This window comes from Marinomonas sp. S3726, from assembly GCF_000967665.1.
Taxonomy (GTDB): Bacteria; Pseudomonadota; Gammaproteobacteria; order Pseudomonadales; family Marinomonadaceae; genus Marinomonas.
The window spans coordinates 1-44,463 of sequence record NZ_JXYC01000019.1 but is presented as its reverse complement, the minus strand read 5'-3'; the positions used below and the strand labels follow the sequence as shown (position 1 = coordinate 44,463).

41 protein-coding genes are annotated in these 44,463 nt (G+C 42.1%); 22 read left to right on the top strand and 19 right to left on the bottom strand.

Annotated elements, in window-relative coordinates; all coding sequences use genetic code 11:
* Positions 1-706 precede the first annotated feature (706 nt).
* The 10 genes from TW85_RS16050 (at position 707) to TW85_RS16005 (ending at position 7,524) form a co-directional block, all read left to right on the top strand.
* Entirely contained in the window at positions 707-1,189 is a 483-nt protein-coding gene (locus TW85_RS16050) for a hypothetical protein (RefSeq protein WP_046018151.1), read from the top strand.
* 607 nt (positions 1,190-1,796) lie between these two features.
* Positions 1,797-2,624 (top strand): serine protease, encoded by an 828-nt coding sequence (locus TW85_RS16045; RefSeq protein ID WP_052702252.1) that lies wholly within the window; start codon positions 1,797-1,799, stop codon positions 2,622-2,624.
* A gap of 94 nt (positions 2,625-2,718) precedes the next feature.
* Positions 2,719-3,603 carry a hypothetical protein gene (locus TW85_RS16040; RefSeq protein ID WP_046018150.1) on the top strand — a complete coding sequence of 295 codons (885 nt, stop codon included), beginning with the start codon at positions 2,719-2,721 and terminating at the stop codon, positions 3,601-3,603.
* Between the two features lie 66 nt (positions 3,604-3,669).
* Complete coding sequence (locus tag TW85_RS16035; protein WP_157196963.1) at positions 3,670-4,038, top strand: hypothetical protein; 369 nt, start codon at positions 3,670-3,672, stop codon at positions 4,036-4,038.
* A 565-nt stretch (positions 4,039-4,603) separates the two neighbouring features.
* A complete protein-coding gene (locus tag TW85_RS16030; protein WP_046018148.1) occupies positions 4,604-5,059 on the top strand; it encodes a hypothetical protein in 456 nt (151 codons plus the stop codon).
* Positions 5,005-5,412, top strand: coding sequence for a hypothetical protein (locus TW85_RS16025; RefSeq protein ID WP_046018147.1), 408 nt, complete (start codon positions 5,005-5,007; stop codon positions 5,410-5,412). Before TW85_RS16030 ends, TW85_RS16025 begins: the two co-directional genes overlap by 55 nt.
* A gap of 115 nt (positions 5,413-5,527) precedes the next feature.
* Positions 5,528-5,878 (top strand): hypothetical protein, encoded by a 351-nt coding sequence (locus TW85_RS16020; protein WP_046018146.1) that lies wholly within the window; start codon positions 5,528-5,530, stop codon positions 5,876-5,878.
* 99 nt (positions 5,879-5,977) lie between these two features.
* Entirely contained in the window at positions 5,978-6,175 is a 198-nt protein-coding gene (locus TW85_RS16015) for a hypothetical protein (RefSeq protein ID WP_046018145.1), read from the top strand.
* Between the two features lie 117 nt (positions 6,176-6,292).
* Positions 6,293-6,844 (top strand): GNAT family N-acetyltransferase, encoded by a 552-nt coding sequence (locus tag TW85_RS16010; RefSeq protein WP_046018144.1) that lies wholly within the window; start codon positions 6,293-6,295, stop codon positions 6,842-6,844.
* Between the two features lie 245 nt (positions 6,845-7,089).
* The gene (locus TW85_RS16005) at positions 7,090-7,524 is read left to right on the top strand and encodes a DUF2214 family protein (RefSeq protein WP_046018143.1); all 435 of its coding nucleotides are present in this window, start codon (positions 7,090-7,092) and stop codon (positions 7,522-7,524) included.
* Positions 7,525-7,862: 338 nt separating this feature from the next.
* Here TW85_RS16005 and TW85_RS16000 read toward each other — a convergent pair whose 3' ends face one another.
* The 7 genes from TW85_RS16000 to pssA all read right to left on the bottom strand — a co-directional run bounded on the left by TW85_RS16000 (position 7,863) and on the right by pssA (position 15,798).
* Positions 7,863-8,252, bottom strand: a complete 390-nt coding sequence (locus tag TW85_RS16000; RefSeq protein ID WP_046018142.1) for a Na+/H+ antiporter subunit G — start codon at positions 8,250-8,252, stop codon at positions 7,863-7,865.
* A gap of 10 nt (positions 8,253-8,262) precedes the next feature.
* Positions 8,263-8,532 (bottom strand): K+/H+ antiporter subunit F, encoded by a 270-nt coding sequence (locus TW85_RS15995; protein ID WP_046018141.1) that lies wholly within the window; start codon positions 8,530-8,532, stop codon positions 8,263-8,265.
* The gene (locus TW85_RS15990; RefSeq protein WP_046018140.1) at positions 8,526-9,026 is read right to left on the bottom strand and encodes a Na+/H+ antiporter subunit E; all 501 of its coding nucleotides are present in this window, start codon (positions 9,024-9,026) and stop codon (positions 8,526-8,528) included. Before TW85_RS15990 ends, TW85_RS15995 begins: the two co-directional genes overlap by 7 nt.
* Positions 9,026-10,534: a monovalent cation/H+ antiporter subunit D gene (locus TW85_RS15985; RefSeq protein WP_046018139.1), complete on the bottom strand. Its 1,509-nt coding sequence runs from the start codon at positions 10,532-10,534 to the stop codon at positions 9,026-9,028. The genes TW85_RS15990 and TW85_RS15985 overlap by 1 nt, the downstream gene beginning before the upstream one ends.
* The gene (locus TW85_RS15980; RefSeq protein ID WP_046018138.1) at positions 10,535-10,906 is read right to left on the bottom strand and encodes a Na+/H+ antiporter subunit C; all 372 of its coding nucleotides are present in this window, start codon (positions 10,904-10,906) and stop codon (positions 10,535-10,537) included.
* Complete coding sequence (locus TW85_RS15975) at positions 10,907-13,705, bottom strand: monovalent cation/H+ antiporter subunit A (RefSeq protein ID WP_046018137.1); 2,799 nt, start codon at positions 13,703-13,705, stop codon at positions 10,907-10,909.
* A gap of 743 nt (positions 13,706-14,448) precedes the next feature.
* Complete coding sequence (gene pssA, locus TW85_RS15970) at positions 14,449-15,798, bottom strand: CDP-diacylglycerol--serine O-phosphatidyltransferase (RefSeq protein WP_046018136.1); 1,350 nt, start codon at positions 15,796-15,798, stop codon at positions 14,449-14,451.
* Positions 15,799-16,083: 285 nt separating this feature from the next.
* Between pssA and TW85_RS15965 the strand changes: the two genes are divergently transcribed.
* From TW85_RS15965 to TW85_RS15955, 3 genes are all read left to right on the top strand, one after another.
* Complete coding sequence (locus TW85_RS15965; RefSeq protein WP_046018135.1) at positions 16,084-16,521, top strand: VOC family protein; 438 nt, start codon at positions 16,084-16,086, stop codon at positions 16,519-16,521.
* An 18-nt stretch (positions 16,522-16,539) separates the two neighbouring features.
* A complete protein-coding gene (locus TW85_RS15960) occupies positions 16,540-17,400 on the top strand; it encodes a GNAT family N-acetyltransferase (protein ID WP_238326233.1) in 861 nt (286 codons plus the stop codon).
* A 153-nt stretch (positions 17,401-17,553) separates the two neighbouring features.
* Entirely contained in the window at positions 17,554-17,901 is a 348-nt protein-coding gene (locus TW85_RS15955; protein WP_046018134.1) for a RidA family protein, read from the top strand.
* Positions 17,902-18,355: 454 nt separating this feature from the next.
* On the opposite strand, the gene TW85_RS15945 is transcribed toward TW85_RS15955, so the two are convergent.
* From TW85_RS15945 to TW85_RS15935, 3 genes are all read right to left on the bottom strand, one after another.
* Positions 18,356-19,072, bottom strand: a complete 717-nt coding sequence (locus tag TW85_RS15945) for a hypothetical protein (RefSeq protein ID WP_046018132.1) — start codon at positions 19,070-19,072, stop codon at positions 18,356-18,358.
* 512 nt (positions 19,073-19,584) lie between these two features.
* On the bottom strand, positions 19,585-20,961 hold the full coding sequence (locus tag TW85_RS15940; RefSeq protein ID WP_046018131.1) for a sodium:alanine symporter family protein: 1,377 nt from the start codon (positions 20,959-20,961) through the stop codon (positions 19,585-19,587).
* 93 nt (positions 20,962-21,054) lie between these two features.
* Positions 21,055-22,350, bottom strand: a complete 1,296-nt coding sequence (locus TW85_RS15935; RefSeq protein ID WP_046018130.1) for a D-serine ammonia-lyase — start codon at positions 22,348-22,350, stop codon at positions 21,055-21,057.
* Between the two features lie 122 nt (positions 22,351-22,472).
* Here TW85_RS15935 and TW85_RS15930 point away from each other — a divergent pair, with 122 nt between their 5' ends.
* Positions 22,473-23,411, top strand: coding sequence for a LysR substrate-binding domain-containing protein (locus TW85_RS15930; protein ID WP_046018129.1), 939 nt, complete (start codon positions 22,473-22,475; stop codon positions 23,409-23,411).
* Positions 23,412-23,431: 20 nt separating this feature from the next.
* Here the strand turns inward: TW85_RS15930 and TW85_RS15925 are convergent, their stop codons facing one another.
* Positions 23,432-24,349 (bottom strand): LysR family transcriptional regulator, encoded by a 918-nt coding sequence (locus TW85_RS15925; RefSeq protein WP_046018128.1) that lies wholly within the window; start codon positions 24,347-24,349, stop codon positions 23,432-23,434.
* Positions 24,350-24,459: 110 nt separating this feature from the next.
* On the opposite strand from TW85_RS15925, the gene TW85_RS15920 reads away from it, so the two are divergent.
* From TW85_RS15920 to TW85_RS15910, 3 genes are read left to right on the top strand one after another with little or no spacing between them, the layout of a single operon-like run.
* On the top strand, positions 24,460-25,122 hold the full coding sequence (locus TW85_RS15920; protein ID WP_046018127.1) for a hypothetical protein: 663 nt from the start codon (positions 24,460-24,462) through the stop codon (positions 25,120-25,122).
* Positions 25,123-25,166: 44 nt separating this feature from the next.
* On the top strand, positions 25,167-25,775 hold the full coding sequence (locus TW85_RS15915; RefSeq protein ID WP_046018126.1) for a glutathione S-transferase family protein: 609 nt from the start codon (positions 25,167-25,169) through the stop codon (positions 25,773-25,775).
* A 25-nt stretch (positions 25,776-25,800) separates the two neighbouring features.
* Positions 25,801-27,585, top strand: coding sequence for a pyridoxamine 5'-phosphate oxidase family protein (locus tag TW85_RS15910; RefSeq protein ID WP_046018125.1), 1,785 nt, complete (start codon positions 25,801-25,803; stop codon positions 27,583-27,585).
* 222 nt (positions 27,586-27,807) lie between these two features.
* On the opposite strand, the gene TW85_RS15905 is transcribed toward TW85_RS15910, so the two are convergent.
* The 8 genes from TW85_RS15905 to TW85_RS15870 all read right to left on the bottom strand — a co-directional run bounded on the left by TW85_RS15905 (position 27,808) and on the right by TW85_RS15870 (position 37,705).
* Complete coding sequence (locus TW85_RS15905) at positions 27,808-28,797, bottom strand: 2-oxoglutarate and iron-dependent oxygenase domain-containing protein (RefSeq protein ID WP_046018124.1); 990 nt, start codon at positions 28,795-28,797, stop codon at positions 27,808-27,810.
* An 87-nt stretch (positions 28,798-28,884) separates the two neighbouring features.
* A complete protein-coding gene (locus TW85_RS15900; RefSeq protein WP_046018123.1) occupies positions 28,885-29,883 on the bottom strand; it encodes a GlxA family transcriptional regulator in 999 nt (332 codons plus the stop codon).
* Between the two features lie 439 nt (positions 29,884-30,322).
* Positions 30,323-31,657, bottom strand: coding sequence for an MmgE/PrpD family protein (locus TW85_RS15895; protein WP_046018122.1), 1,335 nt, complete (start codon positions 31,655-31,657; stop codon positions 30,323-30,325).
* 80 nt (positions 31,658-31,737) lie between these two features.
* A complete protein-coding gene (locus TW85_RS15890) occupies positions 31,738-32,475 on the bottom strand; it encodes a transporter substrate-binding domain-containing protein (RefSeq protein ID WP_046018121.1) in 738 nt (245 codons plus the stop codon).
* Positions 32,476-32,612: 137 nt separating this feature from the next.
* Positions 32,613-33,641, bottom strand: a complete 1,029-nt coding sequence (gene proX / locus TW85_RS15885; protein WP_046018120.1) for a glycine betaine/L-proline ABC transporter substrate-binding protein ProX — start codon at positions 33,639-33,641, stop codon at positions 32,613-32,615.
* A 166-nt stretch (positions 33,642-33,807) separates the two neighbouring features.
* Positions 33,808-34,743: a glycine betaine/L-proline ABC transporter permease ProW gene (gene proW / locus TW85_RS15880; RefSeq protein ID WP_046018119.1), complete on the bottom strand. Its 936-nt coding sequence runs from the start codon at positions 34,741-34,743 to the stop codon at positions 33,808-33,810.
* A gap of 54 nt (positions 34,744-34,797) precedes the next feature.
* A complete protein-coding gene (gene proV / locus TW85_RS15875; RefSeq protein WP_046018118.1) occupies positions 34,798-35,970 on the bottom strand; it encodes a glycine betaine/L-proline ABC transporter ATP-binding protein ProV in 1,173 nt (390 codons plus the stop codon).
* A 520-nt stretch (positions 35,971-36,490) separates the two neighbouring features.
* Positions 36,491-37,705, bottom strand: a complete 1,215-nt coding sequence (locus TW85_RS15870; protein ID WP_046018117.1) for an aromatic ring-hydroxylating dioxygenase subunit alpha — start codon at positions 37,703-37,705, stop codon at positions 36,491-36,493.
* Between the two features lie 300 nt (positions 37,706-38,005).
* On the opposite strand from TW85_RS15870, the gene TW85_RS15865 reads away from it, so the two are divergent.
* The 5 genes from TW85_RS15865 (at position 38,006) to TW85_RS15845 (ending at position 44,356) form a co-directional block, all read left to right on the top strand.
* Positions 38,006-39,010, top strand: a complete 1,005-nt coding sequence (locus TW85_RS15865; RefSeq protein WP_046018116.1) for a LysR substrate-binding domain-containing protein — start codon at positions 38,006-38,008, stop codon at positions 39,008-39,010.
* Between the two features lie 236 nt (positions 39,011-39,246).
* The gene (locus TW85_RS15860; protein ID WP_046018115.1) at positions 39,247-40,248 is read left to right on the top strand and encodes a dihydrodipicolinate synthase family protein; all 1,002 of its coding nucleotides are present in this window, start codon (positions 39,247-39,249) and stop codon (positions 40,246-40,248) included.
* Between the two features lie 2 nt (positions 40,249-40,250).
* Positions 40,251-41,768 (top strand): aldehyde dehydrogenase, encoded by a 1,518-nt coding sequence (locus TW85_RS15855; protein WP_046018114.1) that lies wholly within the window; start codon positions 40,251-40,253, stop codon positions 41,766-41,768.
* A gap of 71 nt (positions 41,769-41,839) precedes the next feature.
* The gene (locus tag TW85_RS15850; protein WP_046018113.1) at positions 41,840-43,186 is read left to right on the top strand and encodes an FAD-binding oxidoreductase; all 1,347 of its coding nucleotides are present in this window, start codon (positions 41,840-41,842) and stop codon (positions 43,184-43,186) included.
* Between the two features lie 60 nt (positions 43,187-43,246).
* Positions 43,247-44,356: a hybrid-cluster NAD(P)-dependent oxidoreductase gene (locus tag TW85_RS15845; protein ID WP_046018112.1), complete on the top strand. Its 1,110-nt coding sequence runs from the start codon at positions 43,247-43,249 to the stop codon at positions 44,354-44,356.
* Positions 44,357-44,463: the final 107 nt, after the last annotated feature.

Genomic DNA, 44,463 nt, shown 5'->3' with positions numbered 1-44,463 from the left:
TAGGTCGTTATCAAGATTAAATTATAAAAAGCCTGATCTATGATCAGGCTTTTTTTTGCCTGAAATTTACTAGGTAAAGGTAAGAGGCAACAACGACTGAACCGACTGATCCCATCCCCTTCCCGAATAGAGAGCCAGAAGTGAAAGTGGTGTCTCTGATGTTTTTGTGGGAGGTCCCATGTGAGAGTAGGTCGTTATCAAGATTGAATTATAAAAAACCAGCTCAATGAGCTGGTTTTTTTTCATCTAAAATTTATCGAAAGACACATCATAAGCAACCTAACTCTCGTTCTCATGATCCTCCGTGGAAGCTCTGCTGGCTAGGGACTCAATACTACCCAAAATATTTGTGCTGGAGCTCAAGGCTATGCACTCCCATGCAGAGCATAGATTTGGATAGAATTATGTTTTTTCCAGAAAGTGCTGCGCTGAGATTTGCCTAGAGTGATAGATCTTGTAATTGTGTTCACTTTTTAATTACGTAGAATCAACTAGTTATTATAAGGGCATGATAAAAACCGTGTCCGACAAGCAAAAATAGGAATCGAAATAACGCGCATGCGCGTTTAGCCAGGAAGGTTTTCAGTGAATAAGTGGCCTTTCCTTTTAAGAATTAATCATATGTAGCGTTTTGAGTGCGGTGGATAAATCTAGCAAACCGAGCGTGCGCATTATTAAAATGTTAGGCATTTAGAGGGTTGTTTGTATGGATAAAGAATTATACTCGCTTGTAGATACAGCAATTAAAATTGGTTTAGGTGCTATAATCACTGGTTTTTCTGCGTATATATTAGCTTTAAGAAACCATAAAAGTGATTTGAATAAAAAGGCATATGAAGATAGAGGTCTACTTATTAAAGAACTAGCATTCAAACTAGAAGACGTTGAATCATCTACTAATGACGCAGCATTACACTTTTCCAACGGCAACGTTACCCAAGCGAAAGCTGCGTTAGTACCTGGATCACAAAGTGCTTATTCCGCGAGGGCTATTTCAAACCTTATAGGCGATGATAACTTAGTTAATGATCTAGAAAAAATATGCCTCGTAATAGAAAGAATTTTCCATGAACTAAATCGTCAAAATCCAAGTATTAAAGAGCTTGGTAGCTTAGGTTCAGAGTTAAAAGAAAGAAAACTCAAAGTTTACCCTCATATCAGAGAAGCATATGCTACAAGCAATACCTAACAAGTTACTTAAACGGAGATAAACAGTTGGCTGTGCTCGTTCGCTGTTATAGAAGCCATTTTTAGCCGCTTAGCAAAGCATTAATCCCCATGATAATAAAGCAGCCAATAGACTGTTATTTTTGCCTTAAGAAAATTCAATTTCTTCTAAATTGACAAATGTTAGGTACAGTTATCGCTAAAAACATGCAAATAACACACTCTATTTTCCGCCCGTATACCGCCCACATTTTTTGTACTAGGTATGAAAAGCTATTAATAATCAGTTGCTTAGAGTGTTAGTTTCCATTTTGTAAGAAGAAAAGGAAAGTTCTAATGAAACTGGTTCGCTTTTACGTTGCAAATATCAATGAAATGGCACGAACTATCATTGTGTCCATTATTAAATTATGTAGAATCAATTAGCTGCTTTAGTAACACGAGGATAACCGTGCTTGAAAAAGTAAACCGGAACCGAGATAAAGTATATGTGTTTTAGCCAGGAAGGCTTTCAATTAATCAATTGCCTTTCTTTTTAAAATTAATCTGATGTAACGTTTTGAGTACGGTGGATAAATCGGAAAAATCAAGCGAGCGCATTTTATTAAAAATATTAACAGGAGAGGCATATGCATCCACTTGAGCAATTAATGAAGTCTGTTGTCCGTATTGAGGCGAAATTTAATGATGGAAGTGTTGCTACTGGATCTGGTTTTGCTTATCGATTTGCAGAGCAAGAAGATGGTTTACATGTACCTGCTATTGTAACTAATAAACATGTTATTGATGGTGCTGTTTCGGTATCGTTGCCCATTAGTGTTGCTGACAATACTGGTGCACCAACTGGAAAGTTTGAAGTAATTACATATGGTATTCCTAATAATGTGATTTACCATCCTGATCCAAATGTTGATTTATGTGCGATATTGGCTGCGCCAATTCATCAATACTTTCAACAAAAAGATCTACAGCCCGCGTTAGTGCATTTAAACAAGGAAATAGCAGCTACTGATTCAACTTTTTCAGAAATACTTCCTCTTGATGAGGTGACTATGATTGGCTATCCCAATGGGATTTGGGATTCTGAAAACAATGGCTCTATAGCCAGAAGAGGTATAATAGCAACTATTCCTGAAAATGATTACCTTGGGAAAAAGCAATTTGTTGTGGATATGGCTTGTTTCCCTGGTTCAAGTGGCAGCCCTGTATATTTGGCTAATTTTGGCAGTTTCGCTGACAGAAATGGTAATATGAATATGGGAACTCGAATTAAACTTCTCGGGGTTTTATATGCTGGTCCGCAGCACACTGCAAGTGGTGAAATAGTCCTCACACCAGTACCAACAAGTAACAAGCCAATGAGTCTAACCTCAATGCCTAATAATTTGGGGTATGTTATAAAAGCTATAGAATTAGATACCTTAGAAGTTATAGCTGGAAAGCTGCTAACAAGCTAATTAATGAGGGGAAAAAAAACATTTGGTTGTTTTCGTTTTTCAACAGTTTATTGCCCATTATTAAGCTATTAGAATTCTTCAGAGTTAAATATCTATGCCCTACTATTACGATCTTCCTGAAGATCAGAAAACCATTACAAAAGCTGATTTAAAGTCTAGGTCAGAGGGGGTTCAAATAGAAATAATGAGTGTCTGGTTTTTCCAACACTATCAAGATCCTGTTCATCAATGCCCTTACAACGGAAGAGAAGGCGGATATCAGTATATCTATGGCGGACCTTATGACGCAGGCGAAGAGCTTTCTGATGAATTTGGTGAATTTATCGATGAAGAGATCATTGAAAAACTAGCAAGTGAGCTTGAGGATGAATGCACTGAATGGTCTGGAGTTTCACTGCCAGACGATTATGACGATTATCTTATTAATATTGCAGGTAGTGTAGCAGACCCTTATAAAGATCTCTTAACATCAATTGAGAATTTGCGTTCTATGATCTCAATGGAATTTGATGAAAATCATCAACAAACACTGTTTAAGATGGTTTTCACCAGCACAATTACATCTATGGAGGCTTTTCTATCAGAGTATTTCATAGGTAAAATTGAGCGAGAATCTTATTCCCTTCGTAAATTTGTAGAAACGAATACAGATTTCGAAAAAGAGAAGTTTTCACTATCTGAAGTATTTGATAGGAGAGAAAATATTGAAAAATATGCCAAAGAATATTTAGTTGACCTGCTTTGGCACAACTTGCCAAAAATACGCCCTATTTATAAGAAAGCGTTGAATATAGAGTTTCCTGAGTCAATTGGGAACCTTATCAAAGCTACCCACATACGACATGATCTAGTTCACAGAGGTGGCAAGTCAAAAGAAGGCAAAATAATCACATTGCACAAAAGCGATGTCGATGATTTGATCAATGAAGTAGAGAAATTTGCTAAGCATATTGAGCAAGCTGGAACACCAGAATTCTAACAAATGGTTTCAGGTGACGCCTACCTGATTTAGGCATTATGCATTATCAGCAACCGGAGATTTTATTTGAGACATTTTAATCCATCTTCAAAACGTGAAGAACGGGCAGTGCAAGCGTGGCAAATATTAGTTGGTGCTGCTATGAATAGGCAGACACTCACATACAAGCTGTTATCTATCAAAATGTTTCAAAAAGAAGCTTCTGGTGTTCTTGATAAAACTCTAGGCCATATAGCTTTTTATTGTGACGATTATAATTTGCCAGCATTAACATCGATTGTCGTTGGCAAAAAACGTGGGACTCCAGGGCACGATATACCATTAAATTCTGAAAGGTTTGATCAAGCGAGAGAAGAGGTTTATGACTTTGATTGGTATGATATATATCCCCCGAGTGCAAAAGAATTACTACAGTCGTTTAAAAGTAATGTATAACAAGGCGCTTTAGCTTAGCGTTAATTAATACCCATGGTAATTAGACAGCCAATAGGCTGCTTTTTTTGCATTAAATAAGCACAACTAGTTTCTAAATTGACACAAGCTAGAAGCAGTTATTACTCATATTATGTAAAAATACACTCTATTTTCCACCCGTATACCGCCCGCGGCTTTTAGTGTGAGGTATGAAAAGTTATTAATAATCATATGGATAGAGTATTAATTACAGCTTCTTTAAATAGAAAAAGAAATTTCTAATAAAACTGGTTAGCTTTAACGTTACAAATATCAATGAAATGACACGAACTATCATTGTTCCTATTACTAAATTGCGTAGAATCGATTAAATGTCTTAGTGGCACGAAAATGACCGTGCTCGACAAGAGTAAATAGGAATCGATATAACGTGCATCCGCGTTTAACCAGGAAGGTTTTCAGTTGATAAGTGGCCTTTCCTTATAAGAATTAATCAGATGTGACGTTTTGAGTGCGGTGGATAAACTGGACAAATCAAGCGTGCGCATTATTAAGTTGTTGTGACGAAAATAGCTAAAAGGTTAACATGGAAAATAAAAATATATATTTAGATCAGAATGTCCTGTCTGAATACTTATCAGGAGATAATACTGGTCTGGTTGATACAGTATTAAAGCTAAAAAAACAGAATCAATTCTTATATAGTCCAGCTCATATGGAAGAGTTAGCTATTCCTTTCATGGGAGGAAACGATCAAGAGATAAAACAGCGAGTACTCAAAGAGATAGATTGCATATCTGAGTTAACTGGTAATAAAGAGGTGTTTCCAGGCAGTACTAATCCAATGCATATCAAGGTTGAAAGTCCGTTGGTATGTTTCAAAAGAGTGATTAATTGGTATGAACTAAATCCAATGCTAGAGAAACATGAAAATGAACAGCTCAAGCGGTACAAGAGCACTGATCCGACAGGAAAACGGCTCAAAAGATGTCAAATCCAAACTCTTCTATTTTATTGCAAGAAGAACATTCCTCTAGTTTAAAGTTAAAATTTTATCTAGATCACTTAGCTGCAATGTCTGTAAGGCAAGTTGGATTAAGGGACTTTAAGTATCCTGAAATATTAAAGTCGCATACAGCTTTTGAGCGTTGCATTGAAATAACATTTTGTTATTTGGAAAGTATTCGCTATAGACCTGAAGCAGTAAAGAAAAGTCGCTCAAGAATGCACGATGTTAGTCATGCGATTTATGCTTCAATTTCCGATATCTTAGTTACTGATGATGATAGATTCTCAATGAAACTTCAGGCTGTTTATAAATATTGGGGAATTGAAACAGAAGTTTTGAGTACTGATAGCTTTATTAGCAAAGTGAAGCTATCAGAAACGGCCTAACAAGCACTTCAAACGGAACAAAAAACAGTTGGCTACGTTCCGCTTCTCTTCACATTGTAGCCAACTATTTATGTCCGCTTAAGTGGGCGTTATGAGCCATGAGTGAAGTTAAATCATGAATGTAAATTTTAGTTTTCCTGAGGAAACTGATTTCTTTTCAAAAGACTTCTATCTGTCTGATAAAAATGACCATGACGAAGGCATTATTTCTTTTGTCAAAAGGTATGACGGTGGTCGAAAGCTAATTGTTACTCTCCTACCTTATGGCTATGACTCTAGTGTTACCGCTGAAATAGTTGAAAATGATTCGGTAGTATCATCCATTATTCGCAATAAGGTTACATCCTTATCCTTTCAAGGGTGGGGAAATGAGCAAGCTATACGGGTTTACTGGGAAGATGCTGATAACGAGTTTCTTATCTACTACGATCCAGAGCCTAGAGTATTTTATGGGGAGCTAACGTAAAATGAACACAGCTCATAACAAAGCAAGGCACAAATGCACAGCAAGCTGTGCTGGACTCGCTCATTCTTCGCTCGCCCGTGCTTGCAGGCGTTACTCACTATGAATAAATTTCTCAGAACTTTTGTTGCCTCAGCTTTTGCTAAAAATCATCGATTAAAATTGATCTTTGTTTCTATTCTTTTATTAGTTGTCGTAATAGGCCTCACTGCATTGAAAAACAGCGAATTTATTAAGGTCGATACTTGTCTTGATAGCGGCGGACGCTTCAACTATGAGCAAGGGTTGTGTGAGTATTAGAGACAAGGTCTCAATAGCTTAATATCAAAATTCCTCATATTTATTTACATGCCTATCAATCCCTTAAGCCAACCAAATTCAAAAAACATTCATCAACACATAACAAGGAAACGTATTGTGATAGAAACACCTCGAACCTCTTTGGTTCTTTTTACTGCGGCTAACGCTGATCTCGTCTTAAAATACTATCAGGAAAATCAGGCTCATCTGGCCCCTTGGGAGCCGATTCGTGATTCAGGCTATCTCTTATTGAGTAACTTTAAAGCTATGGGTGAGCAAAGCGAGAGAGACTTTGAAGCAGATAAAGAAGTCAGGCTGGTTGCATTTAATAAAGATCAAACTCAGGTACTGGGTGTGTGCAATTTTACTGGAATTGTCAAAGGTCCTTTACAAGCCTGTTTCTTAGGTTATTCCATTGATAAAAGGTTTGAAGGGCAGGGCTTGATGACTGAGATTTTAGATGCTGGCATTGCTAATATTTTTGAGCGCTTGAAACTTAATCGCATCATGGCGAATTACATTCCGACGAATGAGGGCAGTGGTGCTGTGCTCAATAAGTTGGGGTTTGAAAAGGAAGGTTATGCGAGGAAATACCTAAAAATCGCAGGTAAGTGGCAAGACCATGTATTGATGGCAAAGCTTAATGATAGTCCGTTAGGTGTTTCTTAAAGTGATTCTTAAAGCGGCTCTTAATGCCTTTTAAATTAGGACTTTATTATGCTTACTTCTTGATAAGGCTCTTGCCATAACACTGCATAATGTCAGGCGCTTATCTAAGAAGAGTTCCTATACTTTTATTTTCAGCTTAGATACCTAATTGCAAAATATTACTTTTGATATGAGCTTTTTGCTTGCAAAAAACTGAACCTACATAGATCTTATGCAGATCTAACTAGGCGATTGGAGTATGTTATATGGAAGATATAGTGGTCAGATACCTGCATTTTATTGGCATTATTTCACTTGCCTCTATGTTGGTGTGCCAAAATGTTTTTTTATCAAAGCAATTGAGTGGCAGCCAGTTGAGAAAGCTTGCGGTTATTGATGCCTTCTATGGTATTAGTGCGATAGTAATTTTACTGACGGGTCTATCTTTGTGGCTTTGGGTTGGAAAGCCTGGTGACTTTTATACAAAAAACATGGTGTTTCATATCAAATTTAGCTTGTTCTTGTTTGTTGCTCTGCTATCTATTATGCCAACCATCTTTTTTGTCAAAAACCGAAAAAGTGCTGAGAGTGAGGTGCTTGTTCCTAGCAAAGTCATTCTCTTGAAGCGTCTGGAATTGGTTGCGTTAGTCTTTATTCCTCTCTTAGCTGTTTTGATGGCGCAAGGTGTGGGCCACGCCTAAAAGCTGTTCTTAGGTTAACTCAGGCGGTTTTAAGCTCTGCTTTCCTTAATTTATATCTCACAGTTAAACTCTCTCAAGGATGAGGGAGTTAATTGCTTCAAATCTGTTCGCTCTTAATACGACTTCTTGATATTAGCTTTTGCTTGTTTGCCTTGAAGAAGGCTGGATGTTTAGTGAGTTTGAAAAGGCGGATTGGAGAGTGGGAATAAAGTTAATCGGCGGACTGATCGTTTGTCATCATGCTGAGCTAACTACTTTGTTTAAGGCTTGGCCTAAGGTTGAATCTTAGGCCAAGCTATCATGCTTTACGAGATCTCTTAAGCTGTGCTTATTTCCTATTAGGCTTCTTTCCCTTCTTCAGCCTCTGGTGCTGGAGGTGATGTTCTTTCTTTTGCAGTTGCGATGAGCTCTTGGCCTTTCGTTCTTTCGATAGGGTCTATTTCGTGGTGAAGTGCCGCTTTAGCTACCATATTCGCCGCAATAGGTGCGGTAATAATCAAGAATAAGGTAATCAATAATTCACTGATAGACAGGCTTTCTTGGCGATAGGATTGGATAATGCACGATGCGATAAGCACACCTGCAATACCTAATGTGGTTGCTTTAGTCGGTGCGTGTAAACGCATATAAACATCGGGTAAGCGTGCTAAACCGATAGAGCCAACTAATAAGAACACACCGCCAAAAACAAGTATGGCTGACGCAATTGCTTCTACATAAAAATTCATAGTTACCTTCTTATTCTATTATGTCGCCGCGCAGCAAGTATTTGCACAAGGCCGATGTACTAACAAAGCCAAGCATGGCAATGAGTAGCGCTGCTTCAAAGTAGATTGCGTTTTCAATGGCAATACCATAGAGGAGTATCAAGGCAATACCGTGGATAAACATGGTATCCAGCGCAAGAATCCTATCTGGTAGCTTAGGGCCAACCAGTAAACGATATAAGGTTAATATTAATGAGGCACACAAGATGAGTCCTACAATTTGAATGGCTATATCTAGCATCCGAATATCTCCTTTAGTGGTGCTTCGTAACGAGATTTAACCTCTTCGATTAACTCTTCTGGGTTCTCTAAGTGCAGGGCATGAACGTAGAGCCATTTTTGATCTTCAGAGATCTCGGCGCTCACTGTACCTGGTGTTAGAGACACTGTACTGGCAAGTAAGGTGATGCCTAATTCAGTTTCGATATCTAATGGCACAGCAACGAATCCAGGGCTTAATTTTTTGAGAGGGCCAACCACTAAAAGTGCTACTGAAAAGTTGGCGCTGATAACGTCTTTAAGCACGAGAAATACGTAAGAGATCGCAAGCATTGGCTTTTTGATACTAGGGCGTTCTGTTGTCATGCTACTGACGGCCCAAGGGATAGTAACGGCTAAAATGGTTGCCAGTAGCAAATGCCCTGCTGAAAGGCTGTTGTTTAATAGCAGCCAAATAACAAAGAGCAACATGCTGTGAAAAGGCATAGGGAACATGCGAAAGCTAGACTGTTTCATTATGATTCCTCTGGCAGTAATGGGTACACGGAGACATCCATATTATGGAGGTCAGCAGCGGCTTGTATGACGTACTCTGTCATTGGGCCTCCGAAAAGCACAAGTAAAGGCGCGCCTAATATGAGTAAGACTATGGCAGTTACTTCGTAAGGATGCGCTTTTTCAACCGCCGTGTTTTTAGTATTGGGTGTTTTCCAGAAGAGCTTGGAAGTCGCTCTTGAAAATGCCACTAAGGTAATCAAGCTACTCATTAGAATAACCGGCCAAATCCATAAGCGAGTTGCCATTGTCTCGGCTGAGTTAAGTACCATTATTTTTCCTATGAAGCCTGAGAAAGGCGGCATACCGATAATGGTTAAGGCTAATATGGCAAATCCAAAACCAATGAGTTTTGGTTGAGACAGAGCTCTTGAGTTGACTAGGCGGTCTTCTGCTTGTCCTCTTTGCTTGGCAATCACATCCGCTAAGAGGAAGAGGCCTGCTGTTACTAGCGTACTGTGTACTATGTAGTAAAGCGCGCCAGCGATGGCAAGCTCAGAGTGCAATGCAGCGGCAACCAGTAAGGTACCTGCAGAGACAACCACCAAATTAGATGCAAGCAGTTTTAGCGTTGGGCTTGCTAGTACACCTAAAGATCCAATAGAGATTGTCAGTATCGCTAGGGGCCATAACCAATCGACTGAGAAGTTAGCTAGTTCGCCTGCATCGTCGCCAAATATCACTGTGAAGACACGGAAGATACTGTAGATACCTACCTTTGTCATGATAGCGAATAAGGCAGCAACGGGCGCGCTGGCCGAAGAGTAGGTTTTAGAAAGCCAGAACTGTAGAGGCAGCATGGCAGATTTAAGACCAAATACTATTAAGAGAAGTAAGCCGCCAATCTTAGCCAGTATGGTTTCACTTTCTGGAAGTTGGCTGACTTTAACCGCCATATCCGCAATGTTCAGTGTACCTAATGTGCCATAAAGAATGCCAAGGCCGAACAAGAATAAGCTGGAACCAAGCAGGTTGATCACCACGTAGTGGACTGCGGCTTGGGTTTTATTCTTACCGCCAGAATGCACTAATAGGGCATAAGAGGCGATCAGCAAGACTTCGAAAAAGACGAAAAGGTTAAACAAATCTCCTGTTAGAAATGCGCCATTGATACCCATGACTTGGAATAAGAAAAGCGGATGAAAGAACTCACCGCCTTTATCATGGTCAGCACACGCATAAATCATGCAGCACAGGGCGAGGAAGCTGGTAAGTAGTACCAATAATGCCGATACTTTATCCGCAACAAGGACGATACCAAATGGTGGTGACCACCCACCTAGAATATAGAGTTGAGTGCCCTCAGTAATAACAGTCGCTACTTGTAAGGCCGCTAAAATAGTCAGTATGGCTAAGGTGCCGATTGATGCGATGCGTAACCACTGAATCCTTGAGGATAAAGGGGGTAGCAGCATGGCAGATGCAACGAGCAAAGGCAGCAAAATAGGAAGAATTGTCCAGTGTTGCATTTAGTTTATCTCCCCTTTTTTATTCAGCGTCATAGAGGCTGCGACTTCATCAGGGTCTTTTCCATCAACATGGTCGTTACCTAAATCTGCACGAGCCCTCATGGCTAGGATCACCACAAAGGCTGTCATAGCAAAACCAATGACAATCGCGGTAAGAACCAAGGCTTGAGGTAGCGGGTCGGCATAAATTTCAGACTCACCAAGAATAACCGCGCTGTCGATCGCAAGGCGTCCACTGGCAAAGAGAAATAAGTTAACTGCATAAGACAGCATGGTAAGGCCTAGAACAACGGAGAAAGTACGTCCGCGTAGCGTTAAAAAGATACCGCATGCGGTTAGCATACCAACACAAAAAGCGTAAATGCCTTCCATTTATTCTTCCTCCTTCTGAATAGGACGTTCACTGGTGGTTAATTTGCCTAGGTTAGCCAAAATAAGCATGGTTGCGCCTATGACAGTCAGGTAAACACCTAGGTCAAAGATCATGGCGCTGGCTAATTCAAATTTACCAACAACAGGCCAGTAAAAATAATCGAACCAAGAGGTGAGGAAAGGCTTATCAAACGCCCAGCTGCCAACACCTGTTAGTGCAGCAATGGCGATGCCGCTGCCGATTAGGATTTGGTAATCGACTTTTACTCTGTGTTTCATCCAATCAACACCGTGTGCAATGTATTGCTGGATAATGGCAACAGAGGTGATTAGACCTGCAATAAATCCACCGCCTGGCATGTTGTGGCCACGGAAGAAGATAAATGCAGACACGAGTAGGGCAATGGGTAATAAGCTTTGTGATAAGACAGCCAACATCATAGGGTGTCCATCATTCGACCAAGGGCGGCCTTTGTAATCACTGCTTGGCATGAATAGCTTCATGCGGGCAATTAGCTTGTAAATACCTAGTGCTGCGATACCTAGAACGGTAATTTCCCCTAAGGTATCAAAACCACGGAAATCCACTAGGATGACGTTAACAACGTTTGTACCGCCACCGCCAGTTTTACTATTGGCGATGAAGAAGTCAGAAATACTGGTTAGTGGTCTCGTAAGTATGGCGTAACAAATAGTACCGATTAAGCCACCAACAACCGCAGAAATACCAAGGTCACGAATGAGGCGTCTTGGATTAGATTGCTTTTGTGCTCTTTGTGGTAAGAAGAACAAAGACAGCATCAATAATACCGCAGTGACAACTTCGACTGATAATTGCGTTAAAGCAAGGTCAGGAGCAGAAAAGCGTGCAAAGGCTAATGACACTACAAAGCCGACTATGGATAGGGATATTAATGCCAACATTCTGTGTCTATGACAGATGGCGGTTGTAAGAGCGCCTATCACTAAGAGAACAGCTGCTGTGACATCCACAACATTGTATGGCAACTCAGGGCGCACACCTAAGGTAGTACTTAAATCCATCAGAGGTGCCGCCATCATAATGGCCGCCAAACTGATGAGTAAGTAGTTGTACCTTTGTAAAGAACCATTCTCTAGAAAGTTAAAGAGAGTGGTTGAGCGCTTAATGATATTTTTAACTATGTTATCAAAAATCTGCTTGGCATCAGGTTCAGAGAAGTTAGCTTGGAAAGCAAACAAATGCTGTCTGAAGTAGTAGATAACCAGGCCGCCGGCTGTCGCCACAAAACTCATCAATAATGGGTAATTAAAGCCATGCCAGATAGACAGGCTGTACTCAGGCACAGGTCCATTTATTGCAGCTAAAGAAGCGGCATACAATAAATCGCCGATAATAAAGCCTGGGAAGATACCCACTAATAAGCATAAGGCTACTAATATCTCCACAGGAACACGCATGTATCTTGGTGCTTCGTGAGGCGTTTTAGGTAGATTGATCGGCTCACCGTTAAAGAAGACATCGTGTACAAAACGCATTGAGTAAGCCACTGCAAACACGGCACCCACCGTTGCTAATACTGGGATCATCCAAGAAAGAGAGCCAAGTGCCGCCTGGTGAAGCGTCTCGGTAAAGAACATCTCTTTAGATAAGAAACCATTTAATAGAGGCACACCTGCCATAGAGGAAGCTGCCACCATTGCCAGTGTTGCCGTATGAGGCATGTATTTCCACAAGCCGTTTAGCTGGCGCATATCTCGTGAGCCTGTCTCATGGTCAATGATACCTGCGGCCATGAATAACGAGGCTTTAAAAGTTGCGTGGTTGATAATGTGGAAAAGGGCTGCAACGGTAGAAAGACGTGTATCTAAACCGAGTAGCAAGGTAATCAAACCAAGGTGACTGATAGTTGAGTAAGCAAGCAAGCCTTTTAGATCATGCTTGAACAGAGCGATATAGGCACCCAGTAACAAGGTGCTCAACCCCGTTAAACTAACAATTAAGAACCAAAGTTCTGTATCTGCCAAAACAGGGTGCATTCGGGCCATCAAGAAGATGCCCGCTTTTACCATGGTGGCTGAGTGCAAATAAGCACTGACAGGTGTCGGTGCTGCCATGGCATGTGGCAACCAGAAGTGGAAAGGAAATTGTGCTGATTTAGTGAAAGCACCTAGTAGGAATAAAACCAGAATAACAGGATAAGCAGAGTGTGCGCGGATAAAGTCGCCGCTATCTAAAATAACCTGCAAAGAGTAGCTGTCTACTATGTTTCCTAGAATGATAATGCCGGCTAGAAGGCATAAACCACCTGCACCTGTAATAGTCAGAGCCATTCGAGCGCCTTTACGCGCTTCAGATTTATGCCCCCAAAAACTAATCAGTAAGAAAGAGCTGATACTGGTTAATTCCCAGAACATCCACATTTGCAGCAAGTTGTCAGATAAAGCGACACCTAACATGGCGAACATGAATAGCATGAGGAATGAGTAGAACTTACCTATCGAATCTTTGGGAGATAGATAGTAACGAGCATATAAAATGACCAGCAGGCCAATGCCTAAAATCAAAATGGAGAATAGCAGTGATAAACCGTCTAAACGAAAGGCGATGTTTAGGTTTAGCAGAGGAATCCATTGAGCGGCTGCATAATGGTTTTCGCCATTCAGTACATCCGGTGTCATTTCAGCGACAAGTAATAAAGCAATAAAGGGGAGAATGGCGGTGAATAATGTACAGACATTACGATTGTAACGCGCTGTAAGAAGGGGAACTAAACTACCTAATAAGGGCAGTAAAGGTAGCCAGAGTAAGGTATTCAACTATGATGCTCCTGCATTAAAAAATATTAAGCTGGTCAATGTTATATAAATCAAAAAAACGAATTAAAACAGTTAAAAAGATAGCCAGAGAGTAAAAGTTATACAATTAAAATAGGTCTTATCAAGACACTCACTCCAATTTCTGGTTAAAAAAGCTAAATACACTGAATAAAGTGTTCAAGCATGATTAGGTTAACGGCCGCCTTTAGCTTTGTATTAATCGCCAATTTGGCTTCAGCACTCGCTCAGCCCTATCGTAAACGAAAAATATAAGGAGATATGATCACTGAAGTACATGCAGAGGTCGCTAAGAGTAAAAACAATATTTCGAAAATTTCACTTATAAATAAAATGTCTCTTATTTATGGACTCGATGGTGTTGGTAAAAGCAGGGTATCAAACTACTCGTTCAATGCCAGCCCAGATTAATACAATGTCTGTATAGTAACCCAGAGTAATGATATTGAAATACTTGTTTAGAATCATAACCTTATAACCGATAGTGCTTATGAAGAAGATAATTTAAACAGTATATTCGCGCGATCAAAAGACAATGTATCCGTTGATGCAGAATCAAAAAAATTGAAAGCAGACTATCAAATGAGTAAGAAAAAGAAAAGGCTAGGCAGGAAACTATCTGAAAATAGCGGGTATAGGTAAGCTCATGTTTTGATTAGTAAGTTAAGCGCGAATCTGTGCTTTTTAGCTTAGTTATCAAAACATGAGAGGCCCGAATCTACTGGTTAAAGGATTTGCTTAAGGATATGGTCTACCTTGGTGCGGTGAATACGCTTAATCAGCTTTTTCACTTCATTAGGGTAGCTATTAACATTGTCTATCATAAGATAGCTATTCACTCGGGTGCAGTGCTGCATGATGCAGGCGAGCTCTTTCTCGTTTTGTTCTGCTAATAGTTGGTTTTTATCATGAACTAAAATGGCATTCTCTAAATCCAGTTTCCACGCTCGTGGGTTCAGATTATTCCCTGTGATCATCATATATTGCTGATCAACCCAGATGCCTTTTAAGTGAAAGCTATTGTTATCATGACGCCATAGGTTTAAAGATAACTGGCCCTTGTTAATGGCACTCTCATTTTGCTTAGCAAACTTTCTTAGATTCACTTCATATAGATAAGGTAAACCTGCAATCGTTTTAAAAGGCTCACTTGGTGGGATAAAGAAGTCGTTAGCTGTTTTATCGCCCACTATGATATTAATTTTTACACCACGTTTTAGTGCGAGTTTAATCTCTTTGCTAACTAATCTTGGAAAATTAAAGTAGGGAGTGCAAATGGTAAGTTCTTTTTGAGCGCTAGCAAGTAGGGTGCAGATATGTTTATTCAAACGATTTTTGCGTTTACCTAAGCCTATTAGCGGGGTTAAGCCTACTTGATTTGCGCTAATGCTTTGGTTATCAAAGTGATAACTGGCACTTTGCAGTTGGCTTCTTAGGTTTTTAATTGCCCCTTTTAACGCCTTGGTTGTTGGTCTTACTTGCTTGTTTAAGCAGTTTACCGCATCGCTATCTGTCAGTGTGTCTACGATAAAAGCAGACATGGTATCGGCAAGGGCTTTGTTTTGCAGTACATGATATCTATCGTATCTGTATCTATCTTGTTGCGCTAAATACACATCGTTTAAGCTGGCGCCACTATAGATAACCCTATCATCGACAATAAAGCCTTTAAGGTGAAGTACGCCAAATACTTCTCGGTTTCTAACGGGTACGCCAAGTACTTCTATCTGGTGTTCGTAGGCTTCTGCATACTCTCTATAAAAAGCCGCATTACCATCGGATTTATTCGCACCAATTAAACCACGTTGTGCTCTGTGCCAATCAACCAGCACTCTAATATCTAATTTTGGATTTGCTTGTTTGGCTTGGTAGAGTGACGTAAGAATATCTCTACCAGCAGCATCATCTTGTAAGTAAAGGGCAACTAGATAGATACGTTGTTTAGCTTGGCTAATTTCAAGGTGTAATCGTTCACGAAAGGAACCTGCATCAAGCAGTGTTTCTAAGTTTTCTGGGGCATGGGCAATGCATGGAAGTTTCTCAATACGCTGCCTATTAGCTAGTGCTAAATCCATTCTCGTCTCGTTTGTGCGATCTAAATATAAAAGATAAAAAGTGTAGAATCTAAAAAAAAGCGGGATTATAGCAGAAACAGTTTAATTTCTTCTAATCTTGAGGCGAAATTAGAGTTTCTAAACCTGTTTCAGATATCCGTTTATAAAGTTTTTAACCCTTGGCTTTCTATTTAAAGTGTGACTGATATCATCCACGGCCTGTATGGCACTTTCGAATGAGTGAAATTTAAGCAGCTAATCGATTAGTTTTTCTAATTGAGTGCAATTAACACAAGAGGTAGGGGAATGAAGCAAGCAATAGTACACGTCTCTCTAGTCGTCAGAGATTATGATGAAGCCATTGATTTTTATGTTAATAAACTTAAATTCGATTTAATCGAAGACTTATACCTGCCAGAAGAAGATAAACGCTGGGTTGTTGTCGCACCTCCTGGTTCAAAAGAAATGAGTTTGTTATTAGCCAGAGCCTCAAAACCGGAACAAGAAGACTTTATTGGTTATCAATCTGGTGGACGTGTGTTCTTGTTTTTGAATACAGATGATTTCTGGCGTGACTATGAAAGAATGAAAGGTTTAGGAATTGAGTTTGTTAGAGACCCAAAAGAGCAGCCCTATGGCATAGTCGCTGTCTTTAAAGATCTGTATGGTAACTTGTGGGATTTGCTTCAGCTTAAGGAAGATCACCCTGTTATGTCTCGCATGCTAGCAAGAGCAAGTGAATAGGGCTTAGGAGAGAGTCTCGTGGCAGAATTACATATTCGAAAAATGACCCAAGAAGAACTCGGTTTAGCATTAAGTTGGGCTGCAATTGAGGGCTGGAATCCAGGTTTACACGATGCGAAAACCTACTTTCTTGCAGATCCAAATGGCTTCTTACTTGCCGAGTTCGATGGGAAGGCAATAGGCTGTATCTCGGCGATTAAATATTCCCCAGACTTTGCTTTTATTGGTTTTTATTTAGTAAAGCCTGAGTTTCGTGGGCAGGGTTACGGCATGCAGCTTTGGCAAGCGGCAATGTCTTATTTATCTGGCTGTAATATTGGTTTAGATGGTGTGGCTGCTCAGCAAGCAAACTATCAAAAATCAGGGTTTCAACTGGCCTACGCCAATGTGCGTTTTCAAGGTGAGGTGGGTCTAGTGAATGCTGATAAGCCAAATAAGCTTAAAGGCGCTGTAGTGCCTCTTGGAACTGTGCCACTTTCATCTTTATTTACTTATGAAAACGCCTTTTTTCCTGCTGATCGCACGGCTTTTGTTCAAGCTTGGGTTGAGCAAGATGATGCTAACGCTTTGGCTTATGTGGACGAGGGTAGCGTACAAGGTTATGGGGTCATCAGGCAGTGCCAAACGGGTTATAAAATCGCCCCTTTGTTTGCCGATTCGCTAGAGATAGCGAGGTCTTTAATTGCTGCTTTAACGGCTGATTTACCTAAAGGGGCTGCTTTCTTCTTAGATGTACCGGCCTGTCATCAAGATGCCGTGTTATTTGCAAAGGGTTTTGCCATGGAGCCTGTGTTTGAAACGGCTCGTATGTACACTCAAACTCAGCCAGCACTCCCATTAAACCGTATCTATGGGGTGACATCCTTTGAGATCGGCTAAAAGATAAGACAAACTTTTCAAAGTATAAAAAGAATTTGTATTATGAAATGATATTCTCTCGAATCTAGAACGTTAGAAACATACAATATAAGGCGTTTTTTCGTTGATGAGATCCTCATCAATTTTTACTTTTTAATTAATAGGAATCACGCCATGACCATTACTCGCATGCAAACAGACGAAAGAGTTAGCCGCATTGTTATCCATAATGAGACGGTATACCTTTGTGGTCAGGTACCACACGATGTGACAGAAGATATGGCTGGCCAGACAAAATCTGTACTAGCGCGTATTGATGAGCATCTAAAAGAAGCGGGTACAGATAATACTAAAATCCTATCTGCTTTAATCCATGTTAAAGATAACAAGGATGTACCTACATTTAATGCCCTATGGAATGAGTGGCTACCTATGGGTTCTGCACCTGCTCGTACTTGCGTTCAAGCAACTATGGTACGTGACACTGTTTTGGTTGAAGTGACAGTGACTGCTGCACTTTAATTTAAGATGCTAAGAAAAGCTGCAACATCTAGGTGTTGCGGCTTTTTTTGTGCCTCAAATGTATTAATTTTATAGATAGAGGCACTTTGAGATGAGGCTTGGTCAGACTGAGATGATGTGTTTGGCTTAAGACGAAAATGGGAAGTATGGAAAGTATTAAAAAGCGCCCAGCCAGTAAGAAAGAAGCGACAACCTCTCTTACAGGAGGTCAAATCGCTTAATCAACAGCTAACCATTTATGCTGGGTACATGTTAATGATTAGCTTAATCAAGTAAGCATTTTGACCTAAGGGCAAAATGGGTAACCTAATAGGAAAAACAATCAAACTAGGCTTGGTTTACCTTATAGACAGATAACGCAAAGCAAGCAGCCTAACTTGCTTAAACGCCGAACTATCAACTGATTCTCACCAGTTGATAGCCCTAATCAGTCTTTAAGGGGAATAAAGAAGGATTAAAGGTGCGCTTTTAGCAATAGGCTAACGGCATTCTGATCTTGGTCGTTGATACCAAACTGGTTTGTCCAATAAGAGTATTCAACACCCACTTTCACTTTGTTGTCTGTGCCTAACATAGGGCCAATGTTGTAAGTGATTTGTGGGGTAAAGTTCATGCTGTTTTTCTTGCTATCCACGTCGTTCGCGAAAGAGTAATCCATGAAACCATCAATACCAAAGTTGCCACTGCTATAACCAAATGCCAGCGTTAGTTGGTAGTCTTTAGAGTTGCCATAGAACTCTTCATTGTTGGCCATATAAACCGTCGCGCTAGCGAAGTCTAGGCCAGGAACATTCAAGTTAGAGCCAATACCAAATAGGTAGTTATCTAAGCTTTGTCCACCTTGTGTTGTACCAAACTCATAGGTAAAGGCCGCATTAATATCCTTGAAAAAACCATCATCACTTAGTTTTGTTAAAGTGAAAGATGGGCTGAACTCACCGTAAGACTCAGAGTAAGAACCACCTTTGTGACGATCTTGGAAGAAGAAGAGGTTACCCCAGCTATGGCCAGAGACGTGCTCTAGTGTCATGGTGGTAATATCGACATCTTTAGCGAATTCGTAATTACTTCCATTTAACAGAGATACGCTTGTATCAGACCAGAATTGTTCCGCTTGTGCTGGTATCGAAACTAGAGAGGCAGCAGCAAGGGCTAATAGTGTTTTTTGCATGGATAAACTCCGTCGTAATGTTCAATCTTTGGTTAATTTATTTTTATTTTTTCTGATAAACGACCTACAAATAAAAAAAGCTGTACGATCGTTCAGATTTCTTCAGAAGACCCATGCATGCTAGCTTTGTGGCGCAGCTGAAACAATTGTTAAAGATTTCACAAGGTGAGTAACTAGATGTTTTAGATAAGAGAAAATTTATATTTAAATCGAGGTTGACAATAAAATTTCAAATTAAATAAAAGTGAAATATTTAGTCTTTTTCTCATGTTTTTAGAGAGTTAGCGAAAGCTGATGAAAATGACCAAGAAGACAGGAATGAGGTTAAAAAAGTAACGAGAATTTGCTTAAAAAAAGATCAGATTTTTATTTAAAAAAACTTGTTTTTCGCTTTTTAGCGCTAAATTTCGTCATTAATTGTACGTTTTGGTTTTGTCTAAAGTTTATAAAAAGCCAAAAAAAGGGTCTAACCAAGTGGCTAGACCCTTTTTATTTGTGACGTTACAACTTAATTATTTCGCCAATTGAGCCGCTTCTTTCTTCTGCTTATCGAAGAATTCACGTGTCAACTGGAACACTACTGGGCTAAGAACCACAATAGCGATCAAGTTAGGTAAGGCCATCATAGCGTTAAGTGTGTCAGCTAATAACCAAACAAAGTCTAAGCTCAATGTCGCACCTACTGGGATAGCAAGTATCCATAGAATGCGGTATGGCTTAATTGCTTTAACACCAAGTAAGAACTCAACACAACGCTCACCATAGAAAGACCAACCTATGATAGTTGTGAAAGCAAATATAGCTAGAGAGATAGCTACTAGGTAGTTACCTATACCTGGTAATGCTTGAGCAAAAGCTGCAGACGTTAACGCCGCACCAGAAGTACCACTTGTCCATAGACCTGAAGACACAATAACAAGACCAGTAATAGTACAGATTAGGATGGTGTCTAGGAATGTACCTAGCATAGCAACCAAACCTTGACGAACTGGATCTTTAGTTTGTGCAGCAGCATGAGCGATTGGCGCTGAGCCTAGGCCCGCTTCGTTCGAGAACACACCACGAGCCACACCGAAACGAATCGCAGCCCAAACAGCAGCACCCGCAAAGCCACCTTCAGCCGCATGGCCAGTGAAAGCACTTTCAAGGATTAAAGACATAGCAGGCCCAATTTGGTCCGCATTTGTCGCAAGAACGATAAGACCTGCAATGATATAAGCAACAGCCATGAAAGGTACAAGTGCACCTGCCACAGAACCGATACGCTTAATACCACCCATCAATACAGCACCAACAAGTACCATAACGATCAGGCCAGTAATGAGAGGTGAAACAGAGAAGTTAGTTTCAATAACTTGTGCAATAGAGTTAGATTGCACGCCGTTACCGATACCGAAACCAGCAATTGCACCGAAGATAGCGAAAGTCGTACCTAACCAAGCCCAGTTTTTACCCATACCGTTCTTGATGTAGTACATAGGACCACCCACATGGTTACCTTCTTCATCTACTTCACGGTATTTTACAGCTAATACAGCTTCTGCATACTTGGTAGCCATACCAACAAGTGCAGTCATCCACATCCAGAATAGTGCGCCTGGACCCCCTAAAAATACTGCGGTAGCAACACCTGCAATATTACCTGTACCAACTGTCGCAGCCATGGCAGTCATTAGGGCTTGATAAGGAGGAACTTCACCCTCACTTTCTTCGCCTTTTTCTGCTTTTGTGCCACCTGCAAGTAGTTTAAAGCCAGTGCCGAGTTTTAAAATAGGCATAAGTTTTAAACCTATACTCATAAAAAATCCGACCCCAAGAATGAGAATTAGCATAGGCCAACCCCACACTATGCCATTTACCGTGCCGATAAAATTCGTTAAAGCTTCCATCGAAAGAACTCCAGATATTGTTTTTTTTGTGTTTTTGAGTGTTCGCTAAGTGCTATAGATTTGGAAAGAGACCAAGACCAGTCAGTAACTCTCCTATGTGCGTCGTGCTTTATTCAGGTAGTTTTGGTATTCCTCCTCTGGTACGAATGAGCCGCCTGTTAACCAAGCGATATGCGTAGATTGATTGATTTTCGAAACTAAATTGTGCTTGATGAGATAGTTTTGACCGGCTTCGCTTTCAAGTAGTTGAGGGCCGAGGCGTGAAATTGCAGCGGAAGGCTCAACCTCGATATTCTCTTCTTCTTTCAGCGCGAGTAGTGATTGATAGAGTTCAGTATCTGTCGCTGTATACACGCCAGATAGAAGGTGACGAGTAGCGTCACACACCCATTGTGATGCAGTACCAACAGCAAGACCGTCGGCATCTGTATCTATGCTCAGACCCATATCTTTGACATGAATAGGATGCGAGTTATGTTTGCCCGCCATACCTAATAACATGCATGGGGCTTGTACTGGTTCGGCAAAGAAGCAATGTACATCTTCACCAAATAGGGATTTAAGGCCAAAGGTAATGCCACCAGGTGCACCGCCAACACCCGCAGGTAAATAAACAAACAGGGGGTGTTCGCTATCTACTTGGATGCCTTGGTCATCTAGCTGGGCTCTTAGTCTTAAAGCGGCTACCGCATAACCCATGAATAAATGGCTTGAATTTTCGTCATCAACAAAATAACTAAAGGGGTCTGCATCAGACTCAGCACGACCAGCGGCAACTGCTGCACCATAATCTGAGGCGTGTTCAATGACTTTTACACCACGTTTTCTGAGCCTTTCTTTTTTCCATTCTTTCGCATCAGATGACATATGTACAACAGCTTTAAAGCCTAGTGCATTTGCCATAATACCAATACTTAGTCCTAGATTACCTGTACTGCCAACAGCAATGGTATAGCGTTCGAAGAGGTCACGAGCGGGTGGATTAGCTAAGGTTTTGTAGTCGAAGTTTTGTTCGTTGATAATGCCATTTTTGATGGCAAGTGACTCGGCAAAGTGTAGTACTTCGTGAATACCGCCACGCGCTTTAATTGAGCCTGCAACGGGCAGTTGTTGGTCTGCCTTGTAGTATAAATCTGGCTTATCTTTAGCGTTTTTCTTGCTTGCTAAAAGGGGAGATTCAATTAAACCGTTATAAGCTTCAAGCTCTAAAAAAAGGCGCGCTAGCAAGGGAGCAAAGCGCGCTAACCTAGCTTCAGCATCAAACAGTTCTTTTCTATTTGGGGTCGCTAATGGCGCAGCTGTTTTTTTAAATGCTGAGTTTAACCAGAGTAGTGGTTCAGCATTTTGAATCTGAGTTTTTTCTTCATTTGTAATATTTAGTACTGCCATAATGCGTCCGAATTCGTTAACATTTGTGCATCATTATGTTTTGCGATGTGAATGAAAACAAATGATACTTTCTTAAAAGGGGTTTAGTTTTACTAAACGGGTTTTCTATTATAGGTGATTGAATGACCAAGTTGAACGCAAGAACATTCTCTTCTTTAGTATATTTTGAAGCCTGTGGTCGGCTATTGAGCTTTTCGGCGGCGGGTAAAGAACTCTGTGTCACAACTGGGGCAATTAGTCAGCAAATTAGAAAATTAGAAGAGCAATTAGGCTTTAAGTTATTCGATCGTCAGCCAAGCGGAATCGTGCTAACGCAAGAAGGCAAAGAGATGCTGAACGTCACTCAACAATCCATAGAATCTGTGGAAATGGTGATACGCAGGCTACAAGCCAAATTGTCTGATAACGTGGTTAGACTAAAATCTACCCCTTCATTTGTTTTTAAATGGCTGATTCCTAAGTTGCAAGAATTCAACTTGGAATACCCTCATATTAAGGTTGAAACCTACGCAGATGAGGCCTTATTAGAGCTTGCTGGTGCGGATTTTGATATCGCCATTGACTATGGTGATGGTCAATACGAAGGCTTTACTTCAAACCTCTTGGTAAAAGAAAGGCTCTTGCCTGTGATGAGCCCAGAATACATGAAACAGGCTGATTGGAAGCAAGCGAAAACCTTAGAAGAGGCTTCACTTTTACATGATGCCATGCCGTGGATTGACGCCGAACAAGATGCTGAATGGCGATTCTGGTTAGACGAAACCAAAATTGATGGTATCGACAGTACTCAAGGCCACTTCTTTAACCGCTCATACATGGCCATAGCCGCTGCCGAAGCGGGCTTAGGTATTGCGCTTGCAAGAGCATCACAAGTAGGGGAAGAGCTTAAAAATGGGCGTTTGATTGCACCTTACAAGGGCGTACCTTCCTGTCGCGATTATTACATGTTGATCCCGAAAAAAGGCCGAGCAAACATCCATGCTTATGTGCTTAAAAACTGGTTGTTAGAGCATGTAGATATGAGAGAAGAGGTCAAAGAACTCGATCCAAGTGCGAAATAACCGTCATCCCCCTGTGTTATCTATATTGTCGCTTCAAACTTAGAAACCACTGCGTCAATGAATAATTGAACCGCTTGTGTTCTCAACTGAGTTGGAGGGCGGACAATATAGATGCCGCCTTCTCTGAGCTTCCAGCTAGGCAGTAGTTCTTGTAACAAGCCAGATTTCAAATCCTTTTTGACGGTAAAATCAGGCAAAATACCAAAATAACGACCTGTCGCCAAAGCCTCTCTAATCGCTAATGTCGTATTAAATGTGAGATTTGTATTGAGCAAAACTTCGCAATCTTGATCTTTTACATCTGGAGTGGGTTTGTGAGTGAAAATGCGAGCCGAATTGTCGATAACATTATAGGCTGCAAAGGGTAGTGAGGGTAAATCCATTGGTGTTTTGGGAGAGTAATCCCTTGCAAATTCTGGGGTGCATAAGGCAACCTCACGAAAGGAGCCAATTTTTCTTGCGCGATTCGTTGAATCTTGTAACCAACCAACTCTAAAAGATAAATCATAGCGCTTAGCCACTATGTCTTTTACTTCGTCACTTAAATCTACTTCAATTTTAACTTTGGGATATTGAGCGCAAAATTCTGCAATAACGGGTGCTAATTGAAAGACACCTAAATCAATTGGCGATGTTAGTCTGATAAGCCCACTGGGTTCATGGCTATCTTCAGCGGCAGTATCAAATGCGTATTGTGCATATTTAAGGGCTTCTTTACTGCGCGTGTAAAACGCTTCACCTGTTTCAGTGGCATGTAAATGACGTGTGTTTCTCACTACTAGGCTAACACCTAGTTCCTCTTCTAAAAGTTGCAATTGTTTACTGACAACGGCTTTGCTTAACCCAAGCCTTTCGGCCGCTGCCGTAATGGTTTTCTCTTCAATAATGGCAACAAAATAGGTGAGTCGATTTAAATTATATTTTGAGTTTGTATTCATTGTAAGTAAAAAGCTGACACAGTTTATATGTAATCAATCTATCACGAACGATTCTTGGCTTGTATAGTTTTTCTGACTTATTGCTGAGCATTTAAACGGGAAAAGCAAAAATGAAAGACACTCAATTCATCATAATTTACGACACCTATTGTGGTTGGTGTTATGGCGCTGCGCCGCTTTTTGATGCACTGGTTGAAACCGGTGCTCAAGTGAAAGTGCTCCATCGTCATTTATTTCAAGGTATGAATGCGCCAAGAATGAAAGATGGAAAAGGGGATTTTATATTGAAAATGGATGCTCATATCTCATCTCTTACTGGGCAAGTATTTAGTCAGGCATATCAAGACAATGTGGTTTTGTCTGATGCTGAAATCTTAGATTCAACCTACTCAGCGCTAGCGGCTGCTTTGGTGCATGAGCAAGGCCCAGTGAAAGAGTTTTCTCTTCGTCAAAGGCTAGAAGAGCAAAGGTTTATTAATGGGGTTTCAGCTCAAAACAGAGGCGTCGTAGTACAAACATTAATTGAGGATGGGGTCGAGCCGGATTCCGCTCAGCTCTTTGATAATGCAGAAAACATCGCTAAGGCATCTGAGATATCTCAACAGGCGATTGAATTAATGGCAAGAGTGAGCTCAGGCGGTGTGCCAACACTTGTCAAAATAACAGATGGCCATATCGAAAAAATTGATCACTCAGCATTTTATGGGCAACCAGAATTAATAAAAACGTTAGTGAGTGCCAATACAAAAGGTTCATGTATTAGCATTATTTAGAACGATTTTTAACATTGCATACTAAACATTAAGGAGTACAGATTATGATTACACTATACGGTCATCCTATATCAGGTAATAGCCATCGCGTGGCAAACTTTTTGAATATTCTAGGCGTCGACTTTACTGAGAAGTTGGTCAATCTAGCAGAAGGGGAGCACAAATCGGCTGAATACTTAGCTATAAACCCGCTAGGGCAAGTACCTGCTTTGAGTCATGACTCAGTTACCTTGAGAGATTCTACTGCGATATTGATTTATCTAGCCCGCACGTTTGATAAAACCAATACTTGGTGGCCAGAAGATGCCTTAACTCAAGCCAACATTCAGCAATGGTTATCGGTTGCAGTGCATGAAGTCATGAATGGTCCTTTTGTGTTGCGCGCAATACAGCTTTTTGGCATGCCAGCAGACGAAGCACAAGCAAGAGAAAAGACTGAAAAACTCTTTGGCGAGCTGTTTGAGCCTCATTTGAAAGAGACAAAATGGCTGGTTGGAGAGACTCCGTCGATAGCTGATATTGCCTGCTATAGCTATATTGCCCGTGTTAATGAAGGCAACTTTAGCCTTGATGCTTATCCAGCGATTCAGCAATGGTTGCGTGACATAGAAGCCATTGAAGGCTTTAAACCTATGATGCACGCCGGTAACTAAAATCATTAATTGGGGGGCGCTTGCTATGCCTAACGAAGAGTCTAATAAACCGTCTAATCCAGACAAAAATACTGGTAAATTCCCATATCATCAGGGCGAATTAGCCGCTCAAGATAAAGCGGGTACCCGTGGGGCCGCGTCTGAATTAGCCGCAGGTAAGCGTAGTGCTCTCAATTTTTTAGCGAACCATGATGCGTTCTTAGCCGCTCAATCATTTGCTGCGATGACCAGCGTGGACTTGAATACGGGGAATGTATGGCTAACCCCCTTGTTTGCAAAAGCAGGGGATCTTAGTGCTGTCACTGAAAACGAAATTGTTATTTCTTCTCAGAGTATTCCCGACAATGACATGCTTAATACGGTTGAATCAGGTACGCCATTCTCTTTATTGGGAATTGATCTAAATAGACGGATTCGACATCGCATTAATGGCGTGGCATTGGGTTTTGAAGAGAGTAGCTTTGAAGAAAATAACGGCAGAGGTCTTCATCTTCAGGTAAATGAATACACACCTAATTGCCCAAAATACATTAACCGTAGAGAAATTATTCTTGATGCGAACAATGTTGAATCCATCAATAGGAGGGCGAAAAGAGAAGAGCGCACAAGCCTGACAAAAGAAGACCAAGACTTTATTCAAGCGATGGATACATTGTGGATTGGTAGTTATGCGCCAGATATTGGGGCAGATTGTAATCATCGTGGCGGTAAGCCAGGGTTTATTCGAGTGACCTCTCCAACAACCATTGAATGGCCAGAGTATCGTGGGAATGGCATGTTTTTTACCTCGGGTAATTTGGAGGTCAATGACAGAGCTGGCGTCACTGTGGTGGATTTCGAGACAGGTAGCATGATTCAAATGACAGGTCGTGCGCTGGTGGATTGGGATCATGATGGCCGCTATGAAGGGGCATCTAGAGCCATTGTTTTCCATATTGAGCGTATAGTACGTACCGATAACGTCACGAGTCATAGATGGAGGCGATTGGATTATTCTCCTTACAATCCCGCCATTCTTGGTAAGGATAGCGCGAACAGTGACAGCGCTATCGACGACCCTTCTATAAATGGTAATGAGCGCCCTATAAAAGCGACGCTAGTCAAAATTGTTGAAGAGACTGAAACCGTTAAAACATTTCGTTTTGTGGTCTCACATCGAATTGCTTTTTTGCCGGGCCAATACGCCAGTTTTGAATTTAATAATATTCCAGGAGGCGCCGCCTCAGAAGTGAGAACTTGGACTTTGTCCGAAACACCAAATAGCTTAAATGGTGATAATACGTTAGATATTAGTGTAAAACGTGTGCCAAATGGTTTAGTCACAAATTGGCTTCATGATCATGCCGAGTTAGGTTTAGAGGTTGTATTAAAGGGGATTCAAGGTGAAATGACAGCCATCACATTAGATGCTGATACTCAAACGCCCCTTGTACCCGAACAGCTTCTTTTATTAAGCGCTGGGATTGGCATCACCCCTAATTTAGCGATGGTGAGAGGGATTGGCGCCTTTTCATTACAAGATAAAACCAAGGTGACAATGATTCATGTGGAGAGGTATCAGCGACATCTACTTAGCCATCATGAGCTTGTTCGCCGTTCAAATAACTATCCAGATTTTAGCTACACAAATATTATCACCAGTGAGCAAGGGCGTTTAACAAAAGTGCAATTAGAGGCTTTGGTTCCAAATCCGAAAGACCAACAAGCTTATGTTTGTGGTCCAGCGTCATTTATGGAGCAGATGACGGAATACTTAGCTTCTATTGGTGTACCTGTCGCAAACATTCATACCGAGGCTTTTGACTTTTAAAAGCTTTTAAGGTGGATTTAAGGTGGCGTGAGCTTTTAAGCTAGCTCGTTTCGAATTTTGATAGGGTACCTTAATAACGAATAAACAGCCTTGATCTTCTATTGTTTGATGTCTTCATTCAAAAAAGAAAGGCTGCTTATTCGTTGGTATGTCGACAATTCTTTATACTTAGCTGGTTAGATAATCATAGCTATCTTAATTAGCCAAATACCGATAGCTATCTTAATTAGTTAGATGAGCATAGCTATCAAGGAAACGTTTGTACTTATGCTGTCCACAGGTATAAGCCTGATACTTAGCCGGGTTCTCCTCACTTTGACAGCTTGGTACAACACTCACTTCAGCATCAAAATCCAGATCGATAAAGAAAGGGATAGAATAACGCTCTTTACCACTGGTATTGATCACTCTGTGTAGGGTAGAGAGATATTTATCATTGGTAAATGTCTGTACCAAATCCCCAATATTGACGATAAAGGTGTCCTCAACGGGCGGCGCGCTGACCCATTCCCCATCACGGTTTTGTACTTGTAAACCTCCTATATCATCTTGGGACAATATGGTTAGAAAACCATAGTCCGTATGGGCACCGATACCGATTTCTTCTTGGCTTATAGGGCCTTCTTGAGGCGGGTAGTGGAGTAACCTTTGAATGGTAATAGGCTTTTGCTGTAGCTTGGCAAAATAGTCTGCCTCTAGATCCAAGCTTAAAGCAATGGCACTGATGAGTTTACGGGATAAGACCATCATAGCTTCATGATATTGCTCGAAGGTGTGTTTAAATTCAGCCGGATCTTCAGGCATTTGGTTAGGGCCAAAAAAGGGTGAAACAGCTTCTTCATTTAAACCAAAATCAAAACACTCTTTAAAATCACGAGTGTTTTCAGGGTCTACATTCTCCCCGTACATAGGAATATAGCCTCTTAGGGTTTGACCCGAATTCACTATATTCAAGGCTTGTTTTTGTGCCAATGGTAAATCGAAAAACGCTTGAGCTTGATCGTAGGCTTTTTTAATCAGTTGCTTATTAACGCCATGGTTTTTGATATAGAGAAAACCGACATTTTTACAGACATCGCCAATCTCATTTGCTACCGCCATTGGGTCACTACCATCAATGAGTTTAGCAAGGTCAATAATGGGGATTTCATTGAACGAAGTGGACTTACTTTCTAGACGAGAATCGAATTGGCTAGCGGTTGAAATTGACATAATTAAATACCTTCATGGCGTTGTTTTATGTCTTTCAGTGTCGCTGAAGCCGAGGCTTCACTTATATAACAAAAGCGAAATATCCTGCTAGTTTAACGATGAATTTATCTGTCTTATCTCAGATGGGCTTTGGTTATATAAGTCCTTGAAACATTTACTGAAATGGCTTTGTGAACTGAAACCTGTAGCTTGTGCCACCTTGGTTAAACTGAGGTGGGTTTCTTCTATCATTTTACGGGCTTGTTGTAGGCGTAAACGTAGATAATAACGGCCAGGGCTAATCTGCTCATACTTCTGAAAAACGGTTTCTAGGTTTCTTTGAGTAGTCCCGATTCTGTTGGCAAGTGTCGTTATTTGATAAGGGTGGCTAATGTGTTTTTCCATTAACTCGACGGCGGCGCCTAAACAAGGTGATTTCATTCTTAGGTTAAGATGACGACGGCTGGTTTGTATTTCTTCACTGCTACGAATGCGTTCAAGCAGGAATTGCTGTGAGGCATTGTGTGCAAAATCGCGTCCGTGATCTTGGCTAATGAGGTAAAGCAACATGTCTAATGTGGCCGTACCACCCGCACTGGTCAAAAGATTATCTGTGACAGTATAGAGGTTTTCTTGAATCGGAATATCAGGGTAAAGCTCTGTAAATGTGGTTTTGTATTCGGGTACCAAGGTGCAGCTTTTGCCTTGTAATAAGCCTGCTTTTGCAAGAATAAAGCTGGCGCAACTGAGCGCCGCTATACGTCCTTTTTTACGGGCGACACGGCGCAATAAACTAAATAGGGCAGGGTTATCGTAATCCGCTGTATTTAGATAACCACAGACAAATATTAGGTCACTATTTTGACAGAGGTTTAGGTCGCCACTGGTTTCAATGGGGACATGGTTTGAGCTTGAGACAGTGGTTGGATGGTTTGAGTTATTGTTATGGCTATCGTTATTATTAGAGACATGAGCATGGCAAATTTGATATTGATACACCTCTTCACCATAAAGTAAATTAGCCACACTTAAGGCTTCAATCGCCAGTGAAAAAGAGGTTAGAGCAAAGCCGGGTAACAAGATAAAACTGACTTTAACCTGTTTCATTTGGGTTCCATCCTGTGTTGTATTTGCTCTGTATAGCACGAGTTTTACTATATTGGATTGAGCTTAATTAAACTTATCCATTTTACCGCTTAATAAGACTCATTGAGGCATTATTAATGATACTAGCGGTAAAATGATTCTTTTTATTAGATAGATTAATTGGGTCGTTTAACTAGGGAACCTGCGAACAAGTCACCTCTTCTCAGTCTTTTCAGAAAAAGCGTCAAGCAAGGCGTCACTTTGACGTAATGTAGGCACCTTTCGAAAAGGGACAACACAGGGTGGCGCTTTTTCTGAAAGACCCGAAGGGCGTGGCCTAAAAGCCCTATCTTTAAGTTAAGGGCCTTATCAATAGAATAACTATTAAGTTACGCCCCTCGCCGTAAATCTAGGCACTTTTATCCACACGCTGAGGCAGGAGGACTTATTCGCAGGTTCCCTAGGGAGACATAAGCTGGTTAAAGAGTGCCTCACAGTTCTTTGCCTGTTCCAAGATATCAATCTCATTAAGTATTGAGTCCATTCTCTCTTGGCTAAAATTAACCGAAGCAAGCAACTCAAATTTAGCTTTGAACTCGGCTTGGCTCATGGCCGTTTCTGGGTCACCTTTTGCTTGAGTAATGGGGCTAGTTAAGCAGCGTCCGTCTTTCAGTTGAATACTGACTCTTGAGAGTATTTCTTCTGGAAAGCGATCTGATAAATCTTGCGCTTCTGTTATCTCGATCAAACGACTAATTTGCAAGATATCTTCTGCCTGTATGGCATCTCCTGTTACTTCATTTGGGCCCACTTGACCACGGCTGATTAATGCCGCTAAAGGAAAAGCTAAACCATACTGGGCTTCATCTGCGTTCTTGGGGAAATGCCCTTGTAAACGCATGGATTCGTGGAAGGTTTCTACCTTGACGGACTCTATATTGGCAGAGGTAATTTCAGGCGACTGGTGCATCATACTGGTGATCGCCGTGAGTGCTGGCTGCGCCCAACGACACACGGGCCAAGGTTTAAAGTATTGGGAATCTATTTCCCATCGTGTGCCAAGATCATTCCAACAATGGCTTAGCGTATTTTTTTCTACCGTTTCTGCCGGTGCGCCAGTGATACCCGCTTGTGCCATGAATAGAGCATTTACCCCTGCATAAGCACCAGCACCATGGGCATCACGCAACATAGATGGAAAGTCTACTAGACGCATCATGGGGCAACGGGGGCCAAAATACTCAGCGATACCTAACGCATGTTGGAATTCTTCTTGGTTTAAACCTAATAACCTTGCTCCGCCGCAGACGACCCCTAAACCTGAAAATGCCCCAGAGGCATGATATTCACTGGCACTGTCCATTAGGGCAACGCCAGCTCGCAGTGCTGTTTCATAAGCGATAGTCACCGCGACTAAAAACTCTTCGCCAGTGATGCTTCTACCTCGTTCATGACAGGCATCTGCTATAGCAAGGAGGGCTGGAATGACCGTCGCTCCGGCATGACCCTTAGAAGTAAAGTGACCTTCGTGTGCATCGAGACTATCGGCACTGAATCCGCCTGCCCAAGCCGCACCTAAAGGGCTAACATGGCGGCCATCAAATAATAGACGACAGCTTAATTTATTGGCTGGGTAATGTTCAGCTGCAAAGTGACGAATATTATCACTGGTCTGGTTTTTCTTGGCACCAGCAAGGACACCGACAATATCCATTAAAGAGGTTTTGATTAGGGCGCGGCTTTTTTCAGGTACCTGATTAAACTGCAAGTTTTGGACAAAATTGAATAACAACATGTTTTATATCCAAGCGTGAATAGAAAGAAAATGAGCCATCCATGGCGATTTAACGTCTCGTAGGAAAGACGAAAGCAGGTTTAAAGCTGATTAAATTGCTTAAGAATTTTTTCATAGGTGCCATTGCTTTGAATCATGACAAACCCGGTATTAAAGTCATCGCGAATTTTCTCTGAATTGGCAATCTCTTTAGAGATCATCACATACAGATCATTTTTTTCGATGGGAGGCTGGACCATAGCGAAATGGCTAGGTTCAAGCCCTAATTTGCTAGCAGCACTTTTCACCACAGTGAGGTTGTCGGCGAAAAGATTTATTTCACCCTTTTGTAATGCCGTAATGCCAGCCTCTGTGCCTGCATAAGGTTGAAGTTGAGAGAAGGAATAAGCGTCAAAGCTCTGGCCAATGACAGCTCCTTCTATCTTGCCTATCTTGTATTGATCTAGCATTTCATAGGAAGAGTAGAAGTCTAGATCTAAGTCCTTATGCTTAATCACACCGCTAAAGACAGAGTAGATAGGGATAGAAACATGATAATCTTGGGCCCGTTCATCTGAGTAGAATGCGCCCACCAGCACATCCTTTTCTCCCACTTTTACTTGCCTCATGGCTTCTTTCCACTGGGTAAATTCAAGCTCACTTTGATAACCAGACGCGTTAAAGGATTCTCTAACAATGGCAGAAATGAAACCGCCTTGCTCTAAGTTATCTCCATAATAGGGTGCCCAATTTGTGGTGGTCAAAGAGACATCTTGTGCATGTGAAAAACTAGCAAGGCCTAAGCCTAAAACGAATGTAGCCATCTTAATTGTTTTCAATGGTTTACCTCATTTTGTAATGTGAATGCTTATTTTTATGATCAAAATAGAACTAATAAAGGGCACTTCTCCCTAAAGACTCGCGGCTTAATTAGCAAGCTAGCCCTAGGGAAAGTCCTTATTCTTTATTGGTGAGATTACATAGCAGCGCGGGCCGCTTCTAACCAACTATCGTATTTAGCTTGGTTAGCAGAAATCCATTCTTGGGCATGGCGTTTAATGTCTTTCATAGACTTCTCGCCATTTTGCATTTTAAGGTTTTGTGCGCTTTCATCACTGGCACTGATTTGGACTAGTGATAAGAATTTAGTTGCTGCTGGGTTATCTTCAGCAAAGTCCTTATTCAAGATTGATTGGATCTGGTCAACCGCGAAGCCTAGGTTTTTACCATTAAAGCTAGTGTTAACTGAGTTGTTGCCATCTGGTAGGTCGGTCTTTGGTACTTCTAACCACACCACGTCTTCATTTTCGACCAATACACCTGCAATCCACTGAGGCACCCAAGTGTAATAAAGAATCGATTGGCCTTCGTTGTAACGTGTGATGGTATCCGCCATAAGAGCAAAGTAAGAACCACGGTTATGATTGACTGTATCACCAAGGCCATAAGCTTCAATGTGATGGTCGATAACAAGCTCACAGCCCCAACCTGGGTTACAACCTGTTAAGTCTGCTTTACCATCATTGTCTGCATCAAAGAGCTTAGCAATTTCAGGCTTTTTCAGATCAGTTAGCTGGGTGATATTGTGCTTTTCAGCGGTTTTCTTATCGATTAGGTAACCTTGTAATACCCCAGGAATCACATTACCAGCTTTAACTAGCGTGTCGTCACCACCCGCTTTCTTGTAGAAGGTTTTATGTAATTCTTCCCACGCATGTACACTAAAATCCGCATCTCCGTATGAAAGAGCCAGCATCAAGGTGGCGTATTCTGTTTCTTTTGGCTCTTCAACTTCATAGCCAAGCGCTTCTAGACCGGCAATGGCAATTTCACCACGAAAGCGTTCTTCCGCAATGGTTGGGAAGATAGGCGTAATTTCTACCCCTTTACCCGGCATCGCCTCTGCTGCAGAAGCGATACTCGACATTGTCAGAGCAGAAAAAGAAGCGGCTGCTGTCAATGAGAATAAGGTTTTAGAAAGTGCTTTTAAGCGTGATTGCATCATGGTCAATTCCTCGTTATGTTTTTTTATTGAGAATCTATTGAAAGAATGTTTTCTATTACTTAAGCGAATCTTTAATTTGGTGATATTTACCTTTTGCTATTTAGGGCGCTCTATTTAGATAACTCTATTTAGATAACTCTATTTAGATAACTCTATTTAGATAACTCTATTTAGAGAACAGGCTACGATAAGCTCTGACTAAGGCACCGATAGGGCCTGTTTCATACCAGTGTTGGGTGTGGCTAACCCCAGCACGTTCACCCATCGCCTGGGTAAGACGATCAAGGAAGATGGCAAGCAGTACCAAGCCAACGCCACCGACAGTGGCAAGACCCATATCAAGTCGGCCAATGCCGCGTAATACCATTTGACCTAAGCCGCCTACCGCTATCATGGAAGCGATAACCACCATAGAAAGTGACAACATCAGTGTTTGGTTAATGCCAGCCATGATGGTTGGCGTTGCCAGTGGTAATTGGATCTTGAGCAACATTTGCTTAGGCGTGCAGCCGAAAGCGCGTGCTGCTTCGATTTTGTCTTCTGGTACTTGGCGTATACCTAAGTTCGTCAGCCTCACCAAAGGGGGTAGCGCGAAAATAATGGTGACTAGAACACCTGGAACGTTACCGATACCGAAAAGCATGACCACAGGAACCAGATATACAAAGGCAGGCAAAGTCTGCATGGCATCAAGAACGGGTCTCACAAAACGCTCAACTCTATCGCTACGAGCCGAAAGAATGCCAAGAGGAACGCCAATTACGACACAGAAGAATAGGGCGGTTAAAACCAAAGAAAGGGTTGTCATTGATTCAGCCCAAACACCGATTAAGCCGAGTGTTGTCAGCGTGATCGCGCAGAATAGCCCCATTTTTTTACCGGCAACTTGCCAACCCAAAAGGGAAGAAAGAATAATGCCGATTAAAGGCGGAATGGATTGCAACATGGTTTCTATCAGGTCGAGTACCTGATCGATAGGCCAACGAATAGAGCGGAAAAAGCCACGAAAGTTTTGGACTAAATAGTTGAGTACCGCTTCTACCCATTCCCCTAGTGGAACACTGAGAAACTGAAAGGGATCTAATAGGTTAAATTCAGACATTCTAATTTACCTTACATTTATCATTATGATGAAACTTAACGTGTGAGCATCGAATTAGTGGCTCAAAGTCTTAAGCATTAGGTCTTTGGAAATCACGCCGCAGAAAGTGCCATTGCGCTCTATCACAGGGACTGGGTAGTCAGAGTGAGCCACTTTTTTCACCACATCACTGATCATGTCGTCGCTATAAACAGACGCATGTTGATCTAGCTGCTGTGCTAATAAGGTGTCGGCACTGGCTTGGTTATCAATGCTTTCTAGAGGAACCACACCTAATAGGCTTTCCTTGTCATCAACTAGGTACGCAAACTGATTGCCATCGGCGTCAAATGGATGAACACTGCCGTTTAGTTGAATCTTGCAAGCACTTTGCTGACAGGCAATATCGCCTGCTTTGAGGATCTTGCTGACATCGACACCTTTAAAGAAGTTCTCTACATATTCATTAGCAGGATTACGCATAATCTCTTCTGGTGTGCCTATCTGTACCACTTGGCCGCCTTCCATAATGGCAATGCGGTCACCAATACGAATGGCTTCGTCTAGGTCATGGGAGATAAAGACGATGGTGCGAGATTGTTCTTTTTGCAGGCGGATTAGCTCCCCTTGCATTTCATGTCTGATAAGTGGATCAAGGGCAGAAAATGCCTCGTCCATTAGGAGTATGGTGGGGTCATTGGCTAGGGCGCGGGCAAGACCAACCCTTTGTTGCATACCGCCAGAAAGTTGATGCGGGTAGCTATCGCCATGTTCACCTAGGCCGACTTGGTCTAGAGCCGCTTGTGCTCTTTTATGTCTTTCTTTCTTTTCAACCCCTGATATTTCAAGGCCAAAAGCTGCATTGTCGATCACGGACATGTGAGGCATGAGTGCGAAAGATTGAAACACCATGCTCATTTCCTGACGGCGGACATCCAGTAAGTCCGCATCCCCAAGGACTGTAATATCTTTTCCGTTCAGTTTGATGCTGCCAGAAGTGGGCTCAATAAGGCGGTTTAGCAAACGTACCATGGTAGATTTACCTGAACCGGATAAACCCATGATGACGAAAATCTCTCCCTTCTTGACTGAGAAGCTAGCATCAAACACACCCACGGTTTGGCCAGTCTTTTCAAAAATTTCATCTTTATGTGCGCCGTTTTGTAACATTTGCATGGCAGTATCTGGTTGTTCACCAAATACCTTGTATACATTGTTGATCGACAGGATATCTGTGGTGTCTGTCATCGTGTCCTCTGTATTTATGATTATTATTGCGTTCTATTTGGCTGAATCAGTGTGCTAGTTCAACACTGCTTACTTTGTTATGTCCCCGTTCTGTTTATTAAGTTACGGCCTCCACGAGGCAGCGTCCAACGACATATTTAGCGTAAAAACCATAACTCCCCGTTATTGTTAATGGCTTTTAGCGCTCTGAATGAGTCGCTAAAAAATAGCTAAAATTGCTAAACATTTGGTTGTTATAAGAGAGCTTTTAGTTAGTGTTTGAGAGGCTGAAAGCTAAAGTTTATGGGGTTTTAGGCTATCGTGGGGATAGTGAAGCTTAAAGGAAGTTCAGCAGGCTTGAGGTGCTGTTAAAGCACAGGTGAAGGCGCCATCTTAACCTGTGTTAGGAGAAAGCTGTGGTAGAAATATTATGAGAAGACACTAAAAGAAATCAGCTCGGAGGGAGGTTTTTTTTCAATAAAAAAAGCCCCCACAATGTGGAGGCTAAAGGGAAGCGACTACCTAGTCACTTATCTATAAATTAAGACGCACTTAGCTTCTTCTTCATGGTATCGCAATACCAATCGACAAATTGGCAAACGCCGTTTTCGGCAATTTCAGAAAATGGCCCAGGGATATAGGAAGGTGAGCTCACACCTCTAAAGGTTTCCTCAACCAGTTCTTTGTCTTGATTATTGGTTTCAATCCAAACTTTAATCAGGTTCTCAAGGTCATAATCAACTCCTTCAACCGCATCTTTAGGCACTAGCCATTTAGTCGTGACCAGCGTTTGGCCTGAGTTAAGTGGCAGAATACGGAAGCTTAAGGCGTAGTCCCCTAAGAAGTGGTTCCAAGTAGAGGGGTAGTTAAAGTAGAGCAGGGCACCAATATCTTCGACATCCGTATTATCTAGTCGGCCTTTTACAGCGGGTTTGCCATCCATGGTATAACTGACGGCTTTGGCTGAAAGCGGAATACGTGTCATTCGATACTGCCCCCCTTCATCCATTACTAAACGGCTCGGTAAGCCTGCGGCTTCACATTTATCCCAATGGGCAACCAGCTCTGGGTCATCATCGCCACCGACTCCCGCCACAGACAAGTTTTCAACAAACGAGTTTAGTAGCTCAGGGTGGTTGGCATCACAGTGATAACATTCACGGTTATTCTCAAATACCAACTTCCAGTTACCGTCTTCGACTATATTGGATTCGTGGGCCACCTTGGCGTCTTCTAAATTATGCGGCGTGATAAAAGGGCTCACATCTTTACGGAATTGCTCAAAGTCTGGCGCTTCCTCAGCCACACAAATGTAGATATAACTGTTAACCACTTCGCAGTGGACAGGCATTAACCCATGGTCGTCATTGTTAAAGTTTTCGCCCATGTTGCCCGCATAAATAAGCTTGCCATCAAGGCCGAATGTCCATTTGTGATAAGGGCAAACCAACTTGGCAGCTTTTCCTTTAGCAGCAGAACAGACGCGTGATCCACGGTGACGACAGGCATTATGAAATGCTCTGACTGCACCTGAATCGTCTCTTACAACAACAACAGGGTAGTCGCCCACTTGCAAAGTAATGTATTCACCAGCTTTATTGATCTCTATGGTATGGCCGGCAAAAATCCACTCTTTATGCCAGATCTGCTCTAAATCTTGTTGGTAAACATCTTCGTCACGGTAGATTTCTCGGGTTAAGGCGTGGCGTGGTTTACGCAGATTGATTAGCTCAAGAGTTTTTATCTTACTGGTCATTCTAATGCTCCCATTTGGCTAGACTTAGGTCGTCGCTATTCTTGTTTTGTTGGTATTGGTCAGATGGTTTGACCCTGTATCTTGTAAAAATTGTCAGTGTTTTAATTCACTTAGCTGACTTTTTGTCACCCGTTCTCGTCACGAGTTACTTTTGAAACAGGCTATTTTGTCAGTAGCCTTCGGTAACTTGAAAGGGTATAACTGAATCACAATCTATCTTCCTAACTTGAAATTCAGTGTATGGGCGGTACCCATATGGGTAAAGCAACTTTTTATTTAGTGAATTGAATACGAGACGTTATGGTTAAGCATGTAGAACCTGATCAAATATTAGTAAAGATGCCTTCATTGCGCGCGGTGAAGTCATTTGTTGCGGCGGCTAAGTACTTAAACTTCACTCGCGCAGCAGAAGCCTTATGTGTGACGCAAGCGGCAATTAGCCGTCAAATTCGTGAATTAGAAGCATCACTTGGGGTGGTTTTATTTAAACGTACAGGCAGGGCGGTAGAGCTTACCGAGGCTGGGGTTATCTTTTATGATGCGGCCTATTTATCCTTTGTGAATATTGCTCAAGCAGCTCAACGTATTCAAGACAGCGATACGCGCAAACAAGAGCTGACAATCTGTTGCTCTCCTGCTTTTTCGGCTTATTGGTTATCAAATCGTTTGCCGAGTTTCTTTTCAGATAACCCTGATATTGATGTGAATATTGTCACCACTAATAACTTTTTACATATGGAACCGGGTGTTCACCCGGATGTTTTTATTAATAAGGTGAGTGATTCACGGGAAGGCTATCATTCTATTCCTTTGTTTTATGACCAGATCTACCCTGTGTGTTCGCCTGAATTTTTAAAAGACAATCCAAGCGTGGCCAGTCTTGAAGGGTTGCAAAGCACGACCTTATTAAATCTAAGTCCTTATGGACGTTCGCAAATAGCGGAGCATGTGGATTGGAGTGTTTGGTTAAATAGCCAAGGGATTAACTTCAATCTAGGTTCAGAGGTTGGCTCCCATGTGTTTAATGCCAATGATTACAATATGCTGATGCAGATGGCCCTTAACCATCAAGGCATTAGCTTAGGTTGGCATCACCTAGTTGCGCCTATGATAGAGCAAGGTAAGTTGGTGCGAGTGGGTGAACCTGAAACCACCTATAAGGAAAAGCGTCACTATTTAAGTTATGCCGAAAGTAAGCAGGATAATGAAGCCCTGCAAACCTTCAAGCTTTGGTTCTTAGAACGAATACAAGAAGAGAGCACCTTTATTGGGCAAACCGAGCAGGGCAAGTCGGTTAGCGCTTAAGTGAACCCTGTTTTAAGGTGAAAATGAACCCGCTTGAAGCGGGTTTTTTTATGCCTGTCTTTTTTATGCACCATAACTTGGCGTTATTCTTTGCGCGAATAAAAGGTTGATTGTGTGCTTATCTCCTCCCTCGTTAACATTTTACCAAGCCGTTTTATAAGGTTGGATGATAAACGTGATACGTGCTCACCCCTGTAAAACAACCCTGGATAACAATGATAATTAAGGTGAGTTAAATGCATTTTGAAGGGATCTATACCCCAGTAATCACGCCTTTTAAGGACGATTATTCAATCGACTATGAGGCTTATTCTGCCCATGTCCAGTATCTACTAGAGTCAGGTGTTCATGGGCTTATGATAGGTGGCACAACCGGTGAGTATTATGTTGAAAGTCATGAAGAAAGGGTCGAACTGCTAAAAATAGCTCGTCAAATTTGTGGCGATAAGTTACAGATTATTTTTGGTACGGGTTCAGTTAATCCAAATGCTTCAATTAAATTAGCCGAAGATGCCGCTAAGCATGAAGCGGATGTGATTTTAGTGGCAACGCCGCCTTATTCTTTACCAACTCAAAGAGAGTTGGCGCTCCACGCATTGGCGGTAGATCGTGCTGCTGACTTGCCAATCATGTTGTACAACTACCCAGATCGTATGGGTGTCAACATGGAAGAAGAGTTTCTTGATCGTGTGGGTCGCTCTAATAACTTTTGTGGGATCAAAGAAAGCTCAGGTGATATTAACCGCTTACACCTATTAGCCCGTGATTATCCTCATATTCAAGTGGCCTGTGGTATGGATGATCAAGCCTTAGAGTTTTTCGCTTGGGGTGCTAAAAGCTGGGTTTGTGCCGGTTCTAATTTCTTACCAAAAGAGCACATTTCCCTTTATCAAGCCTGTGTTATTGAGAATGACTTTAACAAAGGCCGTCGTATTATGTCGGCCATGATGCCGCTGATGCGTGTGTTGGAGCAGGGCGGTAAGTTTATTCAAAGTGTGAAATACGGTGTGACCCTGGACGGTCGTGTGTCTGGTGAAGTACGCAAACCGCTTTGTGGGCTGAATAAAGACGACAAACGAGCCATGGCGCAAGTGGTGAAAACCTTGAAAACCACCATTGCAAGCATAGTGGCAGAAACACCAGAATCGTCTGAATCTGGGGCATTTGTTGAGACCATAAAAGCCAATATCAACAAGGCAAACACGCCTTTAGCAGCCAGCACAGAAGCAGGAGAGTAAGCATGTCAGATTTATTAACACTAGAAGAATATCAAGCGATTGCCGCCGAGCTTAACCCTGCTGCTATGAGTTTTGTTGATGGGGGCTTTCGTCCCGCATTATCTGGTGACACCTTTGCAACAATTAACCCTGCTAACGGTGATGTACTTGCAAAGGTAGCCGCGTGTAATGCTCAAGATGTGGACTTTGCGGTCAGTAAAGCCCGTGAGTCTTTTGAGGACGGTCGCTGGAGCAAGATGCATCCAAGTGAGCGCAAGCAGGTATTGATTGAGCTGAGTAAGCTGATTAAGCGCAATAGCCGTGAATTGGCTGTGCTAGAAAGTTTAGATTCAGGTAAACCGATTCTAGATTGTGAAACCATAGATATTCCAGAGTTTATCCATACCCTGACTTGGCATGCAGAGGCGATCGACAAAATTTATGATCAAACTGCGCCAGTTGGTCCTGATGCTATCGCCATGGTAGTTCGTGAACCTATTGGGGTTGTGGGGGCGGTGTTACCTTGGAACTTCCCGCTATTAATGTTGGCGTGGAAGATAGCTCCAGCGTTGGCAGCCGGTTGTTCTATGGTGGTTAAACCTGCCGAACAAACCTCATTAACAGCCTTGCGTATCGCCGAATTAGCCAGTGAAGCAGGCTTACCAAAAGGTGTGTTGAACGTTATCACAGGCACAGGGGCTGACGTCGGCGAACCGCTTGGTCTGCATCAAGATGTGGACATGGTGACCTTTACCGGCTCAACCCAAACAGGTCGTCGCTTTTTGCGTTATTCAGCCGACTCTAACTTGAAAAAAGTGGTGTTGGAATTAGGCGGTAAAAACCCTTGTATCGTGCTAGATGATGCAGAAGACCTAGATAAAGTGGCAGAACAAGTATGTGCCGCGGCGTTTTGGAACATGGGTGAGAATTGCTCAGCAGGATCTCGTTTAATCGTCCAAGACGGGGTGAAAGCCGCATTGTTAGAACGTATTAAAGCCCATGCTAGAGATTGGAATACAGGTGATCCTCTAGACCCAACTAAACAACTGGGTGCCATGATAGATAAAGGTCATTTTGCTAAGGTGAGTGGCTATCTAGATGAAGGCAATTCAGCGGGTTATGATGCTGTCGTTGGTGGTCAAACCATGGATGGCATCTTTATCCAGCCAACCGTATTTGATGGTGTGAAGAATAGCGATAAGTTGGCTCAAGAAGAGATTTTTGGCCCTGTTTTATCTGTCATCACAGTCGCCAGTTACGATGAAGCTATCGCGGTAGCGAATGATACGGATTACGGTCTCGCTGCCTCTGTATTTACGGCTAATGCGAAAAAAGCCCTACGTGCTGCGCAAGCTATTAAAGCAGGCACAGTCACAGTGAACTGTTTTGGTGAAGGGGATATCACCACGCCGTTTGGGGGTTATAAGCAGTCAGGTTTTGGTGGTCGTGATAATTCTGTCCATGCCCATGATCAATACACAGAGTTAAAAACCATCTGGGTTGATCTGAGTGATGATGCTGTTGACGCTTGCGTTGACTAAATCGCCACGCCTATTGGGTCCATATGGGGTGCTGTTTATGCACGCCATATGGTTCAGACAGGAAGCAATTTATGCCTAAAAATATCGAAGTGAAAAGGCTGCCGAAAGACCCAGGACCTGCCGCATGGAATAGTATTTTACCCGCTGCACCTGAGTATCCAGAGTTAACCTCAGATATCGACGCTGATTGGATAGTCGTAGGGGGTGGCTTTACCGGACTTGCGGCTGCAAGACGCTTAAGCCAGCTGGTGGGTGACGAGTCAATTGTTTTGCTAGAAGCAAATAAGCTTGCCGAAGGTCCAGCAGGTAGAAACTCTGGATTCATGATTGATTTGCCCCATGATTTAAATTCAGAAACCTACGCAGGTGCCCATGAGCATGATTTACAGCAAATACGTTTAAACCGTGCTGCGATTCGTTTTGCCCATGATATGGCAGAAGAATATGAGATGGATTCAAAGGTGTTTGACCCTTGTGGCAAGGTAACAGGGGCAGGTTCAGCCAAAGGCCAAGCTCATATAGAGAGTTATCGTCATCACCTTGAAGCGCTTGGAGAAGAGTATCGCCTTATGAGCCATGGGGATATGAAAGATTGGACCGGGTTAGATTTTTATCGCCAAGGGCTTTATACCCCGGGGGCAGTCATGATTCAGCCAGCCGCTTTTATTCGTCAAGCTGCTCAAGGCTTAAGTGGAAAAGTGAGCTTTTATGAGAATAGCCCTGTCATTCATATTGATCTGGGTAACCCCCATAAGCTGGTAACACCAAAAGGCACAGTGAAAGCGAAAAATATCATTTTAGCTGTGAACGGTCATATTCAATCGTTTGGTTTTTTCCCTCGTCAATTACTGCATGTCTTTACCTATGCCTCTATGACGAGAGCTTTAACCGACAAAGAAGTGACTCGTCTTGGCGGCGTTAACGATTGGGGAATCTTACCCGCTGATCCTATGGGCACCACAGTGCGTAGAAGCTCTGACTTTATGGGCAGCGGACATAGGGTAGTGGTGCGAAATCACGCGACCTTGAATCAAAATATGGAAGTGAATTCAAACAATATACGTACCGCACAAAAGCTACAAGATAAAGCCTTTTCCAACCGTTTTCCTATGCTAAATGGCATCGAAATGGAGCATAGATGGGGCGGACGTTTATGTTTGTCTTGGAACTCTATGCCTGCTTTTGGTGAGGTTGAAACCCGTATCTGGTCGGCCGCTTGTCAAAATGGCCTAGGCACAGTCAAGGGAACCTTATCTGGCATGATGGCGGCAGAACAAGCCGTGCTAGGTAAGTCCGATATGCTCAGTGAATTCTTGATCCATCAAGCGCCAGCTGTTTTGCCACCTGAACCCTTTTTATCCCTAGGAGCCAAAGTGACTATGCGTTGGAAAGAATGGCAAGCCGGTATCGAGCTTTAACAAGAATAACTGAAAGACTAATCATTCATAGACAGATAAGTGAGCTGTCAGGAGAGGCCAATGAGCAAGTTTAATACCTCTGATTTTATCAATCCCATGATGACCCAAACTTGGAGTAATGGTCGTCATGAAGTACGTTGTGTCAAAGTCATTGCAGAAACCCATGATGTCACCACTTTTACCTTTGGCATGAGTGAGCCGGTGCTTTTCTTTTTCAAACCGGGGCAATTTGTCACCCTAGAGCTTGAAATAGAAGGGCAGCGAGTCATGCGTTCGTACACGATTTCAAGTTCGCCTTCGATTCCTTACAGTTTTTCTATCACAGTTAAACGGGTCGAAGGTGGTCAGGTGTCGAACTGGCTACATGACAACCTCAAATCGGGTGATCAAATCGCTGTTCATGGGCCTGTCGGGCAATTTAATTGTATGGATTTCCCAGCAGATAAAGTATTGCTTTTGTCTGGTGGTGTGGGCATTACGCCTGTGATGTCCATGGCTCGCTGGTGGTTTGATACGGACTCAGAAGTCGACATGGTGTTTGCTCATAGTGCCCGTTCTCCTAAGGATATTATTTATCCGTTGGAGCTTGAGTATATGACCACACGTATTGAGAACTTTAAGATGCACCTTATCTGTGAAACCACAGAAATAGGGCAGGCTTGGGGTGGTTATCGTGGTTATTTAGATAACGCCATGTTGGGTTTAATTGCACCAGATTTTATGGAAAGAGAGGTCTTTTGCTGTGGACCTGAGCCTTATATGAAGGCGGTCAGACAAATGCTAGAAGCCGCAGGTTATGAAATGTCTCGTTATCACGAGGAATCCTTTGGCGCGACACCTGTGGATGATGTAGAGCAAGCCCATAAGCATGCGGATGCCGCTGAGATAGAAAACCAGCAACCAAAAGATATGGTACAAGTGAGCTTTAGCGATTCTGATAAAACCTTGGATGTGGCAATCGGCACCAACTTAAACCAAGCGGCTCAAGAAGCTGGAGTTAATATTTCCAAAGCCTGTGGTGTGGGGATATGTGGTGCTTGTCGAGTCAAAGTAGAAGAGGGCGAGTTTGAAATGCTACAAAACGGCGGTATCAGTGAAGAGGAAATCGCACAAGGTTATGTGCTCTCTTGCTGTACCAGTGTGACCGGCAATATCAGAATTGAATATTAGGGAGCCTGCGATTAAGTCACCTCTTCTCAGTCTTATCAGAAAAAGTATCACACAAGGCGTTACTTTGACGTAATGTCAGTACCTTCCGAGAAGTGACAACACAGGGT

Excerpts from the sequence above, each read along its gene's own strand:
- TW85_RS16050 (WP_046018151.1), top strand. The coding sequence starts at position 707 with ATGGATAAAGAATTATACTCGCTTGTAGATACAGCAATTAAAATTGGT.
- TW85_RS16045 (WP_052702252.1), top strand. The coding sequence starts at position 1,797 with ATGCATCCACTTGAGCAATTAATGAAGTCTGTTGTCCGTATTGAGGCG.
- TW85_RS16040 (WP_046018150.1), top strand. The coding sequence starts at position 2,719 with ATGCCCTACTATTACGATCTTCCTGAAGATCAGAAAACCATTACAAAA.
- TW85_RS16030 (WP_046018148.1), top strand. The coding sequence starts at position 4,604 with ATGGAAAATAAAAATATATATTTAGATCAGAATGTCCTGTCTGAATAC.
- TW85_RS16025 (WP_046018147.1), top strand. The coding sequence starts at position 5,005 with ATGTCAAATCCAAACTCTTCTATTTTATTGCAAGAAGAACATTCCTCT.
- TW85_RS16020 (WP_046018146.1), top strand. The coding sequence starts at position 5,528 with ATGAATGTAAATTTTAGTTTTCCTGAGGAAACTGATTTCTTTTCAAAA.
- TW85_RS16015 (WP_046018145.1), top strand. The coding sequence starts at position 5,978 with ATGAATAAATTTCTCAGAACTTTTGTTGCCTCAGCTTTTGCTAAAAAT.
- TW85_RS16005 (WP_046018143.1), top strand. The coding sequence starts at position 7,090 with ATGGAAGATATAGTGGTCAGATACCTGCATTTTATTGGCATTATTTCA.
- TW85_RS16000 (WP_046018142.1), bottom strand. The coding sequence starts at position 8,252 with ATGAATTTTTATGTAGAAGCAATTGCGTCAGCCATACTTGTTTTTGGC.
- TW85_RS15995 (WP_046018141.1), bottom strand. The coding sequence starts at position 8,532 with ATGCTAGATATAGCCATTCAAATTGTAGGACTCATCTTGTGTGCCTCA.
- TW85_RS15990 (WP_046018140.1), bottom strand. The coding sequence starts at position 9,026 with ATGAAACAGTCTAGCTTTCGCATGTTCCCTATGCCTTTTCACAGCATG.
- TW85_RS15985 (WP_046018139.1), bottom strand. The coding sequence starts at position 10,534 with ATGCAACACTGGACAATTCTTCCTATTTTGCTGCCTTTGCTCGTTGCA.
- TW85_RS15980 (WP_046018138.1), bottom strand. The coding sequence starts at position 10,906 with ATGGAAGGCATTTACGCTTTTTGTGTTGGTATGCTAACCGCATGCGGT.
- pssA (WP_046018136.1), bottom strand. The coding sequence starts at position 15,798 with ATGGATTTAGCACTAGCTAATAGGCAGCGTATTGAGAAACTTCCATGC.
- TW85_RS15965 (WP_046018135.1), top strand. The coding sequence starts at position 16,084 with ATGAAGCAAGCAATAGTACACGTCTCTCTAGTCGTCAGAGATTATGAT.
- TW85_RS15955 (WP_046018134.1), top strand. The coding sequence starts at position 17,554 with ATGACCATTACTCGCATGCAAACAGACGAAAGAGTTAGCCGCATTGTT.
- TW85_RS15945 (WP_046018132.1), bottom strand. The coding sequence starts at position 19,072 with ATGCAAAAAACACTATTAGCCCTTGCTGCTGCCTCTCTAGTTTCGATA.
- TW85_RS15940 (WP_046018131.1), bottom strand. The coding sequence starts at position 20,961 with ATGGAAGCTTTAACGAATTTTATCGGCACGGTAAATGGCATAGTGTGG.
- TW85_RS15935 (WP_046018130.1), bottom strand. The coding sequence starts at position 22,350 with ATGGCAGTACTAAATATTACAAATGAAGAAAAAACTCAGATTCAAAAT.
- TW85_RS15930 (WP_046018129.1), top strand. The coding sequence starts at position 22,473 with ATGACCAAGTTGAACGCAAGAACATTCTCTTCTTTAGTATATTTTGAA.
- TW85_RS15925 (WP_046018128.1), bottom strand. The coding sequence starts at position 24,349 with ATGAATACAAACTCAAAATATAATTTAAATCGACTCACCTATTTTGTT.
- TW85_RS15920 (WP_046018127.1), top strand. The coding sequence starts at position 24,460 with ATGAAAGACACTCAATTCATCATAATTTACGACACCTATTGTGGTTGG.
- TW85_RS15915 (WP_046018126.1), top strand. The coding sequence starts at position 25,167 with ATGATTACACTATACGGTCATCCTATATCAGGTAATAGCCATCGCGTG.
- TW85_RS15910 (WP_046018125.1), top strand. The coding sequence starts at position 25,801 with ATGCCTAACGAAGAGTCTAATAAACCGTCTAATCCAGACAAAAATACT.
- TW85_RS15905 (WP_046018124.1), bottom strand. The coding sequence starts at position 28,797 with ATGTCAATTTCAACCGCTAGCCAATTCGATTCTCGTCTAGAAAGTAAG.
- TW85_RS15900 (WP_046018123.1), bottom strand. The coding sequence starts at position 29,883 with ATGAAACAGGTTAAAGTCAGTTTTATCTTGTTACCCGGCTTTGCTCTA.
- TW85_RS15895 (WP_046018122.1), bottom strand. The coding sequence starts at position 31,657 with ATGTTGTTATTCAATTTTGTCCAAAACTTGCAGTTTAATCAGGTACCT.
- proX (WP_046018120.1), bottom strand. The coding sequence starts at position 33,641 with ATGATGCAATCACGCTTAAAAGCACTTTCTAAAACCTTATTCTCATTG.
- proW (WP_046018119.1), bottom strand. The coding sequence starts at position 34,743 with ATGTCTGAATTTAACCTATTAGATCCCTTTCAGTTTCTCAGTGTTCCA.
- proV (WP_046018118.1), bottom strand. The coding sequence starts at position 35,970 with ATGACAGACACCACAGATATCCTGTCGATCAACAATGTATACAAGGTA.
- TW85_RS15870 (WP_046018117.1), bottom strand. The coding sequence starts at position 37,705 with ATGACCAGTAAGATAAAAACTCTTGAGCTAATCAATCTGCGTAAACCA.
- TW85_RS15865 (WP_046018116.1), top strand. The coding sequence starts at position 38,006 with ATGGTTAAGCATGTAGAACCTGATCAAATATTAGTAAAGATGCCTTCA.
- TW85_RS15860 (WP_046018115.1), top strand. The coding sequence starts at position 39,247 with ATGCATTTTGAAGGGATCTATACCCCAGTAATCACGCCTTTTAAGGAC.
- TW85_RS15855 (WP_046018114.1), top strand. The coding sequence starts at position 40,251 with ATGTCAGATTTATTAACACTAGAAGAATATCAAGCGATTGCCGCCGAG.
- TW85_RS15850 (WP_046018113.1), top strand. The coding sequence starts at position 41,840 with ATGCCTAAAAATATCGAAGTGAAAAGGCTGCCGAAAGACCCAGGACCT.
- TW85_RS15845 (WP_046018112.1), top strand. The coding sequence starts at position 43,247 with ATGAGCAAGTTTAATACCTCTGATTTTATCAATCCCATGATGACCCAA.